General features: G+C 73.3%; 55 protein-coding genes, 1 pseudogene and 2 riboswitches. Of the genes and pseudogenes, 17 read left to right on the forward strand and 39 right to left on the reverse strand.

Annotated elements, in window-relative coordinates; all coding sequences use genetic code 11:
• Nucleotides 1–173, reverse strand: a pseudogene (locus IE245_RS33245) (ribulokinase); the annotation flags it as partial.
• A 308-nt stretch (nucleotides 174–481) separates the two neighbouring features.
• On the reverse strand, nucleotides 482–1,741 hold the full coding sequence (locus tag IE245_RS33250; protein ID WP_189954521.1) for an FAD-binding protein: 1,260 nt from the start codon (nucleotides 1,739–1,741) through the stop codon (nucleotides 482–484).
• 295 nt (nucleotides 1,742–2,036) lie between these two features.
• On the opposite strand from IE245_RS33250, the gene IE245_RS33255 reads away from it, so the two are divergent.
• The 4 genes from IE245_RS33255 (at nucleotide 2,037) to IE245_RS33270 (ending at nucleotide 6,587) form a co-directional block, all read left to right on the forward strand.
• Complete coding sequence (locus IE245_RS33255) at nucleotides 2,037–3,203, forward strand: mandelate racemase/muconate lactonizing enzyme family protein (RefSeq protein ID WP_189954616.1); 1,167 nt, start codon at nucleotides 2,037–2,039, stop codon at nucleotides 3,201–3,203.
• Nucleotides 3,200–4,219, forward strand: coding sequence for a zinc-dependent alcohol dehydrogenase (locus IE245_RS33260; RefSeq protein ID WP_229851923.1), 1,020 nt, complete (start codon nucleotides 3,200–3,202; stop codon nucleotides 4,217–4,219). The genes IE245_RS33255 and IE245_RS33260 overlap by 4 nt, the downstream gene beginning before the upstream one ends.
• A gap of 267 nt (nucleotides 4,220–4,486) precedes the next feature.
• Nucleotides 4,487–5,446 (forward strand): hypothetical protein, encoded by a 960-nt coding sequence (locus tag IE245_RS33265; protein ID WP_189954527.1) that lies wholly within the window; start codon nucleotides 4,487–4,489, stop codon nucleotides 5,444–5,446.
• Between the two features lie 55 nt (nucleotides 5,447–5,501).
• Complete coding sequence (locus IE245_RS33270) at nucleotides 5,502–6,587, forward strand: aldose epimerase family protein (RefSeq protein WP_189954529.1); 1,086 nt, start codon at nucleotides 5,502–5,504, stop codon at nucleotides 6,585–6,587.
• 95 nt (nucleotides 6,588–6,682) lie between these two features.
• Here IE245_RS33270 and IE245_RS33275 read toward each other — a convergent pair whose 3' ends face one another.
• The 6 genes from IE245_RS33275 to IE245_RS33300 form a co-directional block, all read right to left on the reverse strand.
• Nucleotides 6,683–7,567, reverse strand: a complete 885-nt coding sequence (locus IE245_RS33275; RefSeq protein ID WP_189954531.1) for a carbohydrate ABC transporter permease — start codon at nucleotides 7,565–7,567, stop codon at nucleotides 6,683–6,685.
• Complete coding sequence (locus IE245_RS33280; RefSeq protein WP_189954533.1) at nucleotides 7,564–8,526, reverse strand: carbohydrate ABC transporter permease; 963 nt, start codon at nucleotides 8,524–8,526, stop codon at nucleotides 7,564–7,566. Before IE245_RS33280 ends, IE245_RS33275 begins: the two co-directional genes overlap by 4 nt.
• Nucleotides 8,523–9,860 carry an extracellular solute-binding protein gene (locus tag IE245_RS33285; RefSeq protein ID WP_189954536.1) on the reverse strand — a complete coding sequence of 446 codons (1,338 nt, stop codon included), beginning with the start codon at nucleotides 9,858–9,860 and terminating at the stop codon, nucleotides 8,523–8,525. Before IE245_RS33285 ends, IE245_RS33280 begins: the two co-directional genes overlap by 4 nt.
• A 94-nt stretch (nucleotides 9,861–9,954) precedes the next feature.
• Nucleotides 9,955–11,484 carry an arabinosylfuranosidase ArfA gene (arfA, locus tag IE245_RS33290; protein WP_189954538.1) on the reverse strand — a complete coding sequence of 510 codons (1,530 nt, stop codon included), beginning with the start codon at nucleotides 11,482–11,484 and terminating at the stop codon, nucleotides 9,955–9,957.
• A gap of 46 nt (nucleotides 11,485–11,530) precedes the next feature.
• The gene (locus tag IE245_RS33295) at nucleotides 11,531–12,529 is read right to left on the reverse strand and encodes an arabinan endo-1,5-alpha-L-arabinosidase (protein WP_189954540.1); all 999 of its coding nucleotides are present in this window, start codon (nucleotides 12,527–12,529) and stop codon (nucleotides 11,531–11,533) included.
• Between the two features lie 367 nt (nucleotides 12,530–12,896).
• Nucleotides 12,897–13,391, reverse strand: coding sequence for a hypothetical protein (locus tag IE245_RS33300; RefSeq protein WP_189954542.1), 495 nt, complete (start codon nucleotides 13,389–13,391; stop codon nucleotides 12,897–12,899).
• A gap of 53 nt (nucleotides 13,392–13,444) precedes the next feature.
• On the opposite strand from IE245_RS33300, the gene IE245_RS37860 reads away from it, so the two are divergent.
• Nucleotides 13,445–13,567, forward strand: a complete 123-nt coding sequence (locus tag IE245_RS37860) for a hypothetical protein (protein WP_268256614.1) — start codon at nucleotides 13,445–13,447, stop codon at nucleotides 13,565–13,567.
• 97 nt (nucleotides 13,568–13,664) lie between these two features.
• On the opposite strand, the gene IE245_RS33305 is transcribed toward IE245_RS37860, so the two are convergent.
• The 8 genes from IE245_RS33305 to IE245_RS33340 all read right to left on the reverse strand — a co-directional run bounded on the left by IE245_RS33305 (nucleotide 13,665) and on the right by IE245_RS33340 (nucleotide 19,312).
• A complete protein-coding gene (locus IE245_RS33305) occupies nucleotides 13,665–13,871 on the reverse strand; it encodes a hypothetical protein (RefSeq protein WP_189954544.1) in 207 nt (68 codons plus the stop codon).
• 84 nt (nucleotides 13,872–13,955) lie between these two features.
• On the reverse strand, nucleotides 13,956–15,140 hold the full coding sequence (locus tag IE245_RS33310) for an alcohol dehydrogenase catalytic domain-containing protein (RefSeq protein WP_189954546.1): 1,185 nt from the start codon (nucleotides 15,138–15,140) through the stop codon (nucleotides 13,956–13,958).
• 293 nt (nucleotides 15,141–15,433) lie between these two features.
• Nucleotides 15,434–16,138, reverse strand: coding sequence for a DUF6230 family protein (locus IE245_RS33315; RefSeq protein WP_189954548.1), 705 nt, complete (start codon nucleotides 16,136–16,138; stop codon nucleotides 15,434–15,436).
• Nucleotides 16,135–16,764, reverse strand: coding sequence for a hypothetical protein (locus IE245_RS33320; RefSeq protein ID WP_189954550.1), 630 nt, complete (start codon nucleotides 16,762–16,764; stop codon nucleotides 16,135–16,137). The genes IE245_RS33315 and IE245_RS33320 overlap by 4 nt, the downstream gene beginning before the upstream one ends.
• Nucleotides 16,761–17,177 carry a DUF6114 domain-containing protein gene (locus tag IE245_RS33325; protein WP_189954552.1) on the reverse strand — a complete coding sequence of 139 codons (417 nt, stop codon included), beginning with the start codon at nucleotides 17,175–17,177 and terminating at the stop codon, nucleotides 16,761–16,763. The genes IE245_RS33320 and IE245_RS33325 overlap by 4 nt, the downstream gene beginning before the upstream one ends.
• Nucleotides 17,171–17,956 (reverse strand): DUF6230 family protein, encoded by a 786-nt coding sequence (locus IE245_RS33330; protein WP_189954554.1) that lies wholly within the window; start codon nucleotides 17,954–17,956, stop codon nucleotides 17,171–17,173. Before IE245_RS33330 ends, IE245_RS33325 begins: the two co-directional genes overlap by 7 nt.
• Nucleotides 17,953–18,492 carry a DUF6114 domain-containing protein gene (locus tag IE245_RS33335; RefSeq protein ID WP_229851925.1) on the reverse strand — a complete coding sequence of 180 codons (540 nt, stop codon included), beginning with the start codon at nucleotides 18,490–18,492 and terminating at the stop codon, nucleotides 17,953–17,955. Before IE245_RS33335 ends, IE245_RS33330 begins: the two co-directional genes overlap by 4 nt.
• A gap of 139 nt (nucleotides 18,493–18,631) precedes the next feature.
• On the reverse strand, nucleotides 18,632–19,312 hold the full coding sequence (locus IE245_RS33340) for a DUF6230 family protein (RefSeq protein ID WP_189954556.1): 681 nt from the start codon (nucleotides 19,310–19,312) through the stop codon (nucleotides 18,632–18,634).
• A gap of 145 nt (nucleotides 19,313–19,457) precedes the next feature.
• Here IE245_RS33340 and IE245_RS33345 point away from each other — a divergent pair, with 145 nt between their 5' ends.
• Complete coding sequence (locus tag IE245_RS33345) at nucleotides 19,458–20,075, forward strand: TetR family transcriptional regulator (RefSeq protein ID WP_189954559.1); 618 nt, start codon at nucleotides 19,458–19,460, stop codon at nucleotides 20,073–20,075.
• 56 nt (nucleotides 20,076–20,131) lie between these two features.
• Here IE245_RS33345 and lepB read toward each other — a convergent pair whose 3' ends face one another.
• Both lepB and IE245_RS33355 read right to left on the reverse strand, forming a co-directional pair.
• Nucleotides 20,132–20,743 (reverse strand): signal peptidase I, encoded by a 612-nt coding sequence (gene lepB, locus IE245_RS33350; RefSeq protein ID WP_189954561.1) that lies wholly within the window; start codon nucleotides 20,741–20,743, stop codon nucleotides 20,132–20,134.
• Between the two features lie 115 nt (nucleotides 20,744–20,858).
• Nucleotides 20,859–22,004, reverse strand: a complete 1,146-nt coding sequence (locus IE245_RS33355; protein ID WP_189954563.1) for an AraC family transcriptional regulator — start codon at nucleotides 22,002–22,004, stop codon at nucleotides 20,859–20,861.
• A 178-nt stretch (nucleotides 22,005–22,182) separates the two neighbouring features.
• Here IE245_RS33355 and IE245_RS33360 point away from each other — a divergent pair, with 178 nt between their 5' ends.
• The gene (locus IE245_RS33360) at nucleotides 22,183–22,599 is read left to right on the forward strand and encodes a Rieske (2Fe-2S) protein (RefSeq protein ID WP_189954566.1); all 417 of its coding nucleotides are present in this window, start codon (nucleotides 22,183–22,185) and stop codon (nucleotides 22,597–22,599) included.
• 21 nt (nucleotides 22,600–22,620) lie between these two features.
• On the opposite strand, the gene IE245_RS33365 is transcribed toward IE245_RS33360, so the two are convergent.
• Nucleotides 22,621–23,274: a cysteine hydrolase family protein gene (locus IE245_RS33365; protein ID WP_189954568.1), complete on the reverse strand. Its 654-nt coding sequence runs from the start codon at nucleotides 23,272–23,274 to the stop codon at nucleotides 22,621–22,623.
• 91 nt (nucleotides 23,275–23,365) lie between these two features.
• Between IE245_RS33365 and IE245_RS33370 the strand changes: the two genes are divergently transcribed.
• Complete coding sequence (locus IE245_RS33370) at nucleotides 23,366–23,833, forward strand: pyridoxamine 5'-phosphate oxidase family protein (RefSeq protein ID WP_189954569.1); 468 nt, start codon at nucleotides 23,366–23,368, stop codon at nucleotides 23,831–23,833.
• A gap of 15 nt (nucleotides 23,834–23,848) precedes the next feature.
• On the opposite strand, the gene IE245_RS33375 is transcribed toward IE245_RS33370, so the two are convergent.
• Nucleotides 23,849–24,751, reverse strand: coding sequence for a LysR family transcriptional regulator (locus tag IE245_RS33375; RefSeq protein WP_189954571.1), 903 nt, complete (start codon nucleotides 24,749–24,751; stop codon nucleotides 23,849–23,851).
• Nucleotides 24,752–24,824: 73 nt separating this feature from the next.
• Between IE245_RS33375 and IE245_RS33380 the strand changes: the two genes are divergently transcribed.
• Nucleotides 24,825–25,844: a DMT family transporter gene (locus tag IE245_RS33380; protein WP_189954573.1), complete on the forward strand. Its 1,020-nt coding sequence runs from the start codon at nucleotides 24,825–24,827 to the stop codon at nucleotides 25,842–25,844.
• On the opposite strand, the gene IE245_RS33385 is transcribed toward IE245_RS33380, so the two are convergent.
• Both IE245_RS33385 and IE245_RS33390 read right to left on the reverse strand, forming a co-directional pair.
• Complete coding sequence (locus IE245_RS33385) at nucleotides 25,754–26,254, reverse strand: DUF6924 domain-containing protein (protein ID WP_189954575.1); 501 nt, start codon at nucleotides 26,252–26,254, stop codon at nucleotides 25,754–25,756. The two genes, IE245_RS33380 and IE245_RS33385, sit on opposite strands and share 91 nt — an antisense overlap.
• A gap of 51 nt (nucleotides 26,255–26,305) precedes the next feature.
• Nucleotides 26,306–27,640, reverse strand: coding sequence for an aminotransferase class I/II-fold pyridoxal phosphate-dependent enzyme (locus IE245_RS33390; protein WP_229851927.1), 1,335 nt, complete (start codon nucleotides 27,638–27,640; stop codon nucleotides 26,306–26,308).
• 50 nt (nucleotides 27,641–27,690) lie between these two features.
• On the opposite strand from IE245_RS33390, the gene IE245_RS33395 reads away from it, so the two are divergent.
• Nucleotides 27,691–28,395, forward strand: a complete 705-nt coding sequence (locus IE245_RS33395; RefSeq protein WP_189954578.1) for a pyridoxamine 5'-phosphate oxidase family protein — start codon at nucleotides 27,691–27,693, stop codon at nucleotides 28,393–28,395.
• 10 nt (nucleotides 28,396–28,405) lie between these two features.
• Nucleotides 28,406–29,059, forward strand: coding sequence for an FMN-binding negative transcriptional regulator (locus IE245_RS33400; protein WP_189954580.1), 654 nt, complete (start codon nucleotides 28,406–28,408; stop codon nucleotides 29,057–29,059).
• A 23-nt stretch (nucleotides 29,060–29,082) separates the two neighbouring features.
• Here IE245_RS33400 and IE245_RS33405 read toward each other — a convergent pair whose 3' ends face one another.
• The 3 genes from IE245_RS33405 to IE245_RS33415 all read right to left on the reverse strand — a co-directional run bounded on the left by IE245_RS33405 (nucleotide 29,083) and on the right by IE245_RS33415 (nucleotide 32,006).
• Nucleotides 29,083–30,093, reverse strand: coding sequence for a DMT family transporter (locus IE245_RS33405; protein WP_189954582.1), 1,011 nt, complete (start codon nucleotides 30,091–30,093; stop codon nucleotides 29,083–29,085).
• A gap of 199 nt (nucleotides 30,094–30,292) precedes the next feature.
• Nucleotides 30,293–31,291, reverse strand: coding sequence for an EamA family transporter (locus IE245_RS33410; RefSeq protein WP_189954584.1), 999 nt, complete (start codon nucleotides 31,289–31,291; stop codon nucleotides 30,293–30,295).
• Between the two features lie 91 nt (nucleotides 31,292–31,382).
• Entirely contained in the window at nucleotides 31,383–32,006 is a 624-nt protein-coding gene (locus IE245_RS33415; RefSeq protein ID WP_189954586.1) for a Clp protease N-terminal domain-containing protein, read from the reverse strand.
• Between the two features lie 195 nt (nucleotides 32,007–32,201).
• Between IE245_RS33415 and IE245_RS33420 the strand changes: the two genes are divergently transcribed.
• Both IE245_RS33420 and IE245_RS33425 read left to right on the forward strand, forming a co-directional pair.
• Nucleotides 32,202–32,423: a hypothetical protein gene (locus IE245_RS33420; protein WP_169093701.1), complete on the forward strand. Its 222-nt coding sequence runs from the start codon at nucleotides 32,202–32,204 to the stop codon at nucleotides 32,421–32,423.
• Nucleotides 32,424–32,493: 70 nt separating this feature from the next.
• A complete protein-coding gene (locus IE245_RS33425; RefSeq protein ID WP_189954588.1) occupies nucleotides 32,494–32,922 on the forward strand; it encodes a type II toxin-antitoxin system Rv0910 family toxin in 429 nt (142 codons plus the stop codon).
• 85 nt (nucleotides 32,923–33,007) lie between these two features.
• On the opposite strand, the gene IE245_RS33430 is transcribed toward IE245_RS33425, so the two are convergent.
• Nucleotides 33,008–33,631: a PadR family transcriptional regulator gene (locus IE245_RS33430; RefSeq protein WP_189954590.1), complete on the reverse strand. Its 624-nt coding sequence runs from the start codon at nucleotides 33,629–33,631 to the stop codon at nucleotides 33,008–33,010.
• Nucleotides 33,632–33,790: 159 nt separating this feature from the next.
• Between IE245_RS33430 and IE245_RS33435 the strand changes: the two genes are divergently transcribed.
• Nucleotides 33,791–34,609 (forward strand): PhzF family phenazine biosynthesis protein, encoded by an 819-nt coding sequence (locus IE245_RS33435; RefSeq protein WP_189954592.1) that lies wholly within the window; start codon nucleotides 33,791–33,793, stop codon nucleotides 34,607–34,609.
• A gap of 113 nt (nucleotides 34,610–34,722) precedes the next feature.
• Here IE245_RS33435 and IE245_RS33440 read toward each other — a convergent pair whose 3' ends face one another.
• Nucleotides 34,723–35,523 carry a CPBP family intramembrane glutamic endopeptidase gene (locus tag IE245_RS33440; RefSeq protein ID WP_229851929.1) on the reverse strand — a complete coding sequence of 267 codons (801 nt, stop codon included), beginning with the start codon at nucleotides 35,521–35,523 and terminating at the stop codon, nucleotides 34,723–34,725.
• 102 nt (nucleotides 35,524–35,625) lie between these two features.
• Nucleotides 35,626–37,131, reverse strand: coding sequence for a glutamate-cysteine ligase family protein (locus tag IE245_RS33445; protein WP_189954594.1), 1,506 nt, complete (start codon nucleotides 37,129–37,131; stop codon nucleotides 35,626–35,628).
• A 603-nt stretch (nucleotides 37,132–37,734) separates the two neighbouring features.
• Between IE245_RS33445 and IE245_RS33450 the strand changes: the two genes are divergently transcribed.
• Together IE245_RS33450 and IE245_RS33455 are read left to right on the forward strand one after the other, a co-directional pair.
• The gene (locus IE245_RS33450; RefSeq protein WP_189954596.1) at nucleotides 37,735–38,325 is read left to right on the forward strand and encodes a hypothetical protein; all 591 of its coding nucleotides are present in this window, start codon (nucleotides 37,735–37,737) and stop codon (nucleotides 38,323–38,325) included.
• Between the two features lie 329 nt (nucleotides 38,326–38,654).
• On the forward strand, nucleotides 38,655–38,861 hold the full coding sequence (locus IE245_RS33455; RefSeq protein ID WP_189954598.1) for a DUF5999 family protein: 207 nt from the start codon (nucleotides 38,655–38,657) through the stop codon (nucleotides 38,859–38,861).
• A 70-nt stretch (nucleotides 38,862–38,931) separates the two neighbouring features.
• Here the strand turns inward: IE245_RS33455 and gcvP are convergent, their stop codons facing one another.
• Nucleotides 38,932–41,817, reverse strand: a complete 2,886-nt coding sequence (gene gcvP, locus IE245_RS33460; protein ID WP_189954600.1) for an aminomethyl-transferring glycine dehydrogenase — start codon at nucleotides 41,815–41,817, stop codon at nucleotides 38,932–38,934.
• A gap of 62 nt (nucleotides 41,818–41,879) precedes the next feature.
• Nucleotides 41,880–41,996, reverse strand: a riboswitch (glycine riboswitch).
• Nucleotides 41,997–42,095: riboswitch (glycine riboswitch) on the reverse strand.
• Between the two features lie 113 nt (nucleotides 42,096–42,208).
• Between gcvP and IE245_RS33465 the strand changes: the two genes are divergently transcribed.
• Entirely contained in the window at nucleotides 42,209–42,580 is a 372-nt protein-coding gene (locus tag IE245_RS33465) for a PRC-barrel domain-containing protein (RefSeq protein ID WP_189954602.1), read from the forward strand.
• Nucleotides 42,581–42,591: 11 nt separating this feature from the next.
• On the opposite strand, the gene IE245_RS33470 is transcribed toward IE245_RS33465, so the two are convergent.
• The 10 genes from IE245_RS33470 to clsA all read right to left on the reverse strand — a co-directional run bounded on the left by IE245_RS33470 (nucleotide 42,592) and on the right by clsA (nucleotide 52,921).
• Nucleotides 42,592–44,025 carry a DNA polymerase IV gene (locus IE245_RS33470; RefSeq protein ID WP_189954604.1) on the reverse strand — a complete coding sequence of 478 codons (1,434 nt, stop codon included), beginning with the start codon at nucleotides 44,023–44,025 and terminating at the stop codon, nucleotides 42,592–42,594.
• Between the two features lie 130 nt (nucleotides 44,026–44,155).
• Complete coding sequence (locus tag IE245_RS33475) at nucleotides 44,156–44,785, reverse strand: MerR family transcriptional regulator (RefSeq protein WP_189954606.1); 630 nt, start codon at nucleotides 44,783–44,785, stop codon at nucleotides 44,156–44,158.
• Between the two features lie 233 nt (nucleotides 44,786–45,018).
• Nucleotides 45,019–45,486, reverse strand: a complete 468-nt coding sequence (locus IE245_RS33480; RefSeq protein ID WP_030492457.1) for a bifunctional nuclease family protein — start codon at nucleotides 45,484–45,486, stop codon at nucleotides 45,019–45,021.
• Between the two features lie 90 nt (nucleotides 45,487–45,576).
• Nucleotides 45,577–46,335, reverse strand: a complete 759-nt coding sequence (gene ftsR, locus IE245_RS33485) for a transcriptional regulator FtsR (RefSeq protein WP_189954608.1) — start codon at nucleotides 46,333–46,335, stop codon at nucleotides 45,577–45,579.
• A gap of 32 nt (nucleotides 46,336–46,367) precedes the next feature.
• Entirely contained in the window at nucleotides 46,368–47,288 is a 921-nt protein-coding gene (locus IE245_RS33490) for an FHA domain-containing protein (protein WP_189954619.1), read from the reverse strand.
• A gap of 81 nt (nucleotides 47,289–47,369) precedes the next feature.
• Nucleotides 47,370–48,335: a DUF881 domain-containing protein gene (locus IE245_RS33495; RefSeq protein WP_189954610.1), complete on the reverse strand. Its 966-nt coding sequence runs from the start codon at nucleotides 48,333–48,335 to the stop codon at nucleotides 47,370–47,372.
• A gap of 5 nt (nucleotides 48,336–48,340) precedes the next feature.
• Nucleotides 48,341–48,673 carry a small basic family protein gene (locus IE245_RS33500; protein ID WP_030492461.1) on the reverse strand — a complete coding sequence of 111 codons (333 nt, stop codon included), beginning with the start codon at nucleotides 48,671–48,673 and terminating at the stop codon, nucleotides 48,341–48,343.
• Nucleotides 48,670–49,599 carry a DUF881 domain-containing protein gene (locus IE245_RS33505; protein ID WP_229851933.1) on the reverse strand — a complete coding sequence of 310 codons (930 nt, stop codon included), beginning with the start codon at nucleotides 49,597–49,599 and terminating at the stop codon, nucleotides 48,670–48,672. The genes IE245_RS33500 and IE245_RS33505 overlap by 4 nt, the downstream gene beginning before the upstream one ends.
• A gap of 101 nt (nucleotides 49,600–49,700) precedes the next feature.
• A complete protein-coding gene (locus IE245_RS33510; protein WP_189954612.1) occupies nucleotides 49,701–52,196 on the reverse strand; it encodes a mannose-1-phosphate guanyltransferase in 2,496 nt (831 codons plus the stop codon).
• A gap of 116 nt (nucleotides 52,197–52,312) precedes the next feature.
• Nucleotides 52,313–52,921 carry a cardiolipin synthase ClsA gene (gene clsA, locus IE245_RS33515; RefSeq protein ID WP_189954614.1) on the reverse strand — a complete coding sequence of 203 codons (609 nt, stop codon included), beginning with the start codon at nucleotides 52,919–52,921 and terminating at the stop codon, nucleotides 52,313–52,315.
• Nucleotides 52,922–53,081: the final 160 nt, after the last annotated feature.

Here is a 53,081-nt window from a genome sequence, read left to right on the forward strand (position 1 = left end):
AGACGGTCCTCGATGACCGCGTGACGGTACTCGTGCACCGCCGAACCCAGCTCGGCACCGTCCCGCACCCTCACCACCACCGCGCGGCCGGAGAGAGTGCCGAAGTCGACTCCGATGGTGCACGCCTCGGGGTGGTGGCGAACCGTGGGGCCGGGAGGAACGTGTGAGCTCACGATGCGGTCTCTCTCGTCAAGGCAAGGGGATGGAGGAGCACTCAGATTGTTAGCGCTCACATTTTGGTTCGGCAAGAGTCCGGCACGGTTTCTGTCGGACATTCGGGAACGAGGGCCGGGAAAGGCGGGGCATGCCGGGTTCGGCCGCAGCCGCCACCGCAGGCGGAACTCGGCCTCGACCCTCGGGCGGGGAAAGGTTGTGAGCGCTAACAGAAGATGCCCGAAGCCCGTGCGTCCCTTGGCTGTTTCTCAGCGGCGGACGCACACCTCCCCCGCCCCACCGGCCAGGCGCGGAACCTTCCCCCGGTTCACCGGGGGAAGCAGCGGGCGAGGAAGTCGTTGCGGAACACCCCACCGGGGTCGGCGTCCGCCGTCAGCCGCTCGAAACGGTCGTAGGAGGGGTAGAGACCGCGCAGGGCGTCGGGCCCCGTGACGAAGAGCTTGCCCCAGTGCGGCCGGGCCGCGAAGGGGGCGAGGGCGTCCTCGATCACGTGCAGGGCCTTCGTCACGGCGGCGGTGTCGGGCAGCCAGGTGAAGTGGAAGGCCACGGAGTCCCGCCGGTGGGCCGGACTGAGCCAGAGGCCGTCCGCGGCCACGCTCCGGATCTCCCCCACCTGGAGATGGGGGGCGAAGGCGTCCCGTACGGCGTGCAGGGCGTCGAAGGCCGCGACGGCGTCCTCACGGGCGACGAAGTACTCCGACTGCAGTTCGTCGCCGCTGCTCGGCGTGTGCTCCAGCCTGAAGTGCGGCAGCCGGAACGGCGAGGGGCCCGGCAGGCCCAGCTGCGGCGTGCAGGAGTCGGCCGGCATGCCGGGGACGGGGTGCCTCGGGCCGTCGGCCCGCACGGCACCGAGCCACCGCGACGGCTCGTCCGCCGCCCCCGGGTCGTCCGCGCGCCGCTTGAGCCACACCTGGTCGATCAGGTCCCCCCTCCAGCGCGTGAAGAGGCTGACGCTGTACGCGGCGGACATCACCTCGTCGAAGGCGCCGCGGAGGGCGGTGACGGGCAGGTTCTCGTAGACCCACTGCCGGACGTCGAAGGCCGGCACCAGGTCCAGCGTCAGCGTGGTGACGACGCCGAGGGCACCGAGGGCGACCACGGAGCCCTCGAAGTGTTCGTCGCCCCGCTCCGTCGTCACCGTTTCGCCGGAGGCCGACACGTACGTGACGGCCCGTACGGCCGAGGCGAGGGTGCCGTTGCCGTCCCCCGACCCGTGCGTGCCGGTCGCACAGGCTCCGGCGACCGAGATGTGGGGCAGCGAACCGAGGTTGTGCAGGGCGAGTCCGGCCTCGTGGAGGCGGCCGGTGACCTCCCCGAAACGGGTTCCGCCGCTCACCGTGACGGTACGGGCCCGCCCGTCGATGTCGAGCACGCGGGGCAGGCCCGCCGTGGACACCAGGTCCCCGGTGGTGTCGGCGATCGCGTTGAAGGAATGGCCCGTTCCCAGGGCTCGTACGGCACGGGAGCCGGCCACCAGCTCCTGGAGCTCCTCGACCGAGGCGGGGACCCTGAGGCGCTCCGCGCCGAAGGTGATGTTCCCCGCCCAGTTGGTGGTGGTGTCACTCATGTCCGTCCTCTGAAGAGGGACCCGTGGCCCCGATGCGTGGGCCGCGGACGCCCGGACGCGGTCCCGACGCCGGGAGCGCGGTCGTCCCGCCCCGCCCCGGCGTTCGTGATGTCGAACGGCGTCCACGGTCTCGGTCGCCGCAGGCTAGGAGCGTCCCTCCGGGGCGGTCAAGGGCCGCTCCCGCGCGGTGAATCCCCCGTGGCGCACGCCCGTTGACATCGTCGCGCGACGCTTCGTACTGTCGCGGCAAGATTTCGAACGCATGCCGAAATATCGAACGACGGGAGTGGCCGCCGTGCGCATCACCCGGATCAGCACCCACGTGGTGGGGACGCCCTGGCGCAATCTGACCTATGTCCTGGTGCACACGGACGAGGGTCTGACGGGCGTCGGGGAGACCCGGATGCTCGGTCACACCGACGCCCTGCTCGGCTATCTGCGCGAGGCGGAGGCCAACCACATCGCGGGCTCCGACCCGTTCGCCGTCGAGGACCTCGTGCGCCGCATGAAGTACGGGGACTTCGGCCGGGCCGGCGAGATCGTCATGTCCGGGATCGCCGTGATCGAGACGGCCTGCTGGGACATCAAGGGCAAGGCGCTGGGCGTGCCGGTCTGGCAGCTGCTCGGCGGACGGGTGACCGAGCGGGTGCCCGCGTACGCGAACGGCTGGTACACCACCGAGCGGACCCCCGAGGCCTACCACGAGGCGGCCCGCGCGGTCGTGGCACGTGGCTACCGGGCCCTGAAGATCGACCCCTTCGGCGCGGGGCGGCTCGAACTCGACCCCGCCGCCTCGCGGTACGCGATCTCCCTCATCGAGGCCGTCCGGGACGCGATCGGCCCGGACACCGAACTCATGGTGGAGATGCACGGCCGCTTCTCCCCCGCCACGGCGATCCGGCTCGCCCGCGAACTCGCCCCCTTCCGCCCCGCGTGGCTGGAGGAGCCGGTGCCGCCGGAGAACCTGAAGGCGCTGGCGAAGGTGGCCGGGAAGACCGACCTGCCGATCGCCACCGGGGAGCGGATCCACGACCGGATCGAGTTCCGCGAGCTGTTCGAGTCCCAGGCCGCCGACGTCATCCAGCCGGACGTGGGGCACATCGGCGGCATCCTGGAGGCCCGCAAGCTCGCCGCGACCGCCGAGACCCACTACGTGACCGTCGCCCCCCACAACGTCGGCGGCTCCGTCCTCACCGCCGCCTCCCTCCAGCTCGCCGCCTGCACCCCGAACTTCAAGATCCTGGAACACTTCAACGACTTCGCCGACGCGGAGATCAAGAACGTGGTCCGCGGGGCCCCGGAGATCGACCCGGAGACCGGCTGCTTCCCCGTCTCGCACGCCCCCGGCCTCGGCGTCGAGCTCGACGTGGACGCGGCGGCCGCGTTCCCCCAGCAGCAGGCCAGGTTCGACCTGTGGGCCGACGGCTGGGAAAGGCGTACCCCCGTCGGCGGCTCCCGGTGACCCCTCGGGGGACGGCCGTCGTCCTCGACGCTCCCGGGAGGTTCCGGCTCGTGCCGCACGCGCCGCGGCCTCCGGGCCCCGGAGAGGCCCAGGTGCGCGTCCACGCCGTGGGGATCTGCGGCAGCGACCGCGAGCTCTACCAGGGCAACCGCCCCCCGGAGTACGTGCGGTACCCGGTCGTCCCGGGTCACGAGTGGTCCGGCACCGTCATCGCCGTGGGAGAACAGGCGCCCGCCTCCCTGATCGGCCGCAAGGTGGTGGGCGAGGGGCTGTGGAACTGCCAGACCTGCGAGCGCTGCCGCGACGGCGAGACCAGCCTGTGCACGGCCGGCTACGAGGAGACCGGCTTCACCCTCCCCGGCGCCATGGCCCCCACCCTGACGCTTCCCGCCCGTCTGCTGCACGTCCTCCCCCCGGACGCCGACCTCACGGCCGCCGCGCTCCTGGAGCCCGCCGCCTGCGCCGCCGCCGCCGTCCTGAAGGCGTGCCCGCTTCCCGGCTCACGGGTGGCCGTCATCGGTACGGGCGCCCTCGGCCTGCTCGCCACACAGCTGCTCGGCTCGTTCTCCCCCGGCGAACTCGTGGTGATCGGCACGCGCCCCGACCGCGCCGGTCCGGCCCACCGGTTCGGCGCCACTTCCTACCGGACGTGGGACGACGCCGCGGGCCTCTCCGGCTTCGACGTCGTGATCGAGGCCGCGGGCGCCTCCTCTTCGGCACACGCCGCGACGTACCTGCCGCGGCGAGGGGGACGGGTGGTCCTCACGGGCAACCCGCCACCGGGCGCGAAGGGACTCGACCCCGCCCAGGTCGTCGTCCGGCAGCTGTCGATGGGGAGCGTGTTCGGAGCGTCGTCCGGCGCCTGGACCTACGCCGTGCGCGCCTTCGCCGCGGGACGCCTCGACCCGCTCCCGCTCGTCACGCACGAGCTGCGCGTCGACGAGTTCGCACGGGCCATGGACCTCGTCCGCGGCGGCGATCCCGGTACCGGGAAGGTCCTGCTCCGCCCGCACTGACCCGGGCCGGAGGTCTTCAGCCGGTTCGTCCGCCGCCCGGCGCCGTGGCGGGTGGCATCGGGTCCGGTCGCCCGCCGGACGGCGAGGAGCGCGACGGCCGCCCCTCCGGACCGGGATCCGCCGACGTGGTCCGGGCCCGGACCACCCGGCCGGGACCGGACCACCAAGCCGGGACCGGACGGCCCCTGCTCCGAAGGGCACGACGTCCACCCGTCCCCGCGCCCCCACCGCCGACCGCGATCACCTCTCCGGACCCAGGAGGTCTGTGTGTCCCCCTTCCCGCTTCCTCCGCCCGGTTCCCGGATCCTCGGCTCGCTGGGGCTCCCGGCCCCGGAACCCGTCGCCGCGGACGCCTCTCCCCACTCCTTCCCCGACGGCGGACGGTGGCGCACGGAGATCCCCTCCGTGGAGGGCCCCGAGGCGCTCGACACCGTCCTGCGGGAGGCCGACCGGCTCTCCGTCCCCGTCCACCGCGTCAGCCAGGGCAGCGGCGTGTGGATGCTCACCGACACCGAGATCACCGAGATGGTGCGGGCCGCGGCCGAACGCTCCGTCGAGCTCTGCCTCTTCACCGGCCCCCGCGGCACCTGGGACACCGGGGCCTCCACCCGCACCGAATCGCGGGGCGGCGGGCCGCGCGCGCGGGGGCACGGCGCGGTCGCCGGCTGCGTGGAGGACGCCGTGCGCGCGACCTCGCTCGGCGTCACCTGCCTGCTGGTGGCCGACGAGGGGGTCCTGTGGACCCTGCACCGGGCGAGGACCGCGGGTCTGCTCCCCCCGGACACCACGCTCAAGGTGTCCGCGCTGATCGGCCCGGTGAACCCCGCCGCGTACGCCGTCCACGAACGGCTCGGCGCCGACTCCATCAACGTCCCCTCGGACCTGACGCTCGGCCACCTCACCGAGATCCGCCGGGTCAGCCGGGCCCCGATGGACCTGTACGTGGAGGCGCCGGACGACCTCGGCGGCTACGTCCGGATGTACGAGACCGCCGAACTCATCAGGCGCGGCGCTCCCCTCTACCTCAAGTTCGGCCTCGCGAACGCGCCGGCCCTCTACCCGTCCGGCGCCCATCTGCGGGAGACCGTGCTCGGCACGGCGCGGGAGCGGGTCCGGCGCGGCAGGCTCGTCCTCGACCTCCTGGCCAGGCACGGAGCGGGGGACGCCATGTCGCCGCCCGGTTCGCGGCTCCCCGGCCCGCTGCGCCGCTTCCCCGCCGACGCCTGATCTCCCGCCGCCCGATCCCCGTCCCCTCGGCCCCCTCGACATACGGAAAGCGACGATGCCCCTCCCCCACCCGCCCCCGCCCCCGCCCCCCGTGTCCGAACCCTTCGGCCGTCTGCCCGACGGCACGGGGGTGCGCCGGTGGTGGCTGGAGAACGGCGGAACGCGCCTCGCGGTGCTCAGCCTCGGCGGCATCGTGCAACGTCTGGAGAGACCCGACCGGAACGGCCGCCGGGCGAACGTGTCGCTGGGCTTCGACGACATCGACGGCTACCTCGCCTCCACCGCGTACTTCGGTGCCCTCGTCGGCCGTTACGGCAACCGGATCGCCCGGGGACGGTTCGTTCTGGACGGCACGCGCCACTTCCTGTCGGTCGCGGGCGGCGAGCACACGCTGCACGGCGGCGCCCTGGGATTCGACCGGCGGAACTGGACCGTGCACGGGTTCGCCCGCGGCACCGACGTCGGCCTCGTCCTCACCCTCACGAGTCCCCACGGCGACATGGGCTTCCCGGGGACCCTGGGCGTACGCGTGGTGTACACCCTCACCGAGGAGGGCGACTGGCGCGTCGACTACCACGCGGAGACGGACCGTCCCACGGTCGTCAACCTCACCAGTCACGTCTGCTGGAACCTGGCCGGCGAGTCCGCCGGCGCCGTCCACGGCCACGAACTGTCCCTGGCGGGTTCGCGGACGACGCCGGTCGACGCGGGACTGATCCCGACGGGCCGTCTGGCCCCGGTGGCCGGCACGCCTTTCGACTTCCGGACGGCCAGGGCGATCGGGCCGGGCCTGTCGGCCGACGACCCCCAGCTCCGGCACGCCGGGGGCTACGACCACAACTGGGTGCTCGACAAGGGGGTCACGGCCGGACCGGAGCCCGCCGCCACCCTGTACGAACCGGTGTCCGGCCGGATGCTGCGCATCGCGACGACCGAGCCCGGCGTCCAGTTCTCCTCCGGGAACCTCCTCGACGGCACCTCGGCCGGTGGCGGCGGCCGCCGCCACCGGGGCGGGGACGGCTTGTGCCTGGAGACGCAGCACTTCCCCGACTCCCCCAACCAGCCCGAGTTCCCCAGCACGGTCCTGCGTCCCGGCGAGACCCACCGGTCCTCGACCGTGCACTCCTTCACCACGCTCTGACGCCCCGCTCGCGCGGAAAGGGCCTGTTCCTCCCCGGGGAGGAACAGGCCCTTCTCGCCGTGCCGGTCAGGGGCATGACACCGGTCGAGGCGGGGTCACTGGCCGGCCAGACCCGTGTGGGCGATGCCCCGCACGATCTGCCGCTGGAACAGGGCGAAGACGAGCAGCAGGGGAAGGCCCGCGATCACCAGGGAGGCCATGATCTGGGCGTACCGGACTCCGAAGCCGGACTGGACGTTGACCAGTCCCACCGGGAGCGTCATGGCCTGGGGGTCCGTGGTCACGAGGAACGGCCACAGGAAGTTGTTCCACGTGGAGATGAAGGTGAAGATCGCGACCGCCGCGAGGACCGGCCGGGACAGCGGCATGACGATCGTCCAGAAGACCCGCCAGCGGCCGGCGCCGTCGACGAAGGCGGCCTCCTCCAGTTCCCGGGGCACCCCTTCGAAGAACTTCACCAGGATGAACACCATGGCGGGCACGGCGACCTGGGGCAGGATCACTCCCCAGTAGGTGTCCACGAGCCCCATGCGGACCATCTGGGTGAACAGCGGCGCGATGAGGACCTGGGGCGGCACCATGATCCCGGCCAGGACCAGGCCGTACAGGACCCTGCGGCCCCGGAACGCGGTCCGGGTGAAGCCGTAGGCGGCCATCGCGCACAGGACGACGGTGAGCAGGGTGGTGAGCCCCGAGACGACGAGGGAGTTCACCGTCCACCGCAGCAGGGTGCCCGACTCCCACACCTTGGCGTACGCCTCGAAGGTGATCCGCGAGCCGATCCACTCCAGCGGTGTCCGGGTCGTCTCCCCCTCCGGCTTGAGCGAGGTGGCGACGGCCCAGAGCAGGGGCAGCAGCCAGGCGGCGGCCAGGACGAGCGCCACGGCGAGCAGCGAGATCCGGCCCGCGGTCCAGCGGGGCCGCCGGCTCTCGGTGCGGGACGCGCGGACGGTGCGGTCACGGACGGCGGCGAGGCTCACTTGCCGGCCTCCTCTTTGCGCCGGGCCAGCACGGGCTGGACCAGGGAGACGATCAGGACGAGGGCGAAGAAGACGTAGGAGACGGCGGACGCGTAGCCGATCCGGTAACCGGTGAAGCCCTGCTGGTACACGTACTGGAGGATCGGCCGGGTGGAGTCGTCGGGTCCGCCTCCGGTCATCAGGTAGACCTGGTCGAAGATCTTGAGCGAGGCGAGCACCTGGAGGACGAGCACGAGACCGGTGGTGCGCCGCAGCAGCGGCAGGGTGATGTGGCGGAGCCGCCGCCACGCGCCGGCGCCGTCGAGCTCGGCCGCCTCGTACAGGTGCTGCGGAACGGCCTGGAGCGCCGCGAGGTAGAGCAGGAAGTTGAACCCGACCGTCCACCACACCGTGGTCAGGACGATGGAGAGCATCGCGTAGCGTTCGTCGCTCAGCCAGCCGATGCCGGGTTCCAGCCCGGCGGAGGCGAGGAGCTGGTCGGCGAGCCCGAACCCCGGCGGGAAGATCATCTGCGCGAACAGCATGCAGACGACGCCCGAGGGCAGCAGGAAGGGCGCGAACCAGCTGATCCGCCAGAGCCACTGCACGACCCTCAGTTGGTGGGCGAGCAGGGCGAGCACGAGTCCGACCAGCACGAGCGGGACGGTGGAGAGCACGGTGAACCAGACGGTGTTCCCCAGCGAGGACCACATCTGCGGGTCGGCCAGCGCCTCCGCGTAGTTGGCCAGTCCGACGAACTCCGCCTCGGTGCCGGTGATGTTCTCGCTGGTCAGGCTCATCCCGAGACCGCTGATCAGGGGCCAGACGAGAAAGAGGCCGTAGACGACCAGGAAGGGGGCCACGAAGACGAGGCCGTGCTCGGTCCACTTCCTCCGGACGGCCCGGGAGCGGGCCGTGTCGGCGCCGCGGCCCGCTCCAGCGGCCGAGGGAGCCGGAGCGGCGGGGGTGAGCGTGGTCATGACGCGACTCCGGGAAGCGGGTTGCGGGTGTCGAGGAGGCGTCCGAGCCGGAGCTTCGCCTCGGAGAGCGCCTCGCGGGGGGTGCGGGAGCCGGTGAGCAGCGTCGAGAACACCTCGCCGAGTTCGATCCACATCCGGGAGGCGGACCCGGCGAACCAGGCCGGTTCGTCGAGCACGACGTCGTCGATCACGTCGCGGTAGGCGGACTGCGGATCGAGCGCGAGGTAGGCGGGGTCCGAGAGGACCGGCCGGTACGCCGGGACGTGGCCGCCCGCCGCCCATTCGACGGAGTTCTTCAGCATCCAGGCGACGAAGACGCAGGCGGCCCTGTCCGTCGCGGTGTCGCGGCCGCGCTGGTGGGGCAGGACGAAGGCGTGGGAGTCGGCCTGGGCCGTGGCCCGTCCGAACAGCGCGGGGACCCGCGTCATCGAGAAGGGCGTCCCTCCCGTGCGGAAGGTGGTGACCTCCCAGTCCCCGTTGAGGTGGAACGCCGTCCGCCCCTGGTTGAAGATGCCCACGGAGGCGGCGTAGTCGGCGCGGCGCGTCCACAGCCCTTCCTCCACGAGGGCGGCCATGTACTCGAGCACCCGCAGGGCCTTGGCGTCGTCGAGGGCGAGGCCCTTGCCGTCGGGGGTGAGGACGGTCCCGCCGGTCTGGGAGTAGAAGGTGGAGAAGAGGCGCCAGGGGGTGATGCAGTCGGGGCCGAGGGTCTCGGTGACGAGGGCGGCCGTGCCGGTCACCTTCTTGGCGGCGCGCAGGGCCTCGGTGAACTCCGCGGCTCCTTCGACGGTCTTGAGCCGTTCCCCGTCCATGAGGCCGGCCTTGCGGCAGATGTCGGTCTGGTAGTAGAGCACGAGGGGGTGGGTGTCGAGGGGGACGGCGTACTGGCGGCCGTCGATCCGTCCGCGCCGCCACAGGTCCTCGGGGAAGTCCGCCGGGCGGACGCCCGCCTCGGCGAGCAGGTCGAGGTCGAACGGGTCGACGAGCCGGCCGGGGCCGAACCCGGCCAGCCGGGCCATGTGGAGCGCGGCGACCTCCGGGGCGCGGCCTCCGGCGCCCGCCATGCCGAGTTTGGTGTAGTAGGGGGCGCCCCACTGGAGGGTGGTGTCCTCCAGTTCGACGTCCGGGTGGGCGGCACGGAAGTCGTCCAGCATCTTCTGCATGTTGACGCCGTCGCCGCCGCCGAAGAGGTGCCAGAACCGGAGCCTGGTCCGGCCGGACGCGGCGGCCGAGGGCGGCGCGCAGCTCGCGGTCGAGGCGAGGACGCCCGTGGTGGCGAGGGCGCTCAGGGAGCCGGCGAGGACACGGCGCCGGCTGGGATGGGGTGATTGCATTGCGGCTCGTCTTCCCGGGGTGCGGCGGAGGGCGGCCGGGGCCGCCCTCCGGTGCGGAACCGCCCGAGGGCGGCTTTCCTGCAGGGGCGGCCCGTCAGGCCAGGCGGATCATGGTCCAGGACAGCGGTTCGAGCGTGACGCTCAGCGTGGAGCCGGCCAGTGCGGCTCCCTCACCCGGGTGGGGCGTGACGCGGTCCGGCTCGTCGAGGGTGTTGCGGGCGTCCGGGTCCGCGTCGGCGAGGACGGTGTGCTCGACGACCTCGCCGAGGTCCATGCCGCCCAGCGCGACGCGCAGCGGCAGGGGGCGGTCCTGCGAGCGGTTGACGGCGAAGACCGTGACGGCGCCGGTCCTCGGGTCCCGTACCGCGGTGGCCTGCAGCAGCGGCACGTCGCCGTGGACGGCGGTGGGGTACGTGGGCGAGTCGACGCGCACGTCGAGGACCTCGCCGCGGCCGTGGCGCGCGGCGTGGGCGAAGGGGTAGAAGGTGGTCTGCCGCCAGGCCGGGCCGCCGGGTTCGGTCATGATAGGGGCGATGACGTTGACGAGCTGGGCGAGGCAGGCGACCGTCACGCGGTCGGCGTGCCGCAGCAGCGCGATGAGCAGCGAGCCGAAGACGACGGCGTCGGTGACGGAGTAGCCGTCCTCGAGGAGGCGGGGGGCCTCCGGCCAGTCGAGCGGGTTCTCGGCGGCCTCCGCCTCGAAGCGGCTCTGGTACCAGACGTTCCACTCGTCGAAGGAGAGGTTGATCTTCTTCTTGGACTTCAGCCGGGCGCCGATGTGGTCGCAGGTGGCGACCACGTTCTCGATGAACGACTCCATGTCCACGGCGGAGGCGAGGAAGGAGTCGCGGTCGCCGTCCTTCTCCTCGTAGTAGGCGTGCAGGGAGATGTGGTCGACGAGGTCGTACGTCTCCTCCAGGACCTTCGCCTCCCAGGTCGCGAAGGTGGGCATGGCCTGGCTCGACGAGCCGCAGGCGACGAGTTCGAGGTCCGGGTCCATCTGGCGCATGGCGCGCGCCGTCTCGGCCGCCAGCCGGCCGTACTCCTCCGCCGTCTTGTGGCCGGTCTGCCACGGTCCGTCCATCTCGTTGCCGAGGCACCAGAGGCGGATGCCGAACGGCTCCTTGTCGCCGTGGGCGACCCGCAGGTCGGAAAGGGCCGTGCCGCCGGGGTGGTTGGCGTACTCCTGCAGTTCGAGGGCCTCGGCCACGCCCCGGGTGCCGAGGTTCACGGCCATCATGGGCTCGGCCTCGGGGCCGACCTTCTTCAGGAACGCCATGAACTCGCTGAGCCCGAAGCGGTTGGTCTCGGTGGAGCGCCAGGCGAGGTCGAGACGGCGGGGCCGGTCCTCGACGGGGCCGACGGAGTCCTCCCACCGGTATCCGGAGACGAAGTTGCCCCCGGGATAGCGGATGGCCGTGACGCCGAGCTCGCGCACGAGGGCGAGGACGTCGGTGCGCAGGCCCGCCTCGTCCGCCGAGGGGTGGCCGGGCTCGAAGACGCCGGTGTAGACGCAGCGGCCGAGGTGCTCGACGAACGAGCCGAAGAGACGGGGGTTCACCTCACCGACGGTGAACGCCGGGTCGAGGGTGAACCGGGCGACGTGGTCAGGGGTGGAGGTCATGACGTCCTTTCGTGGGGCGGGGGTGCGAGGAGCGGGGCGGTCGCCGTCAGCGGGCGAGCACCGGCCAGCCGTCGGCGCTCCAGGAGAGCGGGGTGAGGCCGAGCTTGGGAGTGCCCTGGTCCTCGGCGTCGTAGTAGTGGTGGACGAGGACGTCCCGGCCGCGGTCGCGGAGCACCGACTGTCCGCCGGGCCCGAGGTACTTGCCGTGGGCGGCCAGCAGCAGGTCGCCACCGCCCTGCGTCATCGGCCTGCCGTCGCGTCCGGTGTAGGGGCCGGTCGGTGAGGTGGAACGGCCGACGCGGATGTTGTAGGTCGACTCGACGCCCGCGCAGCAGCGGTCGTACGAGACGAAGAGGTAGTAGTGACCGCCCCGGCGCACGACGTACGGGGCCTCGACCGCGTAGGGGGCGTCGGGCCGGGTGGCCAGGTGGTGGACGGGGGCCGCGGGGAGGGGGCGCCCGGTGCGGCCGTCCAGCTCCACCATGCGGATGCCGGTCCAGTAGGAACCGAAGGACATCCAGAGTCTGCCTCCGCCTTCGACGATGCCCGGGTCGATGGCGTTGTAGGGGTCCGCCGTGCCGCTCGCGAAGATCTCTCCGTGGTCGGTCCAGGTGCCGGGCCTGCCGCTGGGCGAGGTGGCGAGCCCGATGGCGGAGTGGTTCGAACCGAAGGAGGAGACCGCGTAGTAGAGCCAGTAGCGGCCCTGGCGGTGGAGGATCTCGGGGGCCCAGGGGTCGCTCTCCGCGGAGTAGGAACGCCACCAGGCGGGGAGCGTGGTGAAGGCGGATCCCGCCCGTTCCCAGTGGCGGCCGTCCCGTGAGGTGCGCGCTTCGAGGCCGCCGTGCGTGGAGTAGACCACGTAGGTTCCGTCCATGAGGCGGATCGCCGCCGGATCGTGGACGGTGACGTCCCCGGTGACGGGCAGCGGGTCGGGGTAGGCGGCCGGCGGAGCGGCCGACGCCTGGGGGACCAGGCAGGCGAGGGCCGCCGCGCCGGCGGACAGGAGTGCCGCGGCCCGGCGGCGGACGGAACGCCCGACAGGCATGGAAAGGCTCCTTCGAGAAGACGACCGGAAGAAGTCTGTTCGAGATTACGAACGACTTTCGTAACTTCGAATCGCGAAATTAGACGCCCCGAAACACGGCGTCAACGAATTGGGCAAAATCACGAACGTCGTTCGAAATCACGAACAAGAGAAGGCGCCCTTCCCTTCGGGCCGTCCACGGATCAAGTCGCGACATTTACCGCACAGGTCACCGACCGCCACCGGTGCGACGCGGCGGGCGAGGTCGCCCGCGAGCCGGTCGACCGGGTCTCGGCGACGGCCTCGTCCGCCCGGAAGGCGCCCCCGCGCCGGCTCTTTCCCGACTCCCGGCGGGGGCGACGGTCGTTGCCGTGTTCCGGTCGCCGGGTCAGCCGGCCGTGGCGTTGAGGTGGTAGGTCGTGTCCACTTGGAAGCCTTCCGCCGTGGTGCCTCTGATCTCGAGGACGTAGTGACCGGGAACGAGTGGGGCGAGGGCGGACCAGAGGCCCCAGGCGAGGTGCCTGCGCAGCCCGACGCGGAAGGGCGGGGCGATGAACTCGCGGAGGGGGAGGGGGGCGCCGTTGAGGTGCGCCTCGGCGCGGGTCACGTCGAGGGAGAGGGGCTTTCGGGAGTGTCGCTTGGAGTGGTGCACGTTGAGCACCGGGAAGAACACGGGGCGCCCGGCCGGGATCTCGCAGCGGCGGACCACCCGGCCGCCGTAGGTGCCCGCCAGGAACCACAGGTCGTCCGGCTGCCGCCAAGCGGCGTGCGCGCCGGTCCTGTCGGCCACGGGGCTCACCTCGTCGGGGGCGGACAGGGCCCACTGCCACCAGCGGGCGGCCAGGACGCCACCCTCTTCGTCGGATATCTGCCATGCGCTCACGCCGCCGCACCCTACGGGACGCCTGTGCCGCAGGGCCCGGGAGGGGCGGTCCCGTGAGACGCCCACCCCACCGGTGCGGTCACGGCGGCCCGGCGCCCGAGCCGGGGGCCGGGGCCCAGGGCGCCGTGCGGCACCACGAGGTCGAGAAGCCGTTCGACGCGAAGAGCGCGCGGTGACCGGGGGTGAGCACGGGCGGGTCGTGCCCGGCCACCGCGGAGACACGCCCGGCCGCCGGCGTCCGCCGACGGCCGGGCGCCTCGCGCGGAAGCGGGGTCAGGCGCCCGCCTCGGGGGCTTCCCGCTGGTCGGGAGGGGTGCCGCCGCCCTCGCCGCCGCCGCGTTCGCCCTTGTCCGTCCCGTGCGGCCTGCCTCGGCTCCGGCGCGGTTCCTTCGCCTCGTCGGCCTTGAGCGACGCGCTGTCCTGCGGCGTGCCGGCGCCCCGGCCGCTGCGGCGCTGCTCGGGTTGCTGGGGGTTGCCCATGGTGGCCTCCTGACGTTTCTCGTCGGGTGCGTCGACAGGCGTGTGACCGGCCGGCACGGTTTCATGCGCCCGGAGGGCGGGCCGTCAGGGCGTGAAGAGGATCTTGACGGCTCCGTCGTCCTTCTTCTGGAACATCTCGTACGCGTCCGCCGCGTCCGCGAGGGGCACCCGGTGGGTGGCGAAGTCGTCGACCCCCAGGGGGTCGTCGTCGGTCAGCAGCGGCAGCAGCCGGTCGACCCAGCGCAGCACGTTCGCCTGCCCCATGCGGAACGTCAGCTGCTTGTCGAACATCGTGAGGAGCGGCATCGGGTCCGCCTGTCCCCCGTACACCCCGGAGAGCGACACCGTCCCGCCGCGGCGCACCAGTTCGACGGCCAGGTGCAGGGCGGACAGCCGGTCGACGCCGTAGCGGCGCATGAGCCCGCGGGCGACGCCGTCCGGCAGGAGGCCGACCACCGTCTGCAGGCCGTGGGCGACCGGGGCGCCGTGGGCCTCCATCCCGACGGCGTCCACGACCGCGTCGGGGCCCCGCCCGCCGGTGAGGTCGCGGACCCGGTCGATCAGTCCGCCGTCGGCGTCGGAGGGGTCGAGGACGTGCACGCCGCGGGCCGCGGCGCGGGCGCGTCGTTCCGGCACGGGGTCGATGCCGATGACGAGGCCGGCGCCGCGGTGCGCCGCGATGCGGGCGGCCATGTCGCCGATGGGGCCGAGGCCGAGGACGGCGATCGTGCCGCCGGGCGGCACGTCCGCGTACTCGACGGCCTGCCACGCCGTCGGCAGCACGTCCGAGAGGTAGACGAAGCGGTCGTCCGGCGGCCCCTCGGGGACGTGGACGGGAAGGGTGTCGCCGAAGGGGACGCGCAGGTACTCCGCCTGGCCGCCCGGCACCTGCCCGTACAGCTTGGTGTAGCCGAACAGCGCGGCTCCCGAGCCGTAGGCGCGCACCTGCGTCGTCTCGCACTGCGAGTGCAGGCCCCGCTCGCACATCGGGCAGGTTCCGCAGGAGACGTTGAACGGCACCACGACCCGGTCCCCGGGGGCGGTCCGCCGCACGTCCGGCCCGACCTCCTCGACCACCCCCATCGGCTCGTGCCCCAGCACGTCGCCCGGGTCGAGGAACGGTCCGAGCACCTCGTAGAGGTGCAGGTCGGAGCCGCAGAGCCCGCTCGTGGTGATCCGCACGATCACATCGGTGGGCTCCTGGATCCGCGGGTCCGGCACGGTCTCGACCGAGACCTTCCGCCGGCCCTGCCACGTGACGGCCTTCATGGCGTACGCCCCTTCCGTGTTCTCTCGTCGGTTCGGTCCGTCGGGGACGCGACGCCGGCACGCCGACCGGTCCTGAAGTGGTCGGCGCGGGTCGCGTCCGGACGGGGACATGGCCCGGCGGATCGTTCCGGGCGGCGCCGCCGCCCGGAGGGGGGAAGCCGGGCGACGGCCTTCTGGGGTGCGCACCCGGTCTGCGGATGCCCCCTCGGCCGGGACTCACTCGTCCCGGGCGCGCCCGGATCGAGAACCCCGGCGCTCCGGCACGGGGACGGCACGGGCCGCGTCCCCGTCCGTCACGGCGTGCCCGGTGTCCCGACGGGGGCGGCGGGGGCGGGGCAGGCGACCGCGCCCGGCTTCACGGAGAGCTTGAGCCGGGGCGTGGTGAGCAGGCCGGGGATCTGGAAGTCCTGCGCGGTGCCGGTGATCCGGTCGAACTTGGCGTAGCGGGCCTGGATGCCGAAGCGGTGCTGCGGGGCGCCGAGGGGGTTCGGCACGTACGCGCCGGAGGCGTCCTTGACGGTGCGGACGTCGGCGCCGTTGACGTTGAGGTCGACGATGCCGTCCATGTCGAGCTCGCCGGTGGCGTTCCTCAGGTCGAGGACGGTGTTGCGGGTGCGGATCTCCCAGGAGCCGGGGTTGTCGTCGCCGAGGGTGAGCAGCAGGGTGTACGTGGCTCCCGCGATCTGCTGGCGCTGACTGAGGCAGAGCCCGTTGAGGACCCCGTCGGCGAAGCCCATCCGCAGCACCCGCACGCTGCCGGCCGTGCCGTCGGGGCGGACGACCGCCTGGTCGACGACGGCGGCGCCGTACTGGGTGCCGTACAGGCTGCTGGTGGTGAAGTCGACGGGCCGGTCCTGGACGCTCAGGCCGACGGCGAGCGCCCCGCCGGCCATCGCCGAGCCGAGCCCGCCGGCGGCGAGGAGGGCGGGGACGGCGACGGCGAGGGCGCGCCGCCAGTGGGTGCGGCCCTCGGGGCGGAGCGGTGCGGAGCTGCTCATGGCGTGGTCACCGTGATCGTTCCGGGGAGGTGGACGGGGTTGTCGGTGGAGTTGAGCTCGGCGTGGTCGTCGACGGTCCGGATGGCGTAGATGTCGCCCTGGAACTCCTCCGCGCCGGCCGTGAGCGGGATGAGGGAGCCGAAGAAGTCGAGCAGTCCCTGGACCTCGCAGATCTGGAAGATCACGCGCACGCAGACCCGGTTGATCTTCCCCCACATCATGGTGGTCTCCGGCCGGCCTGCGCTGTCGTAGCCGCCGAGCGAGCCCTCGTCCGGCACGTCGATGACGAGGGTGTGGCCGTCGGCCCGCTGGGTCACGTTCATGTGCGAGCGGATCTTCAGCTTGGTGAAGGTGTACTTGTTCGTCACCACGGTCGTGCCGTCGGAGAGCCGGACGGTGACGTTCTTCTCGACGGTCAGGGAGACGGCGACCATGCTGTCGATGCTCACCCGGAGCGGGTACGGGCTGGGCAGGAACGGTACGCCGAGCGGTTCCACGGCGGCGGGCGGGCGGCCGGCGGCGCTGCTCGGGCGGCCGGAGAGGAGCGCGGTGGCGACGGCGAGCAGCAGCGCGGCGACGACGGCGACCGTCTTGCGCCGCCCCCGGACGCCCGCCCCGGCCGTCACCCCTCCACCGCCTCGGGTACGGCTCCGGCGGCGGCCCGCGCCGCTCCGCGCGGGCGCTTGGCGCCCCAGCCGACCATCATCGAGCCGCCGAGGACCCCGAGGGCCATGCCGAGGAGGAAGCCGCCGAGGTTGGAGACGACGAGGGAGACCACGGCGAGGACGCAGCCGATGAGGCCGAAGGTGTACCGCTGGCGGGGGGCGGCGAGCGGGACGAGTCCGCAGAGGATCATCCCGCCGCCGACGAGGTAGCCCGCGACGCCGCCGAAGCCGGTGCTGACGATGAGCTGCACGGAGCTGAGCGAGAACTTGAGGACGGTCCAGCCGCCGGCCACCATCCACACCGCGCCCCAGAAGGGGCGGGTGCGCCGGAAGGCCCGGAACCACCCGTATGCCGCCCGGGCCCGGCTCAGCATGTGGTGGCCTTTCCGGTGACGACCCTCAGCTTCAGGTTCGGCAGCACCAGCGCCCCGGCCATCTCGGCGTCGTACGCGGTGGCGTTGAGGCCGTGCAGCCGGATGGAGCTGCCGCCCTCGCCGCCCGCCGAGCCGAGGCCGAAGCCGCCGGGCAGCGCGCCGGTGAGCGGTTTCCCGGCGACGGTGACCTGGTCGGCGGACTGGCCGAGGACCGCGTTCTGGAGCGTGGTGGGGCCGTAGGCCTGGAGCTCGGTGGCCTGGATGTAGAGGTTGGAGGCGTCGATGTCGGTGGTGAAGCTCGCGGGCGGGGTCGCGGTCACCGTCTGGCCGCCGGTGAGCAGGAGCGAGTACGGCACGCCGGCGATCGACTGGTGGACGATCCCGCACAGTCCGGCGAGGCCGGCGCTGGCGAAACCGACGCGTGCCATGGCGGTGTCGGTCGTCGTGGTGCCGTCCGGCCGCCCCACGGCGGGGGTGTTGACGATGGCGCCGAAGCCGCTGCCGGAGACGCCGTTGGAGGTGAGGGTGAACGGCTGTCCGGTGACGCTGAAGTTGGCGGCGAGGGCGCCCTGCGCGAGGACCGTGCCGAGCGCGCCGATCGCGAGGCAGGAGGGGACGAGGGCGAGGGCGCCACGGCCCCAGCGGGTGCCCCGGCGGGTGCCGTCGGCGGCCTCGGCGAGCATCCGGGCGTTCCAGCCGGCGGCGGCGCGGACGCCTCCGGCGCCGAGCCGGGCGAGCGGTCCGCGCGTCGTGCGGGGCGCTGCGTGGAGGGGGTTCATGCGGAGCCGCTCCTCACGGATGCGGGGGACGCGGGGGTCCCGTCGGTGACGCGGTCGCGCCGGCGCGCGAGGCGTCCCGGGCGCTTGGCGGGCTTCTCGGGCAGCCAGGCGAAGGCCATGGCGCCGCCGAGGACGGAGAGGCCCATGCCGACGAAGAGGCCGCCGAGGTTGGACAGGGGGAAGGAGGCGACGCCGGCGATGACGGCGATCGTGCCGGCGGTGTGGCGCTGGCTCGGCAGGGCGAGGACGAGGAGGGCCATCGCCATGATGACGACGCCGCCCGCCATGCCGGCGACGCCGCCGACGCCGACCTGGAGGATCCTGCCCAGCGGCGCCATCGGCAGGAAGAAGATCACGAAGCCGCCGAGGGACATCCACAGCGCGGCCCAGAACGGCCGGGTGCGGCGCCAGCGGCGGAAGCCGCGGCGGGCGCGGGCCGGGGCGGAGGGCCGGGGCCCGATGGCCTCGGCGGGCGGAGCCTCGAAGGCCTCGGGGGCCTCGGGGGCCTCGGGGGCGGGCGGGTCGGTGCTGGTCACGGGGGCCTCGCAGGAGCGGTCCGGAAGGGGCGGGCGGGGGCCGGTCCGGGGCGGCGCGCCCCGCGGTGGCGCGCCGTCCCGGTCCGGGTCGTGCGGTGGTGCCGTCGTGCGGTGGTGCTGATGGGGTGCGGAGGGGGTGTCAGCAGCCCGTGTCGCCGTGCTTGATGGCGATCGCGAGGTCGGGGAGCGTGATGGCCCCGGCGATCGTGGCACCGTTCGCGTCGGCGTTCAGGTTGCTGATGTCGGTGCGGCCGCCGGTGGCGTCGAGGCCGAACTGGCCCGCGGCACCGTCCTGGATGCCGGTGGCCTTGATGCCGGCGCCGTCGGCCGCGGCGCCGATGACGTTCGGGGTGGCGTCGGTGGCGTTCAGGGTGGCGGTGGCCGCCTTGAGCGCCTGGGCGTCGAGGATGAGCTTGTTGGCCTGGAGCCCGGCGCCGTTGGCCAGTTGGTCGCTGGTGAGCGGGGTCGCGGCGGCGGGCGAGGAGATGTTGAGCGACCAGGTGCCGAGGCTGCCGATCACCGGGAGGGCGACCGACTGGGTGGCGTGGACGCAGATCCCGTCGAGGCCGGCCTTGGCGATGCCGACCTGGGCGGCGCCCTTGGGGCCGCCGGCGTCGATGGTGTGCATGACCGCGCCGATGCCCTGCGGGGCCGCCACCGTCTTGGAGCTGAGGGTGAACGGCACGCTGGTCAGGGAGAGGTTCGCCGCGAGGGCGCCCTGGACCATCGCGGTGGCCATGGCCGCGACCGCCGCGCAGGCGGGGACGGCGAGGAAGGCCGATCTGCGCCAGCGGGTGACGCCTCTGGGCTCGTTCTGCATGAGGGTTCTCCAACCGTGGGTTCGGACACTCTGTGGCTGCCTGTTCGAGAATTGGACACTCTGAGAAGTTGTGTCAATAGCACGGACAAGGCTGGTAGTTCTGTCACCGTCCTGAGGAGTTCCGGCGCTGTTCTACGCTGGCGCGATGGCACGCTTCAGGGAGACGGTCCGGACACTCCTGCGCGAACGGCTCCTCGACGCCGCCTTCGAGCGGGTCGCGGAGCACGGCTTCGACAAGCTGCGCATGGCCCATCTCGCCGGTGACGTGGGCGTCAGCCGGCAGACGCTGTACTCCGAGTTCCCCTCCAAGGAGGCGGTCGGCGAGGCGCTGTTCCGGCGCGAGCTGGAGCGCTGCCTGGTCGGCATCCAGCAGGGTCTGGACGCCCACCCGGGCGACCTGCGCGCGGCCGTGGAGGCGGCCGTCGGCTTCACGCTGACGCTGGCCCGCCGCAATCCGCTCATCCGGGCGATGCTGACGAGCACCGGCGAGGGCGGCCTCCTCCCCTATCTGACGACCCGCTCCGCCGCCGCCTTCGAGCTGGCGACGACGGCGCTGGGGACGTACGTGGCGGAGACCTGGCCCTCGATCGACCCGGTCGCGCGGGACCTGGCGGTGGACACGGCGGTCCGCCTGACGGCGAGCCACGTCGTGCAGTCCGCCGCCTCCCCCGAGGAGTCGGCCCGCCGCATCGCGGACACGACGGTCCGGGTCGCCCTCAGCACGGGCGCGGAACGCCTTCCGGCCGGCACGGCCCGCCCCTGAGACCCGCCGCGCCTCTCCGGCTGCGGCTCCGGCTGCGGCTGCGGCCGCTACGGCTCCTACGGCGGCGGAGACCCCGCGTACTCCTCCAGTACGGGCCGGTTGCCGAGCCCCGGCGCGGTGGTGACGGGGTAGGCCCGCAGCCCGACCCTTCCCTCCACCCGGTCGATCGCGCCCCAGCCGTACTGCCGGGAGTCGTCCGACAGGTCGGGGTTGTCGCCCAGGTAGAAGAAGCCGCCCTCGGGCACGGTCCGCAGCTCCGCGCGCGCCGACCGGGTGCCCTCCGCCGAGCAGCAGGCGCCCGCGCGGCGGGCGCGATCGGTCCACTGGGCGGCGACCACCCGGCGTACGGGCCCCGTGCCGCCCTCCTGGAGCAGCACCTGGAAGGGTTCCGCGCCGGTCGACACGATCGCCACCCGGTCCCCGGGCAGGCCGATCACCCGTTTCACCATGAGGGAGTCCTGCCGGCCGCCGCGCAGCAGGACCACGTCGAAGCGGTCCACCCTGCCCTCCGAGCCCGGCGAGACGAGGATCCGGTCGCCCGGCCGCAGGGTCGGGTCCATGCTGGACCCGTCGACCCGGACGCCGAGGGCGGTCACGGCCACTCCCGCGAGCAGGCAGAGCAGGACACCGGTCCCGAGGACGGCGCCGAGGACGCGCCCCGCCCTCATCGGCGGCCCCTTCGGCCGCCGTGTCGGCCGGGGCGCGGTACGGCCCCGGACCGGTCGCATTCGGTCATGGCGGGACGGTAGGCCGGGCGGCGGGCGGGGGCCGTGACCGTACCGCTCAGCCTTGTTGACCGCGCGTCGACCAGGACGGGGACGCGGGCCCCGGCCCCGGTGCGGCGACCCCCCGGACCTGGTAGGCGCGCGGGGTCTCGCCGGTCCAGCGGCGGAACGCCCGGTGGAAGGCGCTGGGTTCGGAGAAGCCGAGCCGCCGGGAGAGCCGCTCGATGGAGACCCGCCCCGCGGCGAGCTCCGCGAGGGCGTGGTCCCGCCGCACCTGGTCGCGCAGCCGCTGGTACGTGGTGCCCTCGGCGGCCAGTCGGCGGCGGAGGGTCTGCGGGCTGACCGAGAGCCGCTCGGCGAGCTCCTCCGGGGTGGGCACGGGTCCGCCCGGCAGCGCCCGCCCGATGAGGTGGCGCACCCGTCCGGTGACGGTGCCTCCCCATTCCGAGCAGACCAGCACGCCGTCGGGGGCGCGGCGCAGGAAGTCCCGGAGCGCCGCCGCGTCGCGGAGCACGGGCTCGTCGAGGTCGGCGCGGTCGAGGACGGCGGCGGTGCGCCCGGCGCCGAAGACGCAGGGGGCGCCGAAGAGCAGGGCGTACTCGGCGGAGTGGCGGGGCTCGGCGTGGGCGAACTCGACCCGGCGCAGTCCGATCCGGCGGCGGACCAGCCAGCCGGCGAAGCGGTGGGCGACGAGGACGGTGGCCTCGGCGCCGAAGTGCAGGGGGTCGTCGTAGCCGGAGAGGTCGAATTCGAGCCGCGCCTCGTCGGGGCCGCCGGACTCCCCCGCCGGCGCCGCCGGTTCGACGAGCCGGAAGCTCGGCCCGCCGGGGAAGAGGGAGTAGAAGGCGCGGGCCCGGTGCAGGGCCTCGCGCAGGTCGCGGCTGCCGTGGACGACGAGGTGGCCCATCATCGCGAAGGAGCCGACCTTGGTGGGCGCGCCGCCGAAGCCGAGCAGCTCGTCGTCGAGGCTCGCCCAGAGCAGCCGGACGAGGCGGCCGAACCGTGCGGAGGGGACCCGGTCCGGCGGGAGGCCGGCGAGGAGGTCGGGTGAGAGTGATGAGGGTTCCGGCGGGAGGCCGGCGAGGAGGTCGGGTGAGAGGCCGGCGCGGGCGAGCAGCGGCCCGGTGTCCACCCCGCGCCGCTCGGCGCCGAGGACCACGGCCCGTACGTGATGGGCGCTGACCGATCCCGTCCGCGTCCGCATGCCCGTCGCCTCCGTTCGGCGCGTTTGACACTTCGACCTATGGTTGTCCAAGTTCGGACACTCTCATGTGAACTGTAAGGCCCCTGGGGGGAGTCTGTGCGGAACGGGGCCTACGTCACAGGAACTCCGTCTACCGTCGCTTCCGGAAGACTCCAGCGGTGCATCGAGAGGGGCAGGCATGAGCGGAGTGGCACGGCGGACCGTGGTCGCCGCCGGCGGGGCGGGGCTCGCGGCGGCGCTGACCGCCTGCGGCGGCGGCACGAACGCCGAGGGCGACACCGGCACGGGCGGCACGGACGGCGCCCCGGAGGGCCCGCTCGCGAAGACCGGGGACATCCCGGTGGGCGGCGGCAAGGTCCTGGCCGGCAAGGGGATCGTCATCACCCAGCCGAAGGCCGGGGAGTTCAAGGCCTTCTCGTCGAAGTGCACGCACGCGGGGTGCGCGGTGAGCGAGGTGAAGGACGGCACGATCGTCTGCCCGTGCCATCAGAGCAGGTTCGACATCTCGGACGGCAGCGTGAAGGGCGGCCCGGCGACGGCGTCGTTGCCGCCGGAGCCGATCGAGGTGAAGGGCGAGGACATCTCCTTCGGCTGACCGGCCCCCCTCGCCCGCTCCTCACGCGCGGGCGGAGGAACGCCTCGGCGCCTTCCACGCGGTGAGCAGTTCGTCGGTGGCGGCGAGGGTGGCGACGAGCGAGAGGGTGTTGCGGATCATCACGGGGGTGTAGTCGGCCGGCACCCCCGCGATGGCGTCCCGCGGTACGACCACGGTGTGGCCGAGGTCCACCGCGTCGAAGACGGCGTCGGGCACGGCCACGTTGGCGGACACCCCGGTCACGACGAGGGCCCGGCAGCCGAGGTTGCGCAGCAGCGCGTCCACGCCCGTGCCGGCCAGCGGGGAGAGGCCGTGCAGCCGCCGCACCACCAGGCCCTCGTCGGCCACCCGGATCGGTTCCGCGATCCGTACCGCCGTGGAGCCGCTGTGCTGCTGCACGGGCAGCCGGGCCGCGGCCCGGAAGAGGCGGGCGTCGCCGTCGGAGCCGCGCCCGTCGGGGCGCCGCTCCGCGACGGCGTGCACCACCTGGACGCCGGCGCCGTGGGCGGCGTCGACCAGCCGGGCCACGTTGGCGAGGGCCCCGGACTCCCGGGCGACCGCGGCGAGTTCGGGCAGGGCGCTCTCCGCGCCGACGACGCCCCGCCGGCACTCGACGGTGAGCAGGACGGCCCCGTCCGGGCCCAGTCGCTCGTCACGTTCTTCCCCGCGTCCCATCCCCCCTCGCACCCGCCCACCTCTTGCACGGGCGCGCGAGAGGGACCCATGATTTCTGACGTCTCATCAGAAATCCAGAAGGGTGCGGACGATGACCGTCGCACAGCGCCATGGCCGCAGGATCATGATGTCCCCGGAGGAGCTCGACTCCTTCCTCACCGAGCAGCGCACCTGCCGGGTCGCCACCGTCTCCGCCGACGGCCGCCCCCACCTCAGCGCGCTCTGGTACGCCTGGGACGGCACCTCGCTCTGGCTGTACTCGCTGACCCGCAGCCGCCGCTGGGCCGAGCTGAGCGCCGACCCCAGGATCTCGGTGCTGGTCGACGACGGCGAGGAGTACGGCGACTTGCGCGGGGCCGAGCTGTCGGGGACGGCGGTCTTCGTCGGGGAGGCCCCCCGCACGGGCGAGCCGTGCCCGGAACTCGACGCCGCGGAGCGGCTCTTCGCGGCGAAGAACTTCGGCCTCGACGCCATGCCGCACGACGGCCGGCACGCCTGGCTCCGGCTGACCCCCGACGCCGTCGCCTCCTGGGACTTCCGCAAGCTCGCGACCCTCTAGGCGGGTCCGGGGCGCTCAGTCGGCGTGCGGGTGCCCCGCCTCCCGCAGCGCCTCGACGACCGCGCGCAGGGAGGGCCGGCGGCCGGCGTCGGTGCGCCAGGTGGCGTAGATGTGCCGGCGCACCTGCTGGCGCACGGGCACGCAGACGACCCCTTCGGGGTGTGGCCTGCCGAGCCGGGGCGTGACGCAGACGCCGAGCCCCGCGGCGACGAGCGCGAGCTGGGTGTGGTGTTCGCCGGCGAAGTGCGCGATGCGGGGTTCGATGCCCTGGGAGCGGAGGGTGAACATCAGCCAGTCGTGGCAGAACTCGCCCTCCGGCCAGGACACCCACTCCTCGTCGGCGAAGTCCGCCAGGTCCACCGCCTCCCGGTCGGCGAGCCGGTGACCGGCCGGCAGGGCCACGTCCGCGGCGTCGTCGAGCAGATGGGCCCGCTCCAGCTCGCCGGGGACCGGCGCCCGGCGGTTGCTCCAGTCCAGGACGATCGCCAGGTCGGCGTCGCCGCGCAGCACCGCCCGCACCCCCTGCTCGGGTTCGAACTCGGCGGTGCGGACCCGCAGGTCGGGGTGGCGGGCGCGCAGCGCGGCGAGGGCGGCGGGGAAGAGGCCTCGGGCGGCGGTCGGGAAGCCGACCAGTCGCACCTCGCCGACGACCTGGCCGCGCCGGGCCTCGATGTCGGCCTGGGCGAGCTGGACGTGGGAGAGGATCCGGGCGGCGTGCTCGGCGAGCAGCAGGCCGGCGTCGGTGAGCCGGACTCCGCGCCCGTTCTTGGCGAGGAGCCGCTGGCCCACCTCGCGCTCCAGCTTGGACAGCTGCTGGGAGACGGCGGAGGTCGTCACGTGCAGACCGTCGGCGGCGCCGCTGACGGAGCCGTGCCGGGCGACGGCGTCGAGGGTGCGCAGGCGCTCCAGGTTCAACATGTAAGCAATGCTAAGCGAAAGGGTCGAGACAATCTCGCTTGTCCTACGAGGTCGTCGCCGTCACCCTGAGTGCATGACCCGAGAAGCCGCCCCCGCCCGCTCCCCCTCGCCGCTCCTGGACTGGCGCGTCCGCTTCGGCCTGCTGGCCCTGATCTGGGGCTTCAGCTTCCTCTTCATCAAGGTGGGCACCGACGGCTTCGCGCCTTTCCAGGTGACCTTCGGCCGGCTGCTGTTCGGTACGGCGGTGCTGGCCGTGGCGCTGGTCGTGAAGCGGGACCGGCTGCCGCGCGGCGCCCGGACCTGGGGTCATCTGGCGGTGGCGGCGTTCCTGCTGAACGCGCTGCCGTTCTCGCTCTTCGCGTACGCGGAGCTGACGATCCCGTCGACGCTGGCGGGGATCTGCAACGCGACGACCCCGCTGTGGGGCATGGTCCTCTCCCTGGTGGCGCTCTCGGAGGACCGGCCCACCCGGGTGCGGGCGGCGGGCCTCGGCATCGGCTTCGTCGGCGTCCTGACGGTGCTCGGCGCGTGGCAGGGCTTCTCGGGCCTCGACGTCACGGGCACGGCGCTGGCCCTGCTCGCCTCCTTCAGCTACGCGGTCGGCTGGATCCACGTCCGCCGCACCCTGAGCGGCACGGGTGCCTCGCACCTGTCCCTGGCGACCGCCCAGGTCGGCACGGCCACCCTGCAACTGGCCCTCGTCACCCCCTTCTTCACCACGCTCCCGGACTCCGTCGAGCTCCTGCCGCTCCTCGCGGTGATCGCCCTCGGCGCCCTCGGCACCGGCTACGCGATGCTGCTCCAGTACGGCGTGGTCGCGGAGGTCGGCCCGACGACGGCCTCGATGGTCACGTACTTCATCCCCGTCATCGCCACGGCGGCGGGCGTCGTCTTCCTGGACGAGCACCTGGCCTGGAACACCCCCGTGGGCGCCGCCGTCGTCCTCCTGGGCGCCGCCCTCACCCAGACCCGCGCCTCCCGCCGCACCCCGGCCCCCACACGTCAGACGGCGGCCCTCAGCACCCCCGCGGTCTCCGCCGCGGAGGCGGCGAACTCCTCGAACCCGAGGTTGCCGAGCTCCAGGTCGACGTGAACCGTCGGGACGGCGGCCGGCGCGAGCCGGAACTCCCTCGGCGCCGGCGAGTCGAGGAGCTCCTGGTAGTACGCGGGATCGAGGCCGCTCTCGTCCTCCCACAGCGTGTCGACGGCGAGCAGCGCCCGCACCGGTGAGCCCATGGTGTGCCGGTCGGCGACGAAGACGACCCTCGGGCCGTCTTCGTCGTCCAGGGCCGCCGACACCTCCTCGACGCCCGCCCCCGCCCAGCACGGCGCGTCGAGCACCCGCACCTCGACGTCGGCGTCCCCGTCCGTCCGGCCGAGCTCCGCGAGCACCTCGCGCCACGCGGCGTCGTCGCCGAAGTCGGTCCGGACGACGAACGCCGCCCAGGTGTCCCATGCCTCGATCGCGCGCCGCGCGTCGTCCCGCCGTTCCCGAGCCGTCATGCGGGAACCCTCCCACACCGGTCGGACACCGCCCCGGCTCCGGGGCGGCCGTCAGCCGTGGGTGCGGGCCGGGGCCGGCCCCGCGGCCGCGGCGACGGCGTCGGCGAGGGGGGCGATGTCGTCGGGGGCGAGGGGGGAGACGGTGAGGCGGACGGCGGGTCCGGAGGCGATGCGGAAGCGGGCGCCGGGCGCGACCGCCCAGCCGGCGGAGAGCAGCCGTGCGACGGCGCCGGTCTCGTCGGCGACGGGCACCCAGACGTTCATGCCGCTGCGCCCGTGCGCCTCGACGCCCCGCCGGGCGAGCGCCCGGACGAGGGCGTCGCGCCGCTCCCTGTAGGCGTCGGCGACGGTCTCGGGGTCGACCGCGCCCGTGGTCCACAGGTGGACGACGGCCTGCTGGAGGAGGCGGCTGACCCAGCCGGGGCCGAGACGCTGCCGGCCGAGGACCCGGTCGACGGTCTCGGGGTCGCCGGTGAAGGCGGCGATGCGCAGGTCGGGGCCGTACGCCTTGGCGACCGAGCGGACGAGCGCCCAGCGGTCGGTGACCCCGGCGAGCGGCCGCAGCCGCCGGGTGACGATGCCGTGGCCGTGGTCGTCCTCGACGAGCAGCACCCCGGGGTGCGCGGCGAGCACCCGCCGCAGCTCCGCGGCGCGCTCGGCGCCGAGGCAGGCGCCGGTGGGGTTCTGCGCCCGGTCGGTGACGATGACCGCGCGGGCGCCGTCGCGCGTGACGGCCCGCTCGACCCGGTCGGCGAGCGGCCCGTCGTCGTCGACGGCGACCGGCACGGGCCGCAGCCCCAGGGCGGGTACGAGATCGAGGAGGCTGCCCCAGCCCGGGTCCTCGACGGCGACGGCGTCCCCGGGCCTGAGGTGCACGGCGAGGACCCGCTCGATCGCGTCCAGCGAGCCGGAGGCGACGCCGACGGGTCCCTCGGGCACCCCGTCCGCGTCGAACGCGGCCCGGGCGAGCCGCGCGAAGTCGGGGTCGACGGGCGCCTCCCCGTACAGGCCGGGCCGCGCCGCGTACCGCCGGGCCGCCTCGGCGAAGGCCTCGCCGAGCGGCGGCAGCAGGGCCGGGTCGGGGTTGCCGCCGCCGATGTCCCGGACGCCCGGCGGCGCCTCGACGCGCAGCGAGTTGCGCGCGGTGGTGGCCGGCCGAGGACGCACCCGGCTGCCGCGCCGCCCGTCGGTCTCGATGACCCCGCGCTCCCGCAGGGTCCGGTAGGCGGCGGCGACAGTGTTCGGGTTCACCCCCAGCTCGGCCGCCAACTCCCGCATGGGGGGCAGCACATGGCCCGACTCCAGCGCCCCGGTCCCGACGCCCCGCTCCACGCTGGCGGCGATCTCCGATGCGCGACGACCCTCGATCCGATACTCTCCTAGCACAAAAGACATTATGCACTAGTGCAATATGAAGGGGCAAGGGAAGCAGAACCATGAGCGCCACCGACGGCCACGTCCCCACCGACGACCGCTACGCCCCCACCGACCGCACCGTGCCCACCCGCTCCCGGAAGCGCGCCTCCTACGACCGGGCGGTCGTGCACGCGATCCTCGACGAGGGGTACGTCTGCCACCTCGGCTTCGTGCGCGACGGCGCCCCCGTCGTGCTCCCGACCCTCTACGGCCGGATAGGCGAGCGGCTGTACGTCCACGGCTCCACCGGCTCCCGCCCGCTCCGCATGGCCGCCGCCCCGAAGCCCGGCACCGTCGCCGAGGACCCCGGCCTCCCGGTCTGCCTCACCGTCACCCACGTCGACGGCCTGGTCCTCGCCCGCTCCGCCTTCCACCACTCCCTCAACTACCGCTCGGTCGTCGTCCACGGCACCGCCCACCAGGTCACCGACCCCGAGGAGCTGCGCGCGGCGCTCGACGCGCTCGTCGACCAGGTCGTCCCCGGCCGCGCCGCCGACGCGCGGCCGGCCGACGCCAAGGAGCTGGCCGCCACCGCCGTCGTCCGGCTCGACCTGGAGGAGGTCTCCGCCAAGATCCGCACCGGCGGCCCCAACGACGACCCCGCGGACCTGGCCCTGCCGCACTGGGCGGGCGTGGTCCCGGTCGCCCCGCGCACCGGCGCCCCCGTCCCGTCGGCGGACCTGGACCCGTCGATCGCCCCGCCCGCCTACCTGACCGCGCTCTGAGGACCACCCGATGCTCATCCACCCCTGGGACGCCGCCGCCGACGAGACCGAGTGGCGGGAGTGGCTCGCCCGCCACGACTTCGGCCAGATCGCCGCCAACGGCCTGCCCGGCGAGCCGCCCCTGGTGCAGCCCGCGCACTTCCGGTACGAGGCGGAGCCGGGCCCGTACGGCCGCGTCCTCACCCACCTCGCCCGCCCCAACCCGCTGTGGCGCGCCCTGGAGGCGAACCCGCGGGTCCTGCTCAGCGTCGTCGACGACTACGTGTACGTCCCCGGCACCTGGACGGCGCCCGAGGGCACGCCCCCCGAGCACGGGACCCCGACCTCGTACTACGCCGCGGTGCAGCTGCACTGCGTCGCCCGCGTGGTGGACGACCCGGCGGAGAAGGCCGAGCTGCTGAACCGGCAGGTCGGCCACTTCCAGCCGGACGGCGGGACCGCGCCCGTCGTGCCCGGCGAGGGCCCCTTCGGGCGGATGCTGCCCGGCATCCGGGGGCTCGTCCTGGAGGTGTCGGAGGTGCGCGCCAAGTTCAAGTACGCGGGCAACAAGGCGCCCGAGGTGCGGCGCCGGGTCTCGGCCCGGCTCGCGGAACGGGCCGGCCCGGGCGACCTCGCCGCCCGGGCCCACCAGCTCCGCCGGTCGGCCGCGGGGACCGACGGCTGAGCCGTCGGCCCGGGCCGCCGGCGCTACACGGCCGCGGGCTCGACGGCCCTGCGCCGCCGCGCCGCCGTCCCGGCCTCCGCGAGGGCGAGCCCGGTGACGGCCGCGAGCAGCAGCACGGTGCCGAGCACGGTCGTGGCCGTCAGCTCCTCGTCGAGGAGGGTGACGGCGAGGAGCGCGGCGCTGACCGGTTCCAGGAGCATGATCACGGAGACGGTGGCGGCCCGGACCACCGCCGCGCCCGCGAAGTACAGCGCGTAGGCGAGGGCGGTCGGGATGGCCGCCACGTACAGCAGCAGGAGCAGCAGCCGGACGGCGTCCTCGGTGTGCGGGAGCAGCCCCTCGACGACCGCCAGGGGCAGCACGACGAGCGCGGAGGCGCCGAAGGTCCACGCGGTGCTCGTGAGCGAACCGGCCTCGCCGGCGCCGTCCCGGCCAAGCCACCGGGTCAGCAGGGTGAGGGCGGCGAATCCGGCGGCGGACAGCACCGCGTACCCGACGCCGGCGAGCCGGACCTCCGCTCCCCCGCCGCCGAGGACGAGGACGACGAGCCCGGCGAGCGCTCCGACGACGGCCGCGAGGCCGCCGAGCCCGAGGCGCTCGCCCATGGTGACGCGGGCACCGACCGCGATGAGGACGGGCCCGGCGCCGAGGGTCACGACGGTGCCGACGGCGAGCCCGGTGGACTCGACGGCGGCGAAGTAGGCGGTCTGGAAGACCGCGAGCCCGACGCCGGTGCCGACGATCCGGATCAGCCGCGTCCGGCGCGTCTCGGCGACCGCCGCGGCGGCGCGTCCGGACGGGCGCGGCCGCCGCTTCCACAGCCGGCGCAGCGCGGGGACGGCGAGGAGCAGCAGGAGCCCGCCGGCGCAGCGCCAGAAGGAGAGGGCGAGGGGGCCCATGTCGCTGTTCCGGAAGACGAGGGAGCCGGCGGCGCCGGCGGTGCCCCAGGCGATGCCGGCGACGACGAGGTGGACCAGGCTCCGCCCGACGGACAGGGCGGGGTGCGCGGCAGGGAGGGACTGCGGGTTCGACACGTGGTTTCTCCGTGAAGACGGTCGTCCGTGCGGACGGACCGGGGTGAAGGGTGGTCGCCTGCTCCGCGCGCGGGCAGCGACGGACCGCTCGGGGGCGAGGTGTCGCCCGCCCGAGCCCGGTCGGTCGTCTTCGGGAGGAAGGAGCCGCGCGCGCTAGGCGACGGGCGGCGGAAGTACGGTCGCGTGCATGGCCGTCACCCTACGGGGTGGTCCTCCCGCCGGACAACTGCCCCTCCTGCCCGGCCGGGAGGCCCGCGCCGTCGGAGCCGGCGACCGGCCCCTCGGGCGGGGACTTGGGGGCGGCGGACTGGGCGATGAAGGCGCCGACGAGGACGAGCGCGCCGCCGGCGAGCTGCGGGGCCTCCAGGTGCTCGCCGAGCAGCACCCAGGCGAGGACGGTCGCGACGACCGCCTCCAGGCAGGCGACGACCCCGGCGACCTGCGGCGAGAGCCGGCGCACCGAGACGACGCCGGTGACGTAGGCGAGGACGGTGGCGATGAGGACGATCCAGCCGAGCAGCGTCCAGGCCGGCACGGAGCTCCCGCCGAGGTCTGCACGGCCGGCCAGGACGGAGGTGTCCATGCCCCACGGGCGGGCGATCACGGTGAGCACGAGCGCGCCGATGAGCAGTCCGTACGCGATCACCCCGAGCGGGTCGGCGGGTTCGGCCTCGTCGGTGCCCTGGTCGGAGAGGACGAAGTAGCCGACCTGGCAGCAGGCGGCGGCGAGCGCGAGCAGCAGTCCGAGGAGGTCGAAGCTCAGCCCGGACCAGACCTGGACGACACAGGCGAGACCGCCGACGGCGAGCACCACGCCGAGGGCCGCGGCGCGGGTGACCGGCCGCCGCTGGACGAAGCGGACCCAGCCGAGGACGAGGGCCGGGGCGAGGTACTCGATGAGGAGGGCGACGCCGACCGGGATCCGGGAGATCGAGGCGAAGTAGAAGGCCTGGACGCCGGCGACGGCGAGGAGGCCGAAACCGGTCAGGAGGCCGGGCTTGCGGCGCAGCAGGTCCCGGTGGCGCCAGGCCACGGGCAGCATGACGAGTGCGGCGCCGGCCACCCGGAGCCAGACGACGTGGAGCGGATCGAGTCCTGCCTCGATCAGCGGCTTGGCCGCCACTCCCGAACCACCGAATGCGAAGGCCGAGGCCAGGGCGAGTCCCAGGCCGGCGCTTCTCCCCTGAGACGCGTGCATCGGGCCATGATGACAGGAGGCGGTCAGGCGCGTAACCCCTGTCGCACCTGTTGAGACGGCGCTCCGGGGAACCCCTCCCCGGCGCCGGAACTCACCCCTCCGCGCTCCGCTCCGCCACCCCGTCGCCGGACGCCGGTTCCTCGCCGTCGAGTGCGCCGGCCGCGGACCCGCGCGGCGCGACGGCCGAGGCGAGCGCCACGGCGCGGGCGCCGAGCACCGGCGGGTCGATCCCGGCGTGCCGCAGCACCTCGCCGGCCCTGCTGGCGGGGTCGGCGGCGAGCCCGGCCAGCAGGTCGAGCCCGTGGGGCTGCTCCTCGCCGCGCGCGGCGGCCCGCCGCAGGGCCTCCTCCAGGGCGGCCGCCGCCGCGGGCGACCAGCGGGAGGTGCGGCGGCGCGCCCCCTCCCCGGCCCTCACGGCGGGCAGCGGACGCGGGGCGGCGTCGCCCTCGGCGGAGCGCTGCCAGCGGAGCCCGTATCCGATCGAGCGCTGGACGAGGTAGCCGAGGACCCGGGCGACCCGCTCCTCGCCGTCGAAGGCGGCGCGGGCCTCGGGGTCGGACTCGACCAGGGCGTGCAGCAGGTGGGCGGTGTCGACCTGCCGGTCGCCGTCCCGCAGGGCCCGGCGGCGGGCTGCGCCGAGCACGGTGGCGAGGAGCGGCGGAGGCCCGGCGGGAGCCGGGGGCGCGAAGGGGCGGGACGGGACGGAAGGGTGCACCCTGCCACCTCATCAGCCGCGCCCGCGCGGGTCATCACACGGGAGAACCATGTCCGCGTCCCACCGGAGTCGTGCGCACCCGTGCGACTCCTCCTCCTCGGGGAGGAGATCCGGGCGATTTCCCTCGCGCGGCGCGCGCCGCCTTGCCTCGCGGCCCGATCGCAACCACGAGCCGCCGCCGAGCGTCCTTCCTGTGTGTTCTGGATGGTCGGTCTCCCCGCGCGTGACGGCCGGCAGTTCGTGTACCGGGTGTACGCACCCCGGGAGGCGCTGCCGGGCGATCTGTTCTGGGCCGCGTTCCACTGCCACGAGGAGGACGGCGGTCCGCGGGTCTCGGACTGCTTCGACGCGGCCGAGATCCGGTGGATCGGCGGTACGGGTCCGGCCACCGCGGAACTAACGGTTCATCAGTATTGAAGGTTCACGCCCCTCCGGCTACGTTCCGCGACACCAGAACCCAGCGGGCACGCGTGAAGGGGTGGCCGTCATGGCCGAAGTCACCGCGGAGGCACGGATCGAGGCACCGGCCGGGAAGGCGTGGGAACGCCTCACCGACTTCGGCTCGTACGGGGAGTGGAACGCCGCCCACACCGACTTCCCGGACGGCGGCCCGGAGAGTCTGGCCGCCGGCTCCACCTTCACCGAGAACATGAAGCTCATGGGCTTCCCGGCCGAGGTGCTGTGGACGGTCGAGGAGCTGGAGGACGGGCGGGCCCTCGCCATCCGCGGCAAGGACCCGATGGGGGTGACCGTCGGCACCCGCTCCTCACTGGCGGACGCGAACGGGGCGACGACGGTCCGCGTCGACGGCGAGTTCACCGGCGCGGCGGTCTCCCTGATGGCCGGGAAGCCGAAGGACTCGGCGACGGCGGCCCTGAACGAGTCGCTGCGCAGGCTCGCGGGCCTGGTCGCCTGACCCCGCACACGCGAGGAGGGCCCCTCGGCGGCGCACGCCGCCGAGGGGCCCTCCCTTCCCGCACCGCCGCCGGCTCCGGGGCGGCTCAGTGCTCGTCGGCGAGGATGAGGTACAGCTTCTTCCGGGCCTCGTTGATGACCTCGACGGCCTTCGTCCGCTGCTCGGCGCTGCCGGTCTTCCAGACCTGGCCGAAGGCCTCCATCAGCCCGAAACCGGCCTGCCGGACCTCGTTCATCGCCTCCCAGTCGACGCCGCGGCCGACCTCCTCCCAGGGGGCCCCGGCACCGGCCTCGGCCTCCTCGCGTCCGGAGTCGGTGAGCGAGAAGAGCTTCTTGCCGCCCTCGCTCGCGCTGACGATCAGCCCCTCGTCCTCCAGCAGCTGGAGGGTCGGGTAGACCGAGCCGGGACTGGGCTTCCAGGCCCCGCCGCTGCGCTCCCCGATCTCCTGGATCATCTCGTAGCCGTGCATCGGGCGGTCCTTGAGCAGCGCCAGGATCGAGGCGCGCACATCGCCGCGGCGCGCCCTCCCCCGGCCGCCCCCGCGACCGCGCCCGAAGGGGCCTCCGCCGAAACCGGGCCCGCCGCCGAAGCCGGGGCCGAAGGGCCCGAAGGCGGCACGCCGTCCCTCGAATTCGCCCCGCGGTCCGGGCCCGCCGAAACCGCGCCCGGGGCCGCCTTCGCGGCCGTGTCCGTGTCCGTGAGTACGCATCGCAACGCTCCTTCCGTGAGCTTCATCGCCGAACTGTCGCGATGCTTCAACGATATATCGGAACTGTTCAGCGAGCAACACACCGACTGTCCCCGACCGGTCCAGAGATCCCCGATTGGCCTGCGCCCGCGCCCTCCACCCGCCGGTACGGTCCGTGCCATGCGCATCCGAATCGTCGACGCCTTCACCGACCGGCCCTTCTCCGGCAACCCCGCCGGAGTCCTCCTCCTCGACTCCGCCGACTCCTTCCCGGAGGACGACTGGCTGCGGAAGGTCGCCGCCGAGGTCAACCTCTCCGAGACCGCCTTCGCCCACCCGCTGCCCGCCGGCGGCGAGGCCGACTGGGCGCTGCGCTGGTTCACCCCGACCACCGAGGTCGACATGTGCGGCCACGCCACCCTCGCCACCGCCCACGTCCTGCACGCCACCGGGGCCGCCACCGGACCGGTCCGCTTCGCCACCCGCTCGGGCGTCCTCGGCGCCGCCACCGGGGCCGACGGCGGCATCACCATGGACTTCCCGACCTCCTCGCTCACGCCGGTCCCGGCCCCGGACGGCCTGGCGGAGGCGCTCGGCGCCGAGATCGTCGCCGTCCACGACACCGCCGCCCACATCGGCGACCTCGTCGTCGAGCTGCGCGACGAGGCCGCCGTCCGCGGCCTCGCTCCCGACCACGCGGCGCTCAGGGCCCTCTCCACGCGCGGGGTGATCGCGACGGCGCTCGCCGCCGACCCCGCGGCCGGCTACGACTTCGTCTCGCGCGGCTTCTTCCCCGCCGTCGGCATCGACGAGGACCCGGTCACCGGCAGCGCCCACACCGCGCTCGCGCCGTACTGGTCCGCCCGCCTCGGCCGCGACGAGCTGACCGGCTTCCAGGGCGGCGCCCGCACCGGCCTGGTCCGCACCCGGCTGCGCGGCGACCGCACCCTCCTGACCGGGCACGCCGTGACGGTCATCGAGGGCGAACTGCACGCCTGAGGAGCCCGGAAGGGCTCCGGGCGGGGCTCCGCCGGCCCGGAGCCCGCCCGGAAACGCCGGAGGGGCGTACGGCTCCACTGCCGCACGCCCCTCCGGCCCCCTCGGTCCCGCGCTCACACGGTGGGCAGCCAGTCCACCTTCCCGGCCAGCAGCCCGTAGCCGACGAAGGCCACGATGTCGAGCAGCGCGTGGGCGACCACCAGCGGTCCCACCCGCCCCCAGCGGCGGTAGAGCAGCACGAAGACGACGCCCATCACCATGTTGCCGATGAAGCCGCCGATGCCCTGGTAGAGGTGGTACGAGCCGCGCAGCACCGAGCTCGCCACCAGGGCGCGCATCGGCGTCCAGCCCAACTGATCGAGCCGGCGCAGCAGGTAGCCGACGACGATGACCTCTTCCAGGACGGAGTTCTGGATCGCCGAGAGGATCAGGACCGGGTACTTCCACCACACGTCCGGCAGCGACTCGGGGACCACCGTGAGGTTGAAGCCGGAGGCCCGGGCCGCGAGGTAGAAGGCGAGGCCCGCGCTGCCGATGCCGGCCGCCACCAGCGCACCGCGCCCGAGGTCGGGCCAGGGCCGGGTCCGGTCGAAACCGATGGCCCGCAGTCCGGAGCCCTCCCGCGTCAGCAGATGGGCGACGAGCACCACCGGGACGAGCGCCGTGGCGATGCCGAAGAGCTGCCAGGTGAGGTCGAGCCAGGGGCGCCCGGGGGCATAGGAGCCGTTGAGGGTGGCCGCCTGCTCCTTGAGCGCGCCGGGCCGGGTCAGCGAGCCGACGAAGCTGATCAGCGAGGAGACCGCGCTCGCACCGAGCGAGAGCGCCAGCACGATGAGGGTCTCGGAGCCCAGCACCCGGCGCGACAGACCGCCCCCGGGCGGGCCGGTGTCCACCGCCCGTTGTTCCGCCACCACACCCGTCTCCCGTTCGCGTCACGACCGTCCCGGGGACCGGACCGTGGTCCCCGTACGACGATCATGCGCGACGGCCCGCCCGGAGCGCCATCCCGGGCGGGCTCAGGCTCCCGCCACCCCCACCGGCCACGTGTGCACCGGCTCGCCCTCCAGCATCAGCGCCCGGTACCGCCGGGTCGTGGCCGCCAGGGCCGCGTCCCGGTCGAGGCCGGCGTCCAGGGCCTGGTGGAAGGTGGCGGCCTGCCAGGACGCTCCGTTGACCCGGCGGCGGCACCGCTGCTCGATGACGCCCAGGTAGAAGTCGCGGTCGGCCGGGTCGACGTGCCAGGCGTCGAGCCCCGCCGCGGCCAGCGGCAGCAGCTCGTCGAGGACGAGCCGCACGGCCGGCCGGCTCGCGACGCCGCCCGCGCGCCCCGGCCGGGGCCAGCGCAGCTCCGCCTCGATGCCGTGGCGGCAGGCCGCGTCGAAGTTGGCCTCGGCGTCCGCGAAGTCCATCCGCTTCCACAGCGGGCGCGGCTCGTCGGCGAGCGAGCGGACCAGCCCGTAGTAGAAGGCGGCGTTGGCGATGACGTCGGTGACGGTGGGGCCGGCGGGCAGGACCCGGTTCTCGACCCGCAGGTGCGGAACGCCGTCGACCCAGCCGTAGACCGGCCGGTTCCAGCGGTAGACCGTGCCGTTGTGCAGGACGAGCTCCTTGAGCTGCGGCACCCCGCCCTCGTCGAGGACGCGCAGCGGATCCTCCTCGTCGCACAGCGGCAGCAGCGAGGGGAAGTAGCGCACGTTCTCCTCGAAGAGGTCGTACACCGAGTCCACCCACCGCTCGCCGAACCAGGTGCGCGGCCGGACGCCCTGGGACTGGAGTTCGGGCGGGCGGGTGTCGGTCGCCTGCGTGAAGAGCGGCGGGCGGGACTCGCGCCACACCTCCCGGCCGAAGACGAAGGGCGAGTTGGCGCCGAGGGCTATCTGCACGCCGGCCACCGCCTGGGCCGCGTTCCAGACGGAGGCGAAGCGGGCCGGCGTCACCTGGAGGTGGAGCTGCACGGAGGTGCAGGCGGCCTCCGCGATGATCGACTCAGAGGTGTGCCGGAGCCTTTCGACGCCCTGGATGTCGACGGTGATCCCCTCCCCGCGGGCGACCAGGATCTGGTCGTTGAGCAGGGCGTAGCGGTCGGCCGAGGAAAGGTTCTCGAAGACCAGGTCGTGCTGGGTGAGGGTCGGCAGTATCCCGATCATGAGGACCCCGGCGTCGAGTTCGGCGGCCTGCCGGTCGGCATATCCCAGGCCCGTTCGCAGCTCTTCCGCGAGCCGGTCGAAAACGTGGCCGCCGAGCCCGCGCGGGGCGATGTTCACTTCCAGGTTGAACATTCCCAGTTCGGTCTGGAAATCGGTGCTGGCGATCTTTTCCAGGACGGCCTCGTTCAGCATCCTCGGGAGTCCGTCGGAGCCCGCGAGATTGAGTTCGATCTCGACGCCCATGAGGTTGCGCGGACGGTCGAAGCGCTGTTCCGCGAGGAGCCGGGCGAGCCCCGCCAGACACTGCTGGAGCTTGCGCCGGTAGCGCTGCCGGTCGGCCGGGCCGAACCCGTCCGTCACGACCTTCTCCCCCATCGAGGCGTCCCTCCCGCGTGGAGCGGCCACCGGTCGGGGCCGCGCGTACGGACGATGATGCCCACGCCACTGATCGACAACGCCTGCGTTTCCGGCCGCTCCACGGATAGTCTGGTACGAACCTGCCGGTGCCCGCGCGGATCTCCGCCTTCGGACCGGTCAGGGACATATACCACTGTCATATTGCCTCCCGGCGCGGTCGGACAGGGCTTTCGGAATTCTGGCGTCCGGCTTGCCGGGGAATGTGAGGGCGGAGATCCTGTCCTCGCTCCGATTCCGCCGCGCCACCCGACGGATACGACCTGATGACGCCTTGTCAGGAATATCGGCCGGGTCTAGCGGAAACAATCTCTGAACACGTGTCGTATAAACTCCGCGGACGAGGCAGAGCGCCGGCGTACGGCCACGACCCGTGGCCCCCCGCTCCGCCCCCGTCGCGACAGCGCCGTCGTACCCGGCCCCGCCGCCGCGCATCGCCGTACCAGGACCCGTACCGAGACCGGTACGGACCAGCACCGCACGAGAGCCGTACCGAGACCGGTACCAGGAACCCGCACCCGTATCCGTATCCCCGTGTCTCCTGAGCGAGAGGCGACCCACACGATGCTCCGACCCTCCCCGGCCCCCGCGCCCGCCCTGCGCAGTGTCCTCGCGGCACTGGGCTCGCCCACGGCCGTCCGAGAGGCCCGCACCCCGGCCCTGCGGGCCGCCGCGGGACCGCTGAGCCCCGAACTCCCGCTGCCCGTGCACGTACTGAGGATCTCCGGAGCCCCGGGACACGAGCCCGGCACCCGGCTCGTCGGCTGGCGGTTCCTGATCCGCAGCGGGGACCGTGCGATCGCCGCCGCGGACACCATGCTCACGCCGGACGGCTGGTCCTTCTCGCACTTCTTCGAGGGGCCGTACATCGCCGCCACGGAACGGGCGCTGGTCCAGGCCGAGGCGCTGCCCGGCACGTACGAGCCGCGACTCCTCTCGGTACCGGAGCTGTACATGCTGACGCTCTGGCTGCACGCCGAGCCGGACCCCGACGACACGGAGCCGGGCGCGGAATCCGCCGACGTCCTGCTCCCGCTCGCGCCCGCGCCGCCCGGCATCGCCGCCAACCGTCCCTACCGGGTGGCCGATCTGCTGCCGGTGCTCAGCACCCGCCTCGCCCCGCCGCCGCTGCTCGGCTCCGCCGCGTCCGCCTGACGGAGCCCGGACGCACCGCCCCGTGACCCGCCCGGGTCACGGGGCGCACGGCTGTCCGCGGCCGGTGCCCGAACGCCGTTTCCGAACACCCCTCCCGGACGGACTAGCCCACTCGGGCCACCCCGAACCACCCGAAAGGGCGGGGGCGTTGACCTGAACCGCCCCTGCGGGTGATGCGTCTTACCAGGAGCGGACGAGCTGACGCGAAATACCTGCGGAAGAGCGTCCGTGCGGCAAGACTGGGACCGGAACCGAACCGACCGACGGGGGCGGCCATGAGCGCGAAGAGCCGCAGGACATCCACCACGACGCAGCGAAAGAACCCATCCATGTGCCAGCACCAGCCTGCCTGTCCCACCGCCGACTCCGCCGACCGTGAGGCCGCCGCTCCGGTGGCGTGCCACCCGGAGCAGGGATGGAGCCTGCTGTGCAACGGTGTCCTGCTCTTCGAGGACACCGGCGAACTGCTGCCGGACGGGCAGATCATCGCTCCGCACCGGCCGCTGACGGCGGGCCGGGTGACCACGGCGGCCTGAGCGGCGGCCCGGGAAGCGCCGAGGGCCGGCCCGGAGGTGACTCCGGACCGGCCCTCCGTCATGCCGTCGCTCAGTGGTCGTACTCGTCCAGCGGCGGGCAGGAGCAGACCAGGTTCCGGTCGCCGAAGGCGCCGTCGATGCGGCGGACCGGCGGCCAGTACTTGTCGGCGGCCGAGACGCCGGCCGGGAAGACCGCCACGTCGCGCTCGTAGGCGTGGGCCCACTCGCCGCCCAGCGCGGCCGCGGTGTGCGGGGCGTTGCGCAGCGGGTTGTCCTCGGCCGGCCACTCGCCGGAGCCGACCTTCTCGATCTCGGCGCGGATCGCGATCATCGTGTCGCAGAAACGGTCCAGCTCGGCCAGGTCCTCGGACTCGGTCGGCTCGATCATCAGCGTGCCGGCGACCGGGAAGGACATGGTCGGGGCGTGGAAGCCGTAGTCGATCAGGCGCTTGGCGATGTCGTCGACGGTGACGCCGGTCGCCTTGGTCAGCGGGCGCAGGTCGACGATGCACTCGTGGGCGACGAGCCCGGCCGGGCCGGTGTAGAGGACCGGGTAGTGCGGCTCCAGGCGCTTGGCGATGTAGTTCGCCGCGAGGACGGCGACCTGGGTGGCGCGCTTGAGGCCCTCACCGCCCATCAGGCGGACGTACGACCAGGAGATCGGCAGGATGCCGGCCGAGCCCCACGGGGCGGCCGAGATCGGGCCGACACCGGTCTCCGGGCCCGCGGTGGGCTGGAGCGGGTGGTTCGGCAGGTACGGGGCGAGGTGGGCGCGGACGCCGACCGGGCCGACGCCGGGGCCGCCGCCGCCGTGCGGGATGCAGAAGGTCTTGTGCAGGTTGAGGTGCGAGACGTCGCCGCCGAAGTGTCCCGGCTTGGCGAGGCCGACCAGCGCGTTGAGGTTGGCGCCGTCGACGTACACCTGGCCGCCGGCCTCGTGTACCTCGGCGCAGATGTCGGCGACGTGCTCCTCGAAGACGCCGTGCGTCGACGGGTAGGTGATCATCAGCACGGAGAGCTCGTCGCGGTACTGCGCGATCTTGGCGCGCAGGTCCTCGACGTCGACCTCGCCGTCCTCGGCGGTCTTCACGACGACGACCTTCATGCCGGCCATCACGGCGGAGGCGGCGTTGGTGCCGTGGGCGGAGGACGGGATGAGGCAGACGGTGCGCTGCTCGTCGCCGTTGGCGCGGTGGTAGGCGCGGACCGCGAGGAGACCGGCCAGCTCGCCCTGCGAACCGGCGTTCGGCTGGATGGAGACCTTGTCGTAGCCGGTGACCTCGGCCAGGCGCTCCTCCAGCTCGGTGATGAGCGTGACGTAGCCCTGGGCCTGGTCGATCGGCGCGAAGGGGTGGATCTGGCCGAACTCGGGCCAGGTCACCGGCTCCATCTCGGTGGTCGCGTTCAGCTTCATGGTGCAGGAGCCGAGCGGGATCATGCCGCGGTCGAGCGCGTAGTCGCGGTCCGCGAGGCGGCGCAGGTAGCGCAGCATCGAGGTCTCGGAGCGGTGCGCGTGGAAGACCGGGTGGGTGAGGTACGCGTCGGAGCGCAGCTGCGCGGCCGGGAGGGCGTCCTCGGTGGCGGCGTCGAGCGCCTCGATGTCGGCGGTGACGCCGAAGGCGGCCCAGACGGCGGCGAGCTGCTCGCGGCCGGTGGTCTCGTCGCAGGAGACGGAGACGTGGTCGGCGTCGACGCGGTACAGGTTGACGCCGGCATCGCGGGCGGCGGCGACGACGGCGTCGGCGCGGCCCGGCACGCGGGCGGTGACGGTGTCGAAGAAGGCGCCCTGGGTGAGCTCCACGCCCCCGGCGGTGAGGCCGGCGGCGAGGATCGCGGCGTACCGGTGGGTGCGCTGCGCGATCTGCTTGAGACCGTCCGGACCGTGGTAGACGGCGTACATGCCGGCCATGACGGCGAGGAGCACCTGGGCGGTGCAGATGTTGCTGGTGGCCTTCTCGCGGCGGATGTGCTGCTCGCGGGTCTGGAGTGCGAGACGGTACGCCTTGTTGCCGTCGGCGTCGACGGAGACGCCGACGAGGCGGCCGGGAAGGGAGCGGGCGTGCTTGTCCTGGACGGCCATGTAGCCGGCGTGCGGGCCGCCGAAGCCCATGGGGACGCCGAAGCGCTGGGTGGTGCCGACGGCGATGTCCGCGCCGAGCGAGCCGGGCGATTCGAGCAGGGTGAGCGCGAGCAGGTCGGCGGCGACGGTGACGATCGCGCCGAGCTCGTGGGCGGCGTCGATCAGCGGCTTGATGGCGCGGACCGCGCCGGAGGCGCCGGGGTACTGGAGGAGCACGCCGAAGACGCCGCGCTCGGCGATCTCGGCGGGGATGCCCTCGCTCAGGTCGGCGACGACGACCTCGACGCCGGTCGGTTCGGCGCGGGTCTCGATGACGGCGATGGTCTGCGGCAGGGCGTCGGCGTCGACCAGGAAGACGCCGTTCTTGACCTTGCCGACGCGGCGCGCGAGCGCCATGGCCTCGGCGGCGGCGGTGCCCTCGTCGAGGAGGGAGGCGCCGGAGGTCGGCAGACCGGTGAGGTCGGCGACCATCGTCTGGAAGTTGAGCAGCGCCTCCAGGCGGCCCTGCGAGATCTCCGGCTGGTAGGGCGTGTACGCCGTGTACCAGGCCGGGTTCTCCATGACGTTGCGGAGGATCACCGGCGGGGTGAAGGTGCCGTAGTAGCCGAGGCCGATCATCGGGGCCAGGACCTCGTTGCGGCCGGCGAGGGCGCGCAGCTCGGCGAGGACCTCGGCCTCGGTGCGGGCGCCGGGCAGGGCCAGCGCCTCGGCGTTCTTGATGACGTCCGGCACCGCGGCGGCCGTCAGCTCGTCGAGCGAACCGAAGCCGACCTGGGCGAGCATCTTGGCCCGCGCCTCGGCGTCGGGTCCGATGTGCCGCTGCTCGAAGGGGATGCCCTGCTCGAGCTCGGAGAGCGGGGTGCGGTTGGCGGTCATGATGCGGGGGCCTCCTGGTCGTCACGACCTGCGAGGGGCACCACGGCGCGGGTGCCCGGACGGCCTCCCCCTCTGTCATCTCAACCTGAGAGCTTCACCGGCACGCCCGTGGGCACGCCGGCTTTCACCGTCGGTGAGAGCGGATGCCGTCGGACTCCCGCCCTGCTTTCCAGAGTGACCTCGCCCGCGCGGTACCGGGTGCCTGAGAGATTCCGGGGAGGATTTGCTCCTTCGGCGCCACCGGAAACCTCTCCGATGGACTCTCCCGCACGGTGTCGACAGCCACAGCCAGCCTACCAGCGCGGTTGTCGCTCCCTTCGCTCAAGTGGCCGACATCCCGGATGTGCACTTTCGTAGGGGTGTAGAGCAGTTGCGACCAGTTGGAGGGACCGTGCAGACCGACATCGATCCGCGCAGCCTGATCGGCCGCAAGGCGTTCGACCGGAACGGACACAAGATCGGAACCGTGGACGAGGTGTACCTGGACGACGCGACCGGGATCCCCGAGTGGGCCGCCGTCCGCACCGGCCTGTTCAGCAGGGACGCGTTCGTCCCCCTGGGGCCGAGCGAGCTGGCCGAAGACGGCCTCCACATCCCCTTCGAGCGCTCCCTGATCAAGGACGCCCCGGACTTCGGCGTGGGCCGCCACCTCTCCCCCGAGCAGGAGCTCCAGCTCTACCGCCACTACGAACTGACCCTCCCGCCCCCGCCGGAGACGATCCCGGACTTCGGCCGGATCGCGGGCCAGGAGGACCCCGCGTAGGTCCTGCGGCGTCAGTCGCCCGTGCGGACGACCGGGACGGCGGGCTCCGCCCCCGTCACCCCTCCCGGCACCAGCGGCAGCGGATCGGCCGGCTCCAGCTCCGGGTCGTCCACCGAGAAGGTGCGCACCCGCCCCGGAGCCGTGCTCCCGGGCTCCTCGAAGCGGACGGTGACCCGCCCGAGCCCGCTGCCCTGCACCCAGCCCGCGCCGAGGACCGCGTGCCGCACGTCGTTCCCCGGCGCCCACCGCCGCGCCGCGGTCCCGGTGGCGGTCGGCGGCGCGGCGGCGGCCACCGACGGCACCACGCCCTCGTCGGCCTCCGCCTGCCCGCCCCCCTCGTGGCCCCCCGCCCCGGTCCCGGCCCCGGCTTCCGCTTCCGCCTGGGCGAAGAGATCTTCCTGCGTGTAGTCGGCGAGCCCGCTCACCCCCACCCCGAGGAGCCGCACCCCGCCCGTCGTGTCCACGAGCTCCAGGAGCCGCTCCGCCGCCTCCCGCACCACCAGCGGGTCGTCCGTCGGCCCCCGCAGCGTCTCGGACCGCGTCAGCGTCGAGAAGTCGTACCGCCGCACCTTCAGCACGATCGTCCGCCCCGAGTGCCCCGAGCGCCGCAGCCGCTCCACGCACCGCTCCGCGAGCCGCTCCACCTCCAGCCGGATCCGCGGCCGGTCGTGCAGGTCGACGTCGAAGGTGTCCTCCACCGAGACCGACTTCGCGTCCCGCTCGGCCACCACCGGCCGCCCGTCGTGCCCCAGCGCCATCCGGTACAGCGAGGCCCCGTGCGACCGCCCCAGGATCCGTACGAGCTCGTCCTCGCCGGCCTCCACGACGTCGGCGACCGTGGTGATCCCGGCCCGCCGCAGATGGTCACCGGTGGCCGGTCCGACCCCCGGGACGATGCGCACGGACCGCGGCGCGAGGAGCGCCCGCTCGGTCCCCGGCTCGAACAGCACCAGGCCGTCCGGCTTGGCCTCCTCGGAGGCGATCTTCGCGAGCATCTTGGACCCCGCGAGCCCCACCGAGCCCGTCAGCCCCGTCGTCGCCAGGATCTCCGCGCGCAGCCGCTCCCCCACGGCCCGCGCGCTCGCGCTGTCGTCCGCGAGCCCGCCGGCCTCCAGGTCCACGAAGGCCTCGTCGAGGCTGAGCGGCTCCACCAGCGGCGACAGCCGCCCGAGCAACCCCATCACCTGCCCGCTGATCGCCCGGTAGAAAGCGAAGCGCGGCACCAGGTACGCGGCGTGGGGCGCGAGCCGCCGCGCCTGTCCCATCGGCATCGCCGAGTGCACGCCGAAGCGCCGCGCCTCGTACGAGGCGGTGGCGACCACTCCGCGCGGCCCGAGGCCGCCCACGACCACGGGCTTCCCGCGCAGGCTCGGCTTCGACGCCTGCTCGACGGCGGCGAAGAAGGCGTCCATGTCGAGATGGAGGATCGTGGGGGCGGCTCTCACACCCCCGATCCTGCCCCACACCACTGACAACGGCCGCTGTGAGAACGGCCGCCGTGACGACGGCCCCGCTCCCGGACGTCCGGGAAAGGCGCCCGGAGTCCCGCGTCCGCACGCCCCGCCCGGGAGCCCCTCAGACGGCCCGGTCGCGCCGCCGTCGCGCCAGCTCGTCCTGCGGGTTGTGCCCCACCAGCGTCTCCCCGGTGTCGACGCGCTCCCCGTGCAGCTGCGAGAGCGCCGCCTCGACGTCCCGCCACACGACGCCCACCGCGATGCCGAAGACGCCCTGCCCGCCCTGGAGCAGCGAGACGACCTCGTCGGGCGAGGAGCACTCGTAGACGGTCGCACCGTCGCTCATCAGCGTCATCCGCTCGAGGTCGCGGAAACCGCGGGCGCGCAGGTGCTGCACGGCGGCCCGGATGTTCTGGAGGGCGACGCCCGTGTCGAGGAACCGCTTGACGATCTTCAGGACGACGACGTCCCGGAAGCTGTAGAGCCGCTGCGTGCCGGAGCCGTACGCGGGCCGCACGCTCGGCTCGACGAGCCCGGTGCGCGCCCAGTAGTCCAACTGGCGGTAGGTGATGCCGGCGGCCGCGCAGGCCGTGGGGCCCCGGTATCCGATCGCCTCGTCCGCCACCCCGGCGCCCGCCGTCTCCGCCCCGAAGCCACCGAAGTCGCCCACACTGCCGTGAAGCGGATACGCGGCGCTCTCCCCGGACGCGCGTCCGAGCGAGCTCCCTGCCGTACCGTCCGCGCTGCTCATCACGCCGACCCTCCGTCCTTGACCTGCCCACTCGAAGGTAGGCAGTCACTAGGGGTGCGTCAACGATCGCCACACTCGGCACGCCGAGTGATAATCACCCAGAGAGTGGTTTCACGTGACCCACTCCGGGGAAAGGCTACTCGAATGCGCCGACGGAGCCGCCCGGCCGCCCCGGCCCGCTCAGGGCGCGCCCCCGCCGGGAGCGCCGCCCACCGGGCCCGGGAGCGGGCCCCTCACTGGCTCCCGAAGTCCTCCGGAGAGATCTGGTCGAGGAATTCGCGGAACTTCTCCACCTCGTCCTCCTGCTCGTCGGGGATCGCGATCCCGGCGTCGTCGAGGACGCCGTCGCTGCCGAAGATCGGCGAACCGGTCCGCAGCGCCAGCGCTATCGCGTCGGACGGCCGCGCGCTCACCTCCACGCCGCTGGCGAAGACCAGCTCGGCGTAGAAGACCCCGTCCCGCAGATCGGTGATGCGGACCTGGGTCAGCTCCTGCCCCACGGCCTCCAGCACGTCCTTGAAGAGGTCGTGCGTCAGCGGCCTCGGCGGGGCCATGCCCTGCTGGGCGAAGGCGATCGCGGTCGCCTCGCCGGGTCCGATCCAGATGGGCAGGTACCGATCGCCCCCCACCTCGCGCAGGAGCACGATCGGCTGGTTGGAGGGCATTTCCACCCGGACACCCACAACGTCGAGCTCGTTCACACAGCAACCCTAGGACGTGCCCGACCGGTTTGGATAGTCGGGCCCCCGCTCAGCGGCCCCCGCCCCCCGCCGCGAAGCGCTCCGGAACCGTCACTGGAGGCGGATTCCGAGCGCCGTCTGCACCAGGGCGGCGTGCAGCCGCACCGAGAGCTGCGCCAGGTCGGCGGCCGTCTCCTCGGCGTGCGCCCGGGTCTGCGGGTTGCGGTGCCGGCGCAACGGCGCCACGACCTGCTCGATCAGCCCGGCCTCCCGGTCCGCGGAGGCCTTCACGCCCCGCAGGTGCCGGGGCTCGAGCCCGAACCGGCCGAGGTCGGCGACGATCCTGGCGACGGTGACGCTCTCCGGGTCGTAGCCGCCGCCCTCGCTCTCGGCGATCAGGCCGTACGACTCCCACTCCGTCAAGTCGGCGTCGGTGACCCCGGCGGCGGCGACCAGCTCGGCCCGGCCGAGGCGCGCCGCGGTCGGCCGCTCGCCCGCCTCGTCGTCCACCGGACCGTCGAGCAGCCCGTCCAGCAGGTCACGGCGCCGGCCGGGGACCGGGAGCTTCACCTGCTCGCCCCGGGCGAGCGCGTCGAGGTGCTCCCGGATGACCTTCAGCGGAAGGTAGTGGTCCCGCTGCATCCGCAGGACGGCGGCGAGCCGCTCCACGTCCTCCGGGCTGAACTTCCGGTACCCGGAGGCCGTACGGCGCGGCTCGACGAGCCCCTCGGCCTCCAGGAAACGGATCTTGGAGATCGTCACTTCGGGAAACTCGTCCCGCAACTGGGTCAGCACGGTGCCGATACTCACCAGCCGGTCGCCCGCGGTGGCGGTGCCGGATCCGGCACCGCCCGTCGGTGTTCGCACCATGGACCTTTCCTGAAGGTTCTCCGCCAGGCGTGTCAGACGCCTCGCTGGCTCGCGTAGAAGACCAGCCGGTACTTGCCGATCTGCACTTCGTCGCCGTTGTTGAGCACCACGTCGGTGTCGATCGGCTCGCGGTTGAGGTAGGTGCCGTTGAGGCTGCCCACGTCGGCGACGGTGAAGCTGCCGTCCTGGCGCCGGCGGAACTCCACGTGCCGCCGGGAGACCGTGAAGTCGTCCAGGAAGATGTCGCTCTGCGGGTGCCGGCCGGCCGTCGTCAGCTCGCCGTCCAGGAGGAAGCGGCTGCCGGAGTTCGGACCGCGGCGCACGACCAGGAGCGCGGAGCCCGGCGGCAGCGCCTCGACGGCCGCGAGGGCCTCGGGGGACAGCGCCGGCATCGCGATCTGGCCGGTGGTCTCCGCGTCGTACGCCTCCAGACCCGAGATCGAGATCGTCGACGTCGTCTCGGAGGGACGCTCGGCGGCGACCCCGCCCCGCAGCGGCGTGCCGCAGTGGGAGCAGAACCGGCTGTCCGCCGTATTGCGGTGACCGCACCTCGTACACACCGGCATGGACGCGTCCTCCTGCCGCGGCTGCCCCGCGGAGGTCTGGGTCGCGTACGGATCGGGGGTAAACCCTCCACCCGTACTTGAGGTCGATGGTTCACCGAAACCTATGCGCGCGGCACCGGCGGGGTCAACAGACGACGCGCCCTGACCACCGACCTCGTCACGGAAGAGCGGGCGCTCGCCGCCCTGCTCCTCGCTCTGGGCGTGGCGCGGCGCGCGGTGCCTGGCGTTGCCGCCGTCCTCGCGTGCGCTCTTGCCGAACAACTTCGCAAACAACTTCACGGGCGATTCCCCTTGACCGAAACAGACCCGCCCGTGGGGCAGGACGAACCGAGATCCATCACACCTGCCGACCCGGACACCTTCACAACGTCCGTATCCTCCGGACAGTTTCCACCACGCACCACCGTTGTGGTGCGCCGACCCCCCGCAACGCTCCAGCCCATGTCGCGGGACCCCCCGCCCCCTCTCTCACGGGGAGGACGACCGAGCGTAGTCAGGCCGCTTCGCGGGTCGCAAGGCGTCGACGACGATCTTCGCCGACCGCTCCACCGTGGCCGTGGCCTGCTCCTTCTCGAGGGTCTGGACGACTCCACCGGGGATGTTGAGCGCGGGCTCGAGATCCTCGGGCTTGCCGATGACCTTGAAGACGTACGGAGCGGTCACCGGCGTTCCATCGATCCGCATGTCTTCACCGCCACCGGTGAAATAACTGTTGGCGACCACGCGCACGCCGTCGACCTGGATCGCCTCCGCACCGGCCGCCCGCAGCTCCTGGATGGCGTCGAGCAGCATGTCGGACTCGACCGCGCCGACCGGGTCGGTCACGGTCAGTGTGATGCCCGGCCCCTCGGCCGCCACCGTGCCGGCCAGGATGCCGAGCTGCCGCTCCTTCTCCTGCGTCTGCCGGCGGGCCTCCTCGGCCTGGTCGGAGCTGGACTCCAGCTCCGACCGCTGCTTCTCGAGGCGCGCCTTCTCGTCCTCCAGGCGCTGCGTACGGTCGTCGAGCTCGTCGAGGATCCGTACGAGGTCCTCCTGCCGCGCCCCGCGCAGGGCGCTGCCCTCGCTGGTCGAGGAGACCTGGATGGCGAGGCCGAAGCCCAGGCAGGCGAGCAGCAGCGCCACGACGAGCTGGGCCCGCGTGACCCGCGGCGGCCACAGGGCGTCCGCGAGCCGCCGACGGCCGCTCGGCGCCCCGGCAGCCGCTCCCTCGCCCGGGGCGGCCGCAGAGGCCGCGGGAGCGCTCTCACCGCCCTCCACGGCCGGCGCCACCGGCTTCTCGGGCGTCGCGGGCTTCTCGGGCGTCGCGGGCTTCTCGGGTGTCACGGGCTTCGCCGGCGTCCCGGGCACGACCGGCGTCTCGGGCTTCGCCGGCGTCTCGGGGGTCTCCGGCTTCTCGCCGCCCTCTTCCGGCTTCTCGTTCGGGTTCACACTCATCGGCCTCACGCCCGGAAGACATGGCGGCGGATCGCGGCCGCGTTGGAGAAGATCCGGATGCCGAGCACGACGACGACACCCGTGGAGAGCTGCGCGCCGACGCCGAGCTTGTCGCCGAGGAAGACGATCAGCGCGGCCACGACCACGTTCGACAGGAAGGAGACGACGAAGACCTTGTCGACGAAGATCCCGTCGAGCATGGCCCGCAGGCCGCCGAAGACCGCGTCGAGGGCGGCGACCACGGCGATCGGGAGATAGGGCTCGACGACCGCCGGGATCTCGGGCCGGACCAGCAGTCCCGCCACGACTCCGACGATCAGGCCCAGTACGGCGATCACGATGTTGCCTTCCCCTTGTCGGCCGTGGCGCGTCCGGAGGGCGTCGCCGCCCCGGCCCCCCTCGGCTCTGCTGTACGTACGATCAGGCTCGGCGCGGCCGGCAGGCTCAGCGCGCCCTCGACCGAGATGCTGCTGCGGATCCCGAAGTTCTCCACCAGCGCGTGCAGGTACTGCCCGTCGGCGCTGTCCTGGAAGGCCGTGCTCAGCCGCTGCCCGTCCCCGACCGCGAGGACGGTGTAAGGCGGCACGAGCGGCCGGTTGTCGACGAGTACGGCGTCACCGGCGGCCCGGATCGCGGAGAGCGTGGTCAGGCGCTGGCCGTTGATCGACACGGCTTCCGCGCCGGACTCCCAGAGCCCGTTGACCACTCGCTGCATGTCGCGGTCGCGCACCCGCCCGGTGTCGGAGAAGCCGGCGCTCTCACGCGGCCCGCCGCCCCCGCTGTCCGACCCCTTGGCGTCGTCGACGACGAGCTTCACCCCGGGGCCGTGCACGGCGGTGGCGCCGGAGAGCAGGGCGACCAGTTCCGCCTGGTCGCCGCCGTGCTGTTCGAGCGCCGCCCGCTGCCGGTCGCCGACCTCCTGGCGGATCCGCTCGACGTCCCGCTCCAGGCCGTCGGCCGCCGCGTTCTCGTCCTCGATCCGGTCGATGAGCTCCTGCCGCTCCTTGGCGACGACGGGGGCCGAGACACGGGCCTCGGCGGCGCCCACCGTCACCACGGCGGCGGCCAGCACCAGACCGGCCGCGAGCCCCAGCTTGGCCCGCAGCGGCTTGGGCAGGGCGCCGCCCTCGGCCTTGCGTCGCGCGGTCGCCTCCGCGTACCCGTCGTCCAGCGCGTGGTCGATGACGTTGTTCAGCAGCGACATCGACGCGTCCGGGCGCGGGGGCGGAGAACCGGTGCTCCGAACGGGGGGCTGCTGCGACATGCCGCACATCGTCGCACGTCGCACGCCCTACCGCCGAATGGCCCCCGGGAAGGGCCGGGCGGCGCCACGAGGACGCCGCCCGGCCGCGCTCCGCCTTGCCGTCAGCGGCCCGCGCTCTCGACCACCTGCGCCCACTCGTCGAGCAGCGCCTGCGCGGAGGTGTCGTCGGGCCCCTCCGCCCACAGATGGGTGACGGCCTCCGCCGGGTCCGGCAGCACCATCACCCACCGCCCGTCGGCCTCCACGACCCGCACGCCGTCGGTGGTGTCCACCGACCTGCTGCCGGCCGCCTCGACGACCCGCCGCATGACCAGGCCCTTCACCGCCCACGGCGTCGCGAGGTCCCGCTTGATCACGTGCGCCCGCGGGATCCGGGCGTCGATCTGGCTCAGGGTGAGCTGCGTCCGCGCCACGAGCCCGATGAGCCGCACGAAGGCCGCGGCCCCGTCGAAGACGCTGCTGAACTCGGGCACGATGAACCCGCCGCGCCCGTCCCCACCGAAGATCGTCGACTCCTGCCGGCCGACCCGCGTCAGGTCGTCGGGCGAGGTGGTGGTCCACTCCACCTGGGTGCCGTGGTACGCCGCCACCTGCTCGGCGATGCGGGTCGTGGTCACCGGCAGCGCCACCCGGCCCGACCGCCGCTCGGCCGCCACCAGGTCGAGCATCACCAGCAGCGCCCGGTCGTCCTCGATGATCCGTCCCCGTTCGTCGACGAGCGACAGCCGCTCGCCCACCGGGTCGAACCGCACTCCGAACGCGGCCCGCGCCGACGCCACGATCTCCCCGAGCCGTACGAGCCCGGCCCGCCGCCGTTCCACGGACTCGGTGGGCCGCGACTCGTCGAGCCCGGGGTTGATGGTCAGCGAATCCACCTGGAGCCGTCCGAGCAGGCTCGGCAGGACGAGCCCCGCGCTTCCGTTGGACGCGTCCACGACGACCTTGAGCCCGGCTTCCGCGATGCCGGTCGTGTCGACGTTCCGCAGCAGGGAGCCGGTGTACGAGTCGAAGACGCTCGCCGGGAACGACAGGTCGCCGATCTCTCCGGGGAAGGCACGCCGGTACTCCTGCCGCGCGTACACCCGGTCCAGCTTCCGCTGTCCCGCCTGGGACAGGTCCGCGCCCCGCTCGTCGAAGAACATGATGTCGACGGAGTCCGGTACTCCCGGGGAGGTGCGCACCATGATCCCGCCGGCGCTTCCCCGCGCGGTCTGCTGGCGGGCCACCGGCAGCGGCACGTTCTCCAGGTCGCGGACGTCGATGGCACTGGCCTGGAGCGCCGAGATGACGGCTCGCTTGAGGGCACGCGCGCCGCGCGAGTGGTCGCGCGCGGTGGTGACGGTGGAGCCCTTCTTCAGCGTCGTCGCGTACGCGCCCGCCAGCCGCACGGCCAGCTCCGGGGTGATCTCGACGTTCAGGATCCCCGTGACGCCGCGCGCCCCGAAGAGGTGGGCCTGGCCGCGGGACTCCCAGATCACCGAGGTGTTGACGAAGGCACCGGCCTCGATGGTCTTGAAGGGATAGACCCGGACGTTGCCCTGCACGATCGATTCCTCACCGATCATGCACTCGTCGCCGATGACGGCGCCGTCCTCGATCCGGGCCGCCCGCATGACGTCGGTGTTCTTGCCGATCACACAGCCACGGAGATTGCTCTGCTGCCCGATGTAGACGTTGTCGTGGACGACCGCCTTGTGTAGGAAGGCCCCGGTCTTGACCACCACGTTGGAGCCGATGACGCTGTGCTCCCGGATCTCGGCGCCGGCCTCGACCTTGGCGTAGTCGCCGATGTACAGCGGCCCGCGCAGCACCGCGTCGGGGTGCACCTCCGCCCCCTCGGCGACCCACACGCCGGGCGAGATCTCGAAGCCGTCGATGTCGACCTGGACCTTGCCCTCGAGCACGTCGGCCTGCGCCTTGACGTAGCTCTCGTGGGTGCCGACGTCCTCCCAGTAGCCCTCGGCGACATAGCCGTAGATCGGCTTGCCTTCCTTCATGAGCTTCGGGAAGACGTCACCGGACCAGTCGACGGGGACGTCGGCTTCGACGTAGTCGAAGACCTCGGGCTCCATCACGTAGATGCCCGTGTTCACGGTGTCGGAGAAGACCTGCCCCCAGGTCGGCTTCTCCAGGAAGCGTTCGACCTTCCCTTCCTCGTCGACGATCGTGATACCGAATTCCAGCGGATTCGGCACGCGCGTCAGGCAGACGGTGACGAGGGCGCCCTTCTCCTTGTGGAAACGGATCAGGTCGCTGAGGTCGAAGTCGGTGAGGGCGTCCCCCGAGATCACGAGGAAGGCGTCGTCCTTCAACGCCTCCTCCGCGTTCTTCACACTGCCCGCTGTGCCGAGCGGCTTCTCCTCGTTGGCGTACGTGAGCTCCATTCCGAGCTCCTCGCCGTCCCCGAAGTAGTTCCTGACGAGCGACGCTAGAAACTGCACGGTGACGACGGTCTCGTTGAGACCGTGCCGCTTGAGCAGTCGCAGGACGTGCTCCATGATCGGCCGGTTCACCACCGGCAGCAGGGGCTTGGGCATGCTCGAGGTCATGGGGCGAAGGCGGGTTCCTTCGCCACCGGCCATCACGACGGCCTTCATGTCGGAAGCGTCCTCCTTGAAGAGACGACGGTCCTGCCGGCCGAACCAGTTCGGTCACTGGGCCTCGGACGCCCTCGTTACTGCCGGCGACGTTGCACGGCACGGGGCGGACGGGCTCAATCGGCCGCGGTATCCGCCTTCACGAGTCGGCGGACCTGGACCACGTAGAGGATCCCTGCCCACCAATACAGAGTTGTACCCCAAACAGCGAAAGCCCATCCGAAAACTTCAGCGAGTGACGCCAGCCATCCGTTTCCGTCACTGAGAAGCAGCAGCGGGAAGGCGTACATGAGGTTGAAAGTCGCAGCTTTCCCGAGGAAGTTCACCTGCGGCGGCGGGTAACCGTGCCGGCGCAGGATTCCCACCATGACGAGCAGCATGGCTTCTCGCGCCAATAGCACGGCGGTCAGCCACAGTGGCAGGATCTCGCGCCAGGTGAGGCCCACCAGCGTGGACAGGATGTACAGCCGGTCCGCGGCGGGGTCCAGCAGCCGGCCGAGGCTGCTGATCTGGTTCCACTTCCGGGCGAGCTTGCCGTCGAGGTAGTCGCTGACACCGCTGAGCATCAGCACGAGCAGCGCCCACACATCGCTGTTGGGCCCGCCGAACTCCGGCCGGAGGATGAGCCACAGGAACAGCGGCACGCCGAGAAGCCGTGCCATGCTGAGAATGTTGGGGATGGTGAGGACCCGGTCCGTCTGGACCTCGGTCTCCTGGACCTCCACCCGGGGGCCTCCTGCTGGGAACCGTACCGACGTTGACCCCTGACCTTACCTCCCACCACGGCCGGCCCTGCCCACAGGGTCGGCCGTGAACGCGGAAAAGCCCCGCACCACAAGGGTGCGGGGCTTTCCCACAATAATTGTTCGGCGGCGTCCTACTCTC

It is taken from the genome of Streptomyces roseolus (assembly GCF_014649855.1).
Taxonomy (GTDB): Bacteria; Actinomycetota; Actinomycetes; order Streptomycetales; family Streptomycetaceae; genus Streptomyces; species Streptomyces roseolus.

Excerpts from the sequence above, each read along its gene's own strand:
- IE245_RS33325 (WP_189954552.1), bottom strand. The coding sequence starts at position 17,177 with ATGCTGAGCCGGGCCCGGGCGGCATACGGGTGGTTCCGGGCCTTCCGG.
- IE245_RS33505 (WP_229851933.1), bottom strand. The coding sequence starts at position 49,599 with ATGTCGCAGCAGCCCCCCGTTCGGAGCACCGGTTCTCCGCCCCCGCGC.
- IE245_RS33445 (WP_189954594.1), bottom strand. The coding sequence starts at position 37,131 with ATGGGGGAGAAGGTCGTGACGGACGGGTTCGGCCCGGCCGACCGGCAG.
- IE245_RS33455 (WP_189954598.1), top strand. The coding sequence starts at position 38,655 with ATGTGCCAGCACCAGCCTGCCTGTCCCACCGCCGACTCCGCCGACCGT.
- IE245_RS33475 (WP_189954606.1), bottom strand. The coding sequence starts at position 44,785 with ATGAGCAGCGCGGACGGTACGGCAGGGAGCTCGCTCGGACGCGCGTCC.
- IE245_RS33495 (WP_189954610.1), bottom strand. The coding sequence starts at position 48,335 with ATGAGTGTGAACCCGAACGAGAAGCCGGAAGAGGGCGGCGAGAAGCCG.
- IE245_RS33355 (WP_189954563.1), bottom strand. The coding sequence starts at position 22,004 with ATGCGGACGCGGACGGGATCGGTCAGCGCCCATCACGTACGGGCCGTG.
- IE245_RS33310 (WP_189954546.1), bottom strand. The coding sequence starts at position 15,140 with ATGAAGGCCGTCACGTGGCAGGGCCGGCGGAAGGTCTCGGTCGAGACC.
- IE245_RS33280 (WP_189954533.1), bottom strand. The coding sequence starts at position 8,526 with ATGACCACGCTCACCCCCGCCGCTCCGGCTCCCTCGGCCGCTGGAGCG.
- IE245_RS33375 (WP_189954571.1), bottom strand. The coding sequence starts at position 24,751 with ATGTTGAACCTGGAGCGCCTGCGCACCCTCGACGCCGTCGCCCGGCAC.
- IE245_RS33340 (WP_189954556.1), bottom strand. The coding sequence starts at position 19,312 with ATGCAGAACGAGCCCAGAGGCGTCACCCGCTGGCGCAGATCGGCCTTC.
- IE245_RS33510 (WP_189954612.1), bottom strand. The coding sequence starts at position 52,196 with ATGAAGGCCGTCGTGATGGCCGGTGGCGAAGGAACCCGCCTTCGCCCC.
- gcvP (WP_189954600.1), bottom strand. The coding sequence starts at position 41,817 with ATGACCGCCAACCGCACCCCGCTCTCCGAGCTCGAGCAGGGCATCCCC.
- IE245_RS33250 (WP_189954521.1), bottom strand. The coding sequence starts at position 1,741 with ATGAGTGACACCACCACCAACTGGGCGGGGAACATCACCTTCGGCGCG.
- ftsR (WP_189954608.1), bottom strand. The coding sequence starts at position 46,335 with ATGGTGCGAACACCGACGGGCGGTGCCGGATCCGGCACCGCCACCGCG.
- IE245_RS33365 (WP_189954568.1), bottom strand. The coding sequence starts at position 23,274 with ATGGGACGCGGGGAAGAACGTGACGAGCGACTGGGCCCGGACGGGGCC.
- IE245_RS33450 (WP_189954596.1), top strand. The coding sequence starts at position 37,735 with ATGCTCCGACCCTCCCCGGCCCCCGCGCCCGCCCTGCGCAGTGTCCTC.
- IE245_RS33370 (WP_189954569.1), top strand. The coding sequence starts at position 23,366 with ATGACCGTCGCACAGCGCCATGGCCGCAGGATCATGATGTCCCCGGAG.
- IE245_RS33295 (WP_189954540.1), bottom strand. The coding sequence starts at position 12,529 with ATGCCTGTCGGGCGTTCCGTCCGCCGCCGGGCCGCGGCACTCCTGTCC.
- IE245_RS33315 (WP_189954548.1), bottom strand. The coding sequence starts at position 16,138 with ATGAGCAGCTCCGCACCGCTCCGCCCCGAGGGCCGCACCCACTGGCGG.
- IE245_RS33360 (WP_189954566.1), top strand. The coding sequence starts at position 22,183 with ATGAGCGGAGTGGCACGGCGGACCGTGGTCGCCGCCGGCGGGGCGGGG.
- IE245_RS33330 (WP_189954554.1), bottom strand. The coding sequence starts at position 17,956 with ATGAACCCCCTCCACGCAGCGCCCCGCACGACGCGCGGACCGCTCGCC.
- lepB (WP_189954561.1), bottom strand. The coding sequence starts at position 20,743 with ATGAGGGCGGGGCGCGTCCTCGGCGCCGTCCTCGGGACCGGTGTCCTG.
- IE245_RS33410 (WP_189954584.1), bottom strand. The coding sequence starts at position 31,291 with ATGCACGCGTCTCAGGGGAGAAGCGCCGGCCTGGGACTCGCCCTGGCC.
- IE245_RS33305 (WP_189954544.1), bottom strand. The coding sequence starts at position 13,871 with ATGGGCAACCCCCAGCAACCCGAGCAGCGCCGCAGCGGCCGGGGCGCC.
- arfA (WP_189954538.1), bottom strand. The coding sequence starts at position 11,484 with ATGACCTCCACCCCTGACCACGTCGCCCGGTTCACCCTCGACCCGGCG.
- IE245_RS33285 (WP_189954536.1), bottom strand. The coding sequence starts at position 9,860 with ATGCAATCACCCCATCCCAGCCGGCGCCGTGTCCTCGCCGGCTCCCTG.
- IE245_RS33380 (WP_189954573.1), top strand. The coding sequence starts at position 24,825 with ATGACCCGAGAAGCCGCCCCCGCCCGCTCCCCCTCGCCGCTCCTGGAC.
- IE245_RS33385 (WP_189954575.1), bottom strand. The coding sequence starts at position 26,254 with ATGACGGCTCGGGAACGGCGGGACGACGCGCGGCGCGCGATCGAGGCA.
- IE245_RS33435 (WP_189954592.1), top strand. The coding sequence starts at position 33,791 with ATGCGCATCCGAATCGTCGACGCCTTCACCGACCGGCCCTTCTCCGGC.
- IE245_RS33395 (WP_189954578.1), top strand. The coding sequence starts at position 27,691 with ATGAGCGCCACCGACGGCCACGTCCCCACCGACGACCGCTACGCCCCC.
- IE245_RS33270 (WP_189954529.1), top strand. The coding sequence starts at position 5,502 with ATGCCCCTCCCCCACCCGCCCCCGCCCCCGCCCCCCGTGTCCGAACCC.
- IE245_RS33345 (WP_189954559.1), top strand. The coding sequence starts at position 19,458 with ATGGCACGCTTCAGGGAGACGGTCCGGACACTCCTGCGCGAACGGCTC.
- IE245_RS33430 (WP_189954590.1), bottom strand. The coding sequence starts at position 33,631 with ATGCGTACTCACGGACACGGACACGGCCGCGAAGGCGGCCCCGGGCGC.
- IE245_RS33400 (WP_189954580.1), top strand. The coding sequence starts at position 28,406 with ATGCTCATCCACCCCTGGGACGCCGCCGCCGACGAGACCGAGTGGCGG.
- IE245_RS33425 (WP_189954588.1), top strand. The coding sequence starts at position 32,494 with ATGGCCGAAGTCACCGCGGAGGCACGGATCGAGGCACCGGCCGGGAAG.